Genomic DNA, 54,670 nt, shown 5'->3' on the forward strand with positions numbered 1-54,670 from the left:
GGTACAGCAGCGGGTTGAGCCGGGTGAAGTCCGAACGGGCGCCGCCCACCACGAACACCGGTGGCGCCCGTTCGCTGTCCGGCAGCAGCAGGCGGGCCTGCTGGCGATAACCGTCGAAGGCTTCGTCAATCAAGCGCTCGGCGCCGGGGGCGGGTTCGTCGTACTGCCAGAGCGCGCGTTGCGTGGTGGTCGATTCGGCGTCCATGAACATCTCCTTGTACAGGCCAGGCGCAGTATAAGTAGCTGTCGTGCAAGGGGGGAACCGCGCACTGGCCTCTTGCGACCCGGCCTACGTTGGACTTCCCCTGCCGGAAACCGCAAAATGCCCCCTTTCCTCCATCGATCTGAGCGGACCTGTTGACCCTATGCGTATGCGCCTGATGCTGTTGGGTGGAGGCAATGCCCTCGGGCAAGCACTGATTCGTCTTGGCGCCGAGGAAGACATCGCCTTCCTGGCACCGCGCCCGCCGGAAAACGGCTGGGACCCGGCCAGCCTGACCCTGTTGCTCGACGAGCACCGCCCCGACGCGGTGGTCAACCTTGCCTATTACTTCGACTGGTTCCAGGCCGAGTCGGTCAGCGAACAGCGCCTGGCCCAGCAGGAGCGTGCGGTGGAGCGGCTCGCCGAGCTGTGCCAGCACCACGAAATGGTCCTGGTGCAGCCTTCCAGCTACCGGGTGTTCGATGGCTCGCGTGCCACGGCCTACAGCGAGAAAGACGAGCCGGTGCCGCTCGGCCTGCGTGGCCAGGCCCTGTGGCGCATCGAGCAGAGCGTGCGCGCCACCTGCCCGCAGCATGTGCTGCTGCGCTTCGGCTGGCTGCTGGACGAGAGCCGTGACGGCGCGCTCGGGCGTTTCCTGACCCGTGCCGAACAACCCCAGGAGCTGCTGCTGGCCGATGACCGGCGCGGCAACCCGACGCCGGTGGACGACGCCGCGCGGGTCATCCTCTCGGTGCTCAAGCAGCTCGACTGCAAGGCGCCGCTGTGGGGCACCTACCACTACGCCGGCAACGAGGCCACCACGCCGCTGGCGCTGGGCCAGGCGATCCTCGGCGAAGCCGCGCAGTGGCACAAGCTGGCCGTGCAGCAACCGACCGCCCAGGCCCACGCCGCGCGCCCGGATGCCAGCGAAGAGCCACAGCACGCGGTGCTGGCCTGCAAGAAGATCCTTCACACCTTCGGCATCAAGCCGCGCGCCTGGCGTGCCGGCTTGCCGCCCCTACTGGACCGTTTCTACCGACATGGCTGATGCCCCCATCCTGATCACCGGCGGTGCCGGCTTCATTGGCTCCCACCTGTGCGATGCTCTGCTGGAAAAAGGCTACGCGGTACGCATTCTCGACGACCTGTCCACCGGCAAGCGCAGCAACCTGCAGCTCGGGCACCCGCAGCTGGAACTGATCGAGGGTGATGTCGCCGATGCCGCCCTGGTGGCGCGCGCCGCCGCCGGTTGCCAGGCCGTGGTGCACCTGGCCGCGGTGGCCTCGGTGCAGGCCTCGGTCGAGGACCCGGTCAAAACCCACCAGAGCAATTTCATCGGCACCCTCAATGTGTGCGAAGCGATGCGCCAGCATGGCGTACGCCGGGTGCTGTTCGCCTCCAGCGCGGCGGTGTACGGCAACAACGGCGAGGGCCAGTCCATCGCCGAAGACACCCCCAAGGCGCCGCTGACCCCCTACGCGGTGGACAAGCTGGCCAGCGAGCAATACCTGGACTTCTACCGTCGCCAGCACGGCCTGGAGCCGGTGGTGTTCCGCTTCTTCAATATCTTCGGCCCGCGCCAGGACCCGTCCTCGCCGTACTCCGGGGTCATCAGCATCTTCTGTGAACGTGCCACCAGCGGCAAACCCATCATGGTGTTCGGCGATGGCGAACAGACCCGTGATTTCCTGTATGTCGGTGACCTGGTCCAGGTCATGGTCCAGGCGCTGGAGCAGCCAGCGGTGGAAGAGGGCGCGGTGAACATCGGCCTGAACCAGGCGACTTCGCTGAACCAGTTGCTCAAGGCACTGGAGCAGGTGATCGGCAGCCTGCCGGCGATCAGTTATGGCCCGGCGCGCTCCGGGGATATCCGCCATTCGCGGGCGGACAATGCACGGCTGCTGGCGCGCTTTAACTTCCCGGCGCCAACGCCCTTCGTGGAAGGCGTGGCGCGGTTGCTCGGCAAGGCCTGAGGCCCGGCCCGAGAGCGCATATCTCAGGCTTTGCGCGTCCTTGTAGGAGCGGCCTTGTGCCGCGAAAGGGCTGCAGAGCAGTCCCGGCGAGTTCTGCGTTCACGCTGAAACCCTGGGGCCGCGCTGCAGCCCTTTCGCGGCACAAGGCCGCTCCTACAGGGGCCGTGCAAGCCCGCTCAGGGCATGCCGAACCAACCGCCGCTGGCACAACTCCGGCTCCACCACTCGCCCATCCTCAGCCCGCACCTGCAGCGTCTGCAGCCCCTGGCCGCGATCATCGACCAGCTGTGAGCGTGATTCCCCTTCGGTGAACAGGTACCGCTCCCCCCACTGGCGCAAGCCGATCACGATCGGAAACACCGCGCGTCCCTGCTCGGTCAGCACGTATTCCTTGTAGGCACTGCCATCGGAGGCGGGTTGTTGCGCCAGCAGCCCGGCCTCGACCAGCAGCTTCAGGCGCGCGGCGAGGATGTTCTTCGCCAGCCCCAGGTTCTTCTGCAGTTCGCTGAAGCGGCGCAGGCCATCGAAGGCATCGCGCAGGATCATCAGCGCCCAGCGATCGCCGAGCACTTCCAAGGCGCGGGCCACGGGGCATTGCTGGTTGTTGTCGTCGAGCATGGGCCATTCCGCATCAAGTTTGGTTGCAGATTAAAACCACATTTGCTAGAAATCCAGTTGTAGTTTCAAAATGAAACCGGAATCTGCCGAGGACTGTGCAATGACATCTGCCTCATCTGTGCCTGCGCAATTGACGCGCGGCCTGACGCTGCTGCTGGCGGTCGCCTGCGGCCTTGCGGTGGCCACCGTGTACCTGTCCCAGCCATTGCTGGAGTCCATGGCCAGCAGCCTGGGTATCGCCCAGGCGCAGGTCGGCCTGGTGGTCGGCGCGACCCAGGCCGGGTACGCCGCGGGGTTGCTGCTGATCGTGCCGCTGGGCGACCTGTTCGCCCGCAAGCGCCTGATCCTCACTCAACTGGTGCTGGCGGCCGTTGCCCTGCTGGCGGTGGCGTCGAGCCTTGATTGGGCCATGCTGCTGGCGGCCATGGGCATGGTCGGGCTGATGGCGGTGGTGGTGCAGGTGATGGTGGCCCACGCCGCCACGCTGGCCACGCCCGCGCAGCAGGGGCAAGCGGTGGGCACGGTCACCAGCGGTGTGGTGCTGGGCATCCTGCTGGCACGGCTGGCCTCGGGGCTGGTGGCTGATCTGTCGGGCTGGCGTACCGTGTATTTCGTGGCTGCGGGCCTTGCCCTGCTGATGGCGCTGCTGCTCGGCTGGCGGTTGCCCGAGGCGCCACCGCGCGGTGCGCGACAGGGGTATCTGGCCCTGCTGGGTTCGGTGTTCGCGCTGTACCGCCACGACCGGCTGTTGCGTCAGCGGGGCGCCTTCGCCCTGCTGATCTTCGCCGCCTTCAGCGTGCTGTGGAGCGCCATGGTACTGCCCTTGAGTGCCGCGCCCCTGGCGCTGGACCATACCCAGGTCGGCCTGTTCGGCCTGGCGGGGGTAGCCGGTGCCCTGGCGGCCGCGCGGGCCGGGCGCCTGGCCGACCGTGGGCAAGGGCAGAAGACCACCGGCCTGGCGCTGGGGTTGCTGGTGTTGTCATGGTTGCCGATTGCCCTGCTCGAGCGCTCGTTGCTGGCGCTGCTACTGGGCGTGCTGCTGCTGGACTTCGCCGTGCAGGCGGTGCACGTGACCAACCAGAGCCTGCTGCTGGCCGGGCGTGGCGACATGGCCAGCCGCCTGATCGGCGCCTACATGTGTTGCTACTCGCTCGGCAGCGGGCTGGGTGCGGTGGCCGCGACCTGGGTCTACGGGCAATGGGGCTGGGGCGCGGTGTGCGGGCTGGGGGCCGGCATCAGTGGCCTGGCCCTGGGGTACTGGGTGCACCTGTGGCGGCTGGGCCATAACGCAAAAGCCCGCTCGGGCGAGCGGGCTTGTCGGGCAGTGCAGGGTCAGAACTTGTAGCCCAGGCCCACCATGTAGACCCATGGGTCGACGTCCACATCGACCTTGGTCTTGCCCACGCCCAGGGCGCTCGGGCCGTCGATGGTGGCCTTGGTGTCGATGTCGACGTACCAGACCGCGGCGTTGAACAGCAGGTTTTCGGTGAGCATGTAGTCCATGCCCAGCTGGCCGGCCAGACCGACCGAGTCCTTCAGCTTCATGTTGCTGAAGCCTTGCGCCTTGCGGTTGCTGCTCAGGTCTTCATCGAAGAACAGGGTGTAGTTCAGGCCCACGCCGGCGTAGGGCTGGAACTTGGAGCTGGCGTCCATCGGGTAGTACTGCAGCGACAGGGTCGGTGGCAGTTGCTTGATGTCGGCCAGCTTGCCGTCCAGGCCGGCACCCAGGCCCTTCACGCCGACGGTGTGCTTGAACGGGGTGGCGGCCAGCAGTTCCAGGCCGATGTGGTCGGTGAGCATGTAGGCGAAGGCCAGGCCCAGTTGGGTGTCGCTGTCCAGGGTTGCCTTGGTGCCCGAGACCTTGGCGCCATCGAGTTTGATGTCGCCGCTGTTCTCGTTCGGTGCGGTGGTGATGGCGCCGGAGCGGATGATGAAATCACCTGCCTGGTGGGCGTGGGCAACAGGGGCTGCGAGCGCCAACGCGACGAGCGAGGCACTGAGCAAGGACTTGTTCATGGAAGCTCCCAAAGGACGTGAGTAATCGAGTAGTCCAATGGTACGAAGCTGACTAAACAGAAAGTTTGACCCAGCTCAACGAAGCTGTGTCATGGGGCGGACGCCGTGCTCACTTCAGCTCATAGGCGTAGATTTTCTCTGCTTCCATCTGGTATCCGGCATCGGCCAGCTCGCTGCTGCTGGCCTTGACCTGCATCGTCCCCTCGATCCAGTACGGCTGGTAGAGGTCTTCGACGCGCACGCCCATCTCGCTGAAGATGTGCACGATCTGGTTGGACGGCGGTGGCGGCACGTGAATGCAGGCGCCGTAGTAGGGCACCAGCAGGAACTCGGTGGTGCGGCCTTCTTCGCTGACCTCCAGCGGCACGATGTAGCCGGGCAGTTTCACCTGCTGGCCATCGAGCGCCTTGACCACCGGCGCGTCGGGCGCCTGCTGGCGGGCGGCGGGGGCGGACTCGGCGAGCGCACTGCCGATCTGCGACAGGTCGTGCAGCGGCGCCAGTTGCGGCGGGATGACCGGTGCGCCTTCGGGGATCAGCGCGGGCCAGTCCAGTTCGCGGGGTTCGGCGGCCCAGGCCGCAGGCATGATCAACAGCAAGGCGGCCAGCACCGCAGCCACGCCTACAGGTTTGCACTGTGCAGATGGACCTTGTGCAGTCCTGCAGGAGTCGGTTTGTCGGCGAAGGCTGGCGAACATCAAACAACGCAACATGAACACCCTCAAAGATGAATCGACAAGCCATCGGCCAGCGACTGCCGATAGGCACGCCAGGCCGGCACGCTGCCCATCAGCAGCGCCGCACCGAGGATGATCCCCAGCAACGTCCACTCATGCGCACTGGGCCAATCCAACGGCAGGTACAGCCCGTAGTTGGCCTGCACGTAGCCCTGGGCCAGAGCGATCCCGGCATACAGCAACCCTAGCCCTGCGACGATCCCGGCCAGCGCCAGGGCCAGCGCCTCGAGCACCAGCAACCCGGCGATATGCCACGGCCGGGCCCCCACCGAGCGCAGGATGGCCATCTCCCGGCGGCGTTCGTTGAGGCTGGTGAGGATCGCCGTGAGCATGCCGATCAGCCCGGTCAGCACCACGAACAGCGACACCACGAACAGCGCCTGCTCGGCCGTGCCCATCAGGCTCCACAGCTCCTGCAGGGCGACGCCGGGCAGGATCGCCAGCAGCGGCTCGTTGCGGTACTCGTTGATCTCGCGCTGCAGGCTGAAGGTGGCGATCTTGTTGTTCAGCCCGAGCATGAAGGCGGTGATCGCCGCCGGTTGCAGGTCCATGCCGCGGGCCTGCTCGGCGCTGATGCGCCCGGCACCGCGTGCCGGCACGCCGTTGTGCCAGTCGATGTGGATCGCCTCCATGCCGGCCAGGCTGATGTGCAGGGTGCGGTCCACCGGGGTGCCGGTGCGCTTGAGCACGCCGACCACAGTGAATGGCTTGTCGTCGTGCTTGACCAGGCTGATGGCGGCTACGCCATGGGCCAGCACCAGTTTGTCGCCGAGCGTGTAGTGCAGCGCGTCGGCCACTTCGGCACCCAGCACCACTTCGAAGGGGTCGTCGGCGAAAGGCCGGCCCTGGTTGATCTCCAAGTGCTGGCGGCGGCCGTACTGGTAGTGGCTGAAGTAGTCGCCGGTGGTGCCCATCACCCGGTAGCCGCGGTGCGAGTCGCCCAGTGAAATCGGGATGGCCCACTTCACCCGTGGGTCCTTGGCGTACTGCTGGTAGCTGTCCCAACGGATGTTGTTGGTGGCGTTGCCGATGCGGAACACCGAATACAGCAGCAGGTTCACCGAACCCGAGCGGGCGCCGACGATCAGGTCGGTACCGCTGATGGTGCTGGCAAAGCTGGCGCGGGCTTCGGTGCGCACCCGTTCGACCGCCAGCAGCAGGCACACCGACAGGGCGATGGCGAAGGCGGTGAGCAGGGCGGTGAAACGGCGGTTGGCCAGGCTGGCCAGGGCAAGGCGGAGCAGGTACATCAGGCCTCCCGGGGCGTGGCGGCGCGGTTGAGTTCGGCCAGGGACAGGTGACGGTCGAACAGCGGCGCCAGGCTCTGGTCATGGCTGACGAACAGCAGGCTGGAGCCGGCCGCGCGGCATTCGTCGAACAGCAGGCGGATGAAAGCTTCGCGGGTGTCGGCATCGAGCGCCGAGGTGGGTTCGTCGGCGATTACCAGTTCAGGTTGGCCGATCAGTGCGCGGGCTGCGGCCACACGCTGCTGCTGGCCGATCGACAGGCTGCCGGCCCGGCGCGTCAGCAGTTCGGGAGCATCGAGGCCCAGGTGCGCCAGCAAGTGCGCGGCGGCCTGGTCGATGCTGCCATGGCGCTGGCTGGCGCGCTCGGCACGGGACTTCGAGAAGCGGCAGGGCAACTCGACGTTCTCGCGCACCGACAGAAACGGCAGCAGGTTGAACTGCTGGAAGATGTACCCGGTGTGATCGACCCGGAAGCGGTCGCGTGCGCCCTGGCTCAAGCTGGCCAAGTCCTGGCCGAGCAGCTGGATACGTCCCTGGCCCGGGCGGTTGACCCCGCCCAGCAGGCCGAGCAGGGTGGTCTTGCCGCTGCCACTGGGGCCCTTGAGGAACAGTGCCTCGCCGGCTTCCAGGCGGAACTCGGGGATATCCAGCAGCGGCCCCTGGCCGGGCCAGGCGAACACCAGGTCATGCAGCTCGATCAGCGCCTGGCTCATTCAGAACGCGACCACGGCCTTGGCCGCAGTGGCCTCGACACCTTTCTGACCGTTGGGGCCGATCAGTTGCACGTTGACCTTCTGGGTCTGCGGGAAGGTCTTGAACAGCGGGCCGAGGTCGAGCTGGGTAAGCTTGGCCGCAGTGGCGCAGGTGAACTGGTAGTGGGCGTTCACATCGGCGTGCTGGTGGCCGTGCTCATGTTCGTGGGCGTCGCCATCGTCATCGGCATGGGCGGCGTCGCCGAACAGCGGGCTTTCCAGCTCTTGCGCTTCATCCTTGCAGCCGGCGGCCTGGGCCAGGCCGAACAGCTTCAGCGGTTGCTCCAGTTGCTGGCGTGCGGCGGCGACCTTGGCCTTGTCGGCGTCGGTGCTGGCGGCGTGCTCGAAACCGACCAGGTTCATGGCCGGGCTGTCCAGTTCCAGCTCCAGGGTGTTGCCGTCGAGCACCACGTTGAGCTTGGCCACGCCATGTTCATGGGCGCCGAGGGTGCCATGATCGTGGTCATGATCATGCTCGTCGTGGGCATGGGCCACGGCCAGGGGCAGCAGGGCGAACGGCAGGGCGAGCAGCAAACGACGCATGGACAGCTCCAGAAGCGGCTTGGAAAGATTTGGTAATGTTATAACAATTTTTCTTTGGCCCGCCAGCCCGCCTGGCGCAGGTTTCATGTTGCTGTAGCATGCCTGCATTGACCTGGGCACAAGGAAAGCATCATGAGAATTCGTGGGCAGATTGGTGAATGGCCGGTGGACCTGACCATCGAGCTGGAACCGCAAGAATGGGCGCAGCTGGGGCGGCAGGTGGTACTGCCAGCGGCTGGCGAAGCCCCGCAGGCAGCGACTGCCAGCCCGCCGCCGCGCCAGGATGACGGGCAGTGGGCGGCAGCCTGTGAGCTGCTGCGCGAGGCCGGACAGATGAGTGGCCCCGAGTTGCTGGACCGGCTGGAGCTGCTGGCGGGCAGCACCGCGGCGGGCAAGCGGTTGCTGGTGCGCTTGCGCCATAGCCCACAAGTTAAGGTGCAAAGTGGGGTGGACGCGCCCGTCTATTGCTGGGTCGGGACGGCCTGACACGGCGAGACCTGACAGTTTTGCCAGTTGTCGGCTCAGGTGAGTGTGGCGAGCATTGCTTAACCCACTTGAATGAGATTCGGTGTCATGGCAAATCTTGAAGATGAAACCGACGCTGTTAGTGTCACCGCAAAGGTGCTGGCCGATTGGCCCTTCCTGATTGAATTCGATTGCGCAAAGTTAGACCAATTGTGGGCCCGGTATGGGCTCGCGCCCGGCGGTACGGGCTTTGCGAGCCCGCACCTGCAGTTCGAGGTTGCAACGTCTTCACGAAGTGCATTCTTTGCCAGTTGTACCTTGGGAACGCTGCATCTGCAGGCGGTCGCGAACCGTGCTGGCGGTCAGAGGTTGCGGATCAGGCGCCCGGTGCTCGATTGCGTGCAGGTGAGCTTGCTGCAGGGGCCTGGCCGGCCGATGCGCTCGATCGGCGAGGTGCGGCGCATTTTGCCGGCACAAGCGGTCGAGCTGTACCTGGACATCGACCTTGCCGCCAACTACGGGCTCTACGACAGCCAGGGCCGGGTTTCCCTGGGCTGGGGCAACTACCCCCAGTTCGGCCTGTCAGGGGAAGGCAATGGGCTGGATGTGGTGCCCTATCAGGTGTATTTCTCCGGCTTGCCAGCTGTGGACAAGTTCATCGACCTCGGTGACTTGCGTTCCGAAAGCGACGTGGTGCTCAAACCTATGGAGTTTGTGCTGCGTTATGTCGGTGAGCAGGCGCAGAGCCTCATGCTGCATCCGTTTATTCACGGGAAGAACGGCGGCGTATTCCCGCACAGCTATTCAAACTGGACGAGCCCGAATTCAGGCGTGGGCATGGCGCTGGACCCGATACATTATACCGACTTGATGATCCCTGACGTCGCCGCCAGCCCATCGTTGCTGTTCCCTCGGCAGATGGCCTACAACCCCAGGTTCAGGGATGTTATCGGGGAGATACAAGTAGAATTCGAGGAGCAGCAGAGCAGCTCACCAACACCCGTCGCTGCTGAGCCAGCGCTTTCGCTCGAGCCCATGGTAGCGGTGTCCAGCCCCGGGCAGGTGGTCGAATTCGAGCTGTTACCTGCGCAGACTGGCGATGAAACGCCTCATTGGATGGTGAGTGGCAACCGCAACTACGCCCCTGACGGCTGGCGCTGCAAAGTCATGCCCAGCGGCATGAGAGCGGCCTTGAGCCAGGCTGAGGGCAACGAGCAATTCAACATATATCGATTGATTGAGTTCGTCACAGTCACTGCCTCGGTCGGAGGTGCCTCATTCACGGCCTCGATGGTCGCGCTGGCCGCCGCACCTACCGGTTACCTGCGTGCCGACCTGTGGGACGGTGGACGGTGGGTGATCCGACTGTGCTACCTAGACAAGGAAGGAAATGAGGCCGTCATTTCCCTCGATGACATGGTTGCGGATGGGGTCAATTGCTACATCGGCCGCAATGGGCTTATCGAACCCATCGTTGGTGAGCTGTACTGCATCGTGCGAGCCTATGACTCCAGCGGTGATACGGGGGTCTGGGCGTTCATGGTGCTACCGGTGCCACTGCTTGACTCGCAAACGGTATTGGACCTCGACATTACCTGAGGCGATAGTTGTCCGCCGTGCTCAGAACATCGCAGCAGACAGCTTGCGCCGGTACAGGCTGACCAATGGATGTTCGCTGCCCAATAGCTCGAATACCTGCAGCAGCGCTTTCTGCGGCAGGCCGTTCTCGTACGCGCGATTGCGTTGGAACAGCTTCAGCAGCCCGTCCAGCGCCGCTTCGTACTGTTGGCGCGCCAGTTGCTGGATGCACAGCTGGTAGGCCGCTTCGTCATCTTGCGGGTTCTGCGCCAGGCGGCTCTTCAGCTCGGCGGCTTCCGGCAGGCTGGCAGCCTGGCGCAGGAAGGTCAGCTGGGCCTTGGCACCGGCCAATGCGGCCTTGTGTTCGTCGGTCTTGACTGCATCAAGCACCACTTGCGCTTCGCCCAGCTCACCGCGTTCGGCGAGGCAGCGGGCGTACAGGATCAGCGCCTCGGCATTGCTGTTGTCTTCACCCAGCAGCACCTGCAGCAGCGCTTCGGCCTCGCTGAAACGGCTCTCGGTGAACAGCGCCTTGGCCTGCTCCAGTGGCGCGGCGGTCGGCGGTGCGGGCATCTGCACATGGGGTTCGAGCATCGTGCGGATAGCCGACTCGGGCTGGGCGCCGGCAAAGCCGTCGACCGGCTGGCCATCCTTGAACAGCACCACGGTCGGCAGGCTGCGGATGCCGAACTGGGCCACCACCTGCTGCTCGACATCGCAGTTGATCTTGGCCAGCAGCAGCTCGCCCTGGTAGCCCTCGGTGATCTTCGCCAGCAGCGGCATCAGGGCCTTGCATGGCGCGCACCACTCGGCCCAGAAGTCGACCAGGACAGGTTTGTGGAAGGAGTTCTCGATGACCAGTTGCTGGAAGGTGGCATCGGTGGCGTCGAAGATAAACGGGGTTTCCTGACTCATTACGACTCTCGCAAAACCGTGAATGGCACCACTATAAAGGCTCGCGACTCGCGTGGTACAGGCTGACCCGGCGGAATTCGTGCGGCTCGGCCAGGTCGGGCAGGGTCAGGGCTTCGAGCACGCCCAGCGGGCGGTACTGCGGGTGGCTGAAGTCGCGCACGCGCGAATCGGCCACCAGCGCCTGGCGGCCACGGCTGAGGAATTCATCCAGCAGCGGCAGGTTGGCGCGGTCATACAGCACATCGGCGACCAGGATCAGGTCGAAGCGGTCGGCCTCGGCGAAGAAGTCGCTGCTGTAGTTTAGCGCCACGCCATTGAGCGCGGCATTGGCGCGGCAGGCGTCGAGGGCCAGCGGGTCGAGGTCGCAGGCCACCACTTCCAGCGCGCCCGCCCGGGCCGCAGCAATGCCGGCGATGCCGGAGCCGGCGCCGAAGTCCAGCACGCGCTTGCCGCGCACCCATTCCGGGCGCTCGGCCAGGTAGCGCGCCATGGCCAGGCCGCTGGCCCAGCAGAAGCTCCAGTAGGGCGGCTCTTCGAGGATGCGCCGGGTTTCCTCGCTGCTGAATTCGCGGTCCATGTTCTGGTCGTCGATCAGCCACAGCTTGAGTTCGCAGCCAGGCAGCTCGCTGACCACCAGGCGCGCTTCGCCGATCAGGCCGCTCAGGGCCTGTTGCAGGGCGTGTGGTGCCATTTACGGGGCCTTTTCGAAACGCAGCGGGCCGGTGGCCTGGGTTTCGGCCTGGGCAATACGCACCGGTGGCAGGTGCATGATCAACTGGCCGGACTGGCTGGCGCGGCCGCGCAGCTCTACCCGTGCGCCGGCGGGGAATGCCTCGGGGTTGAAGCGCAGCTGGTAGGGCAGGGCCTGGCCGGTGCCGGTCAGGGTGCTGCTGGCCAGCAGTTGTTGCGGGCGGCCACGGTCGTCGATGACCAGCAGCGCCAGTTCGACGTCGGCGCCGGCGGGGATCGCCATGAGCGTGCCGCTCAACTCGCGCTGGTAGGCCGGCAGCGGGCCGAGCGGCTGGGCTTTCTTCGCCACCTTGGCCGGTACGGGCGCCGGGGCCTGCTCAGGCTTTGGTCGGTCGCTGCCGCAAGCGGCGAGCAGGGCGGCGGCGCACAGCACGACGAGCGCTCGGTAGTGCATGGTGTAGTCCTTGGCGGGCAGATTTGCATGGATGGTAGCTTGTCTTGCCAGTGCAATGCGCTACCATGGCCCTCCCTTTTTTTGTTGCCTGCCACCATGCACTGTCCGTTTTGCGGTGCCAACGACACCAAGGTCATCGACTCGCGCCTGGTCGCCGAGGGCGAACAGGTCCGTCGCCGTCGCGAATGCGTCGCCTGCGGCGAGCGCTTCACTACCTTCGAAACCGCCGAGCTGGTCCTGCCACGGCTGATCAAGCAGGACGGCACGCGCCAGCCCTTCGACGAAGACAAGCTGCGGGCCGGCATGCAGCGTGCGCTGGAGAAACGCCCGGTGAGCGTCGAGCGCCTGGAAGCGGCGCTGGCGCACATCAAGAGCCGCCTGCGCGCCACGGGCGAGCGTGAAGTGAAGTCGCTGGTGGTCGGTGAGCTGGTGATGGCCGAGCTGCGTAAACTCGACGAAGTCGCCTACATCCGTTTTGCCTCGGTCTACCGGCGTTTCCAGGACCTCGACGAGTTCCGCGAAGAAATCGACCGCCTGGCCCGCGAGCCAGCCAAAGAGTAAGCATGACCAGCCAAGCCGCCATTCTCGACGCCCACTACATGGCCCGGGCCGTGGAACTGGCCCGCAAGGGCCTCTACACCACCCACCCCAACCCACGTGTAGGCTGCGTGATCGTGCGCGATGGCGAGGTGGTCGGCGAAGGCTGGCACGTGCGCGCCGGCGAGCCCCATGCCGAAGTGCACGCCCTGCGCCAGGCCGGCGAGCGCGCCCGTGGTGCCTGTGCCTACGTCACCCTCGAGCCGTGCAGCCATCATGGCCGTACCCCGCCCTGCGCCGAGGCGCTGGTCAAGGCCGGCGTGGCGCGGGTGGTGGCGGCGATGCAGGACCCCAACCCGCAAGTGGCCGGCAATGGCCTGCGCCTTTTGCAGGAAGCCGGGATCGAAGTGGCCAGTGGCGTGCTCGAAGCCGAAGCCCGCGCCCTCAACCCCGGTTTCCTCAAACGGATGGAGCACGGCCTGCCGTTCGTACGCGCCAAGCTGGCGATGAGCCTGGACGGCCGCACCGCCATGGCCAGCGGCGAAAGCCAGTGGATCACCGGCCCGGCCGCCCGCTCGGCGGTGCAGCGCCTGCGCGCGCGGTCCAGTGTGGTGCTGACCAGCGCCGCCAGCGTGCTGCAGGACAAGGCGCGGATGACCGTGCGCGCCGAACAGCTGGGCCTGGATACAGAACTCACGGCCCTGGCCCTGTCGCGCCCGCCGCTGCGGGTATTGATCGACGGCCGCCTGCGCCTGCCGCTGGACGCACCGTTCTTCCAGGCCGGCCCGGCGCTGGTGGTCACCGCCGCCGGCGAAGACCCGCGCTACGCCGCCGCTGGCCACGAATTGATCAACCTGCCCGGCGGCGACGGCCAGGTCGACCTGCCGGCGCTGCTGCGCACCCTGGCGGGGCGCGGGGTCAACGAAATCCTGCTGGAGGCCGGTGCCGGCCTGGTCGGTGCCTTCGCCCGCCAGGGCCTGGTCGACGAGTTCCAGCTGTTCGTCGCTGGCACCTTCCTCGGCTCCGCTGCCCGTCCGCTGCTGGACTGGCCGCTGGCGCAGATGAGCGAGGCGCCGCGGCTGAAGATCACCGAAATGCGCGCAGTCGGCGATGACTGGCGAGTCACTGCCATCCCCCTGCCGGCCCCCGGCGTATAATGCCGGGCTTGCCCCGCGCAGCCTGTCTTTGAGGAGAACAGCATGTTCACCGGCATCATCGAATCCATCGGCACCATCCGCAGCATGACCCCCAAGGGCGGTGACGTGCGTGTCTATGTAGAAACCGGCAAGCTCGACCTGGGCGACGTCAAGCTCGGCGACAGCATCGCCGTCAACGGCGTGTGCCTGACCGCCGTGGAACTGCCTGGCGACGGCTTCTGGGCCGACGTCAGCGTCGAAACCCTCAAGCGCACCGCCATGGTCGACTTGAAGGCCGGCAGCCGGGTCAACCTGGAAAAGGCCCTCACGCCCACCACCCGCCTGGGCGGCCACCTGGTCAGCGGCCACGTCGACGGCGTCGGCGAAATCGTCTCGCGCGCCGATAACGCCCGCGCCATCCAGTTCCGCGTGCGCGCACCCAAGGAGCTGGCCAAGTACATCGCCCACAAGGGCTCGATCACCGTCGACGGCACCAGCCTGACGGTCAACGAAGTCGATGGCGCCGAGTTCGAGCTGACCATCGTCCCGCACACCCTGTCCGAAACCATCATGGCCGACTACCGCGCAGGGCGTCGGGTGAACCTTGAGGTCGACCTGCTGGCCCGTTACCTGGAGCGTCTGCTGCTAGGCGACAAGGCCGCCGAGCCGAGCAAGGGCAGTGGCATTACCGAAAGCTTCCTGGCCGCCAACGGCTTCTTGAAATCCTGATTGAGAAGGGGGTGCCGCGTGGCGCTCAACAGCATCGAAGAACTGGTTGAAGACATCCGCCAGGGCAAAATGGTCATCCTCATGGATGACGAAGACCGCGAGAACGAAGGCGACATCATCATGGCAGCCGAATGCTGCCTGCCTGAGCACATCAACTTCATGGCCAAGCACGCCCGTGGCCTGATCTGCATGCCGATGACCCGCGAGCGCTGTGAAACCCTGAAGCTGCCGCTGATGGCGCCGCGCAACGGTTCCGGCTTTGGCACCAAGTTCACCGTGTCGATCGAGGCCGCCGAGGGTGTCACCACCGGCATCTCCGCCGCCGACCGCGCGCGCACCGTGCAGGCGGCCGCCGCCAAGGACGCCAAGGCCGAAGACATCGTCAGCCCTGGCCACATCTTCCCGTTGATGGCCCAGCCCGGCGGTACCCTGGCCCGCGCCGGCCACACCGAAGCCGCCTGCGACCTGGCGCGCATGGCCGGTTTCGAGCCGAGCGGGGTGATCTGCGAGGTGATGAACGACGACGGCACCATGTCGCGCCGCGCCGAGCTGGAGGTGTTCGCCGCCGAGCACAATCTCAAGATCGGCACCATCGCCGACCTGATCCACTACCGCATGATCCACGAGCGCACCGTGCAGCGCGTTTCCGAGCAGTCGATCGAGAGCGAGCTGGGTGAATTCAACCTGGTCACCTACCGCGACGCCGTGGAAGGCGATGTGCACATGGCCCTCACGCTCGGCAAGATCTGCGCCGAAGAGCCGACCCTGGTGCGGGTGCACAACATGGACCCGCTGCGCGACCTGCTGATGGTCAAGCAGCCGGGCCGCTGGAGCCTGCGCGCGGCCATGGCCGCCGTGGCCGAGGCCGGCAGTGGCGTGGTGCTGCTGCTGGGCCACCCGCTGGACGGCGACGTGCTGCTGGCGCACATCCGCGAAAGCGCGGGCGATGCGCAACCCAAGGCACCGACCACCTACAGCACGGTTGGCGCCGGCTCGCAGATCCTGCGCGACCTCGGTGTGCGCAAGATGCGCCTGATGAGTTCGCCAATGAAGTTCAATGCGATATCCGGATTCGATCTGGAAGTTGTAGAATACGTGCCCTCCGAGTGACTTGAGGCGGCTTGATCGCCTTCCAACTCGAGTCAAAACCCTCCCGAGGCCGCCACAGCGCGGCCTCGCTCTTGAAGATGAGAACTCAAGAATGACCCTGAAGACCATCGAAGGTACCTTCATCGCCCCCAAAGGTCGCTATGCTTTGGTGGTTGGCCGCTTCAACAGCTTCGTCGTCGAAAGCCTGGTAAGCGGTGCAGTCGATGCCCTGGTACGCCACGGCGTCAGCGAAAGCGACATCACCATCATCCGTGCCCCGGGCGCGTTTGAAATCCCGCTGGTGGCACAGAAAGTCGCCCAGCAAGGCAACTACGACGCGATCATCGCCCTGGGCGCCGTGATCCGTGGCGGTACCCCGCACTTCGAATACGTGGCGGGCGAGTGCACCAAGGGCCTGGCCCAGGTGTCCATGGAGTTCGGTGTTCCGGTGGCCTTCGGCGTGTTGACCGTCGACTCCATCGAACAGGCCATCGAGCGTTCCGGCACCAAGGCCGGCAACAAAGGTGCTGAAGCTGCCCTGTCCGCTCTGGAAATGGTCAGCCTGCTGGCGCAGTTGGAGGCCAAGTGATTAGCGACGAAAGCGATCGTTTCAACCCGCGCGATCCGAAACCTGCGGATGCCGGCAAGCCCTCGAAGAGCGCCAAGCGTCGCGAAGCCCGCAAGCTCGCCACCCAGGCCCTCTATCAGTGGCACATGGCCAAGCATTCGCTGAACGAGGTCGAAGCGCAGTTCCGGGTCGACAACGATTTCACCGACATCGACGGTGCCTACTTCCGCGAGATCCTGCATGGGGTCCCGGCGAAGAAGAGCGAAATCGACGAAGCACTCAAGCCTTGCCTGGATACCCCGCTCGAAGAGCTCGACCCGGTTGAACTGGCGGTCCTGCGCCTGTCCACCTGGGAGCTGATCATGCGTGCCGACGTACCGTACCGCGTAGTGATCAACGAAGGTGTGGAACTGGCGAAAGTGTTCGGCGCCACCGACGGCCACAAGTTCGTCAACGGCGTGCTGGACAAGCTGGCTCCGCGTCTGCGTGAGGCGGAAGTCAAGGCGAACAAGCGCTGAGTGCGCGCTTGCCAGCCATGGGTGAGTTCGAGCTGATCAGCCATTACTTCGCCGCCGCGCCCTGTGCACAGGGCGGCGAAGGCGTGGCCCTGGGCATCGGCGACGACTGCGCCCTGCTGGACATTCCCGCCGGCGAGCAGTTGGCGATCTCCACCGACACCCTCGTGGCCGGTGTGCATTTCCCCGCCGTCTGTGACCCCTTGCTGCTCGGCCAGCGCTCGCTGGCCGTGGCGGTCAGCGACCTGGCGGCCATGGGCGCCACGGCGATCGGCTTCACCCTTGCGCTGACCTTGCCCCAGGTCGGCCCCGACTGGCTCGAAGGCTTTGCCGACGGCCTCGGGCGTATGGCCCGGCGTTGCGGCATCAGCCTGATCGGCGGCGACACCACCCGTGGCCCGTTGAGCATCACCGTGACCGTGTTCGGCCGTGTGCCGGCGGGCCAGGCGCTGCGCCGCAGTGGCGCTCGCCCGGGCGACCTGCTGTGTGTCGGCGGTGATCTGGGCAATGCCGCCGGGGCGCTGCCGTTGGTACTGGGCGAGCGCGAGGCCGCCGACGAGGTAGCCGGGCCGTTGCTGGCGCACTACTGGTCGCCGCTGCCGCAACTGCAGCTGGGCGAACGCTTGCGAGGCCTGGCCACGTCGGCGCTGGATATCTCCGACGGCCTGCTGGCCGATTGCGGGCATATCGCCAAGGCCTCCGGCGTGGCGCTGCAGGTGAACCAGGCGCAGGTGCCCGTGTCTGCTGCATTGCAGGCCTTGCTCGGGCGCGAGGGTGCGCTGCAGGCGGCGCTCACCGGCGGCGACGACTACGTGCTGGCGTTCACCGTGCCCGAGGCGGCCCTGGCGGCCCTGGGCGCTGGCGTGCACGTGATCGGCCATGTGCTGGAAGGCCAGGGCGTGACCCTGCGCGACCCGCAGGGCCGGGACATCACCCCGCAACAACGGGGCTATCAACATTTCAGGGAGACACCGTGACCGACCACCCCAACCAGGTGCCTGCGGAGTTCGTTCCGCCTTCGGTCTGGCGCAACCCGTGGCACTTCATCGCCTTCGGCTTCGGCTCCGGCACCTTGCCCAAGGCCCCTGGGACCTGGGGCTCGCTGGTGGCGCTGCCGTTCATCCCGCTGTGGCAGATGTTGCCCGACTGGGGTTACTGGCTGCTGCTGGGCATCAGCATGCTGTTCGGTGTGTGGTTGTGCGGCAAAGTGGCCAATGACTTGCGCGTCCACGATCATGAAGGCATTGTCTGGGACGAGATCGTCGGCATGTGGATCACCCTGTGGCTGGTGCCGGAAGGCTGGCAGTGGCTGCTCGCAGGGTTCCTGATGTTCCGCTTCTTCGACATCCTCAAGCCATGGCCGATCCGCTGGGTCGACCGCCATGTGCATGGCGGCTTCGGGATCATGCTCGACGACATATTGGCGGGTGTGTTCGCCTGGCTGGGCATGCAGGTTCTGGTGTGGGCGGTGGCCTGAAACACAGGAGCGTTGTGATGGGCGTAAGGACAGTTGTACTGGCATTGATGCTGCTCGTCGCACCGGCCGCCATGGCCCGCGAGACGCCCACGCAGGTGCGCCTGGTCAGCGAGGAATGGCTCGACTACACCAATGCCGATGGCAGCGGGGTGGCCTGGGACGTGCTGCGCAAGGTGTTCGAGCCGGCCGGGGTCAAGGTCGTCACCCAGAGCGCGCCGTACAGCCGCGCGGTGGGCCTGGTCAAACGCGGCGAGGCCGATGCCTGGGTCGGGTCGTACAAGGATGAGAACGACGACAACCTCTACCCGCGCTGGCACTTCGACATGGACCACATCTATGCCCTGGGCCTGGCCGGCAAGCCCGTCCCCACCCCCGACAATGTCGGCCAGTATCGCCTGGCCTGGGTGCGTGGCTATGACTACGCCAGCTACCTGCCGAACGTGCACAACTTCCGTGAAGTCCAGCGCCGCGAGGGCATCCTGCCGATGCTCGAGCATGACCGGGTGGATTTCTACATCGATGCGCAGACCGAAGTCGACTACGTGCTTGGGCAGTCGCCCAATCCAGAGCGTTTTCGCAGCACCCACGTCGCCGAGCTGCCGCTGTACCTGGCCTTTACCCGTAGCGAGCAGGGCAAGGCCCTGAGTGCACTGTTCGACAAGCGCATGGCCGAACTGGTGCGCAGCGGCGAATTGAAGCCGATCTTCGAGCGTTGGAAGCAGCCGTATCCGTTCACTGCCGACAGCCAGCCGCATTGAGGTGAGTGTAGGAGCGGCCTTGTGCCGCGAAAGGGCTGTGTAGCAGCCACAGCGGATCCAGCCATTAGCACATAACCCTAGGGCCGCTTCGCGCCCCGTTCGCGGCACAAGGCCGCTCCTACAGGCTTGGTTCAGCACGATGCCAGCCCCATAAGCATCGAACTTTTCGATCTTAAGCGGCGATATTCAGCCTGCGCACCTGCGCCGGGCTGCTGATACAATCGGCCCAACTGAAAATTCCTACTTCCCAGGAGCACAACGTGCCCGTCGTCTTTGTTGCCGCTTGCAAACTCCCGACCCCCTACGCGATTTTCACCATGCATGGTTTCCTCGACGAAGCCACCGGCCGTGAGCATGTGGTGCTCAGCCTGGGTGACATCGCCGACGGCGAGCCGGTGTTGGGGCGGCTGCACTCCGAGTGCCTGACCGGCGATGCGCTGTTCAGCCAGCGTTGCGACTGCGGTTCACAGTTGGACGCCGCGCTGCAGGCCATCGCCCGTGAAGGCCGTGGCGTGCTGCTGTACCTGCGCCAGGAAGGCCGTGGCATCGGCCTGTTGAACAAGATTCGCGCCTACGAGCTGCAGGACGGCGGCGCCGACACCGTCGAGGCCAACGAGCGCCTGGGCTTCGCCGCCGACCAGCGCGACTACGCCATGTGCCTGCCGATGCTCGAACACCTGGGCGTCAGTGCGCTGCGCCTGATGACCAACAACCCGCGCAAGGTCAAAGCCCTGACCGACATGCACATCAAGGTTGCCGAGCGCGTGCCGCTGCACACTGGCCACAACCCGCACAACCGCCTGTACCTGGCCACCAAGGCCGACAAGCTGGGCCACATGATGGGCAACAAGCACCAGGGCGAGGTGCCGCAGGCGTGACCCGTGGCGAGGTGAAGCGGCGCCTGGCGCTGGCCTGGTGGCAGTACCTGGCGATCGGCCTGGTGCCGTTGCCGGTCATGGCCTGGGCCTTCGGTGGCGGCGAGCCGCTGATTCCGGTGCTGGCCATGCCGTTGTTCATCGCCGGCGCAGCAACCATGTTCCTCAGCCTGCCGCGTTTCAGCGCCTACAAGCGCACGCTGATCGCCACCGACAAAGCGCTTGGCGGTGCCGAAGAGCCGGCCGCCTGGATCGAGCTGGCGCGGGTGCGGCGTCTGGCCATGCTGTTTGCTTGCTTCCCGGCCTGGGTCGCCGCCTTGTCGGTGCTGGTCGGGCTGGAGGCGGTGCCGCAGATCCTCCTGGCGATTTCCACCGTGGTGCTGTTGTACCTCTACCGCATTCCGCGCCAGCTCGGCTGATGCGGGCACTGTTCGTTCTGGTTTGCCTGCTGAGCTTCGGCGCCCTGGCCGAGGCTGCGCCGCGTGTAGTCAGCCTGGCGCCTTCGATGACCGAGATCGTCGTCGAGTTGCAGGCACAGGACCTGCTGGTCGGCCTGCTCGATGGCGGTGAACGCCCGGCAACGCTGCAGGGCCTGCCCTCGGTGGGTCGCCATGGGCAACTGGACATGGAGCGGCTGCTCAGCCTCAAGCCTGACCTGCTGCTGCTGTGGCCCGGCAGCGTGGCGCCCGCGCAGCGCGACCAGCTGCGACGCCTGGGCATCGCCACCTTCAGTGCCGAGCCCGGCGACCTCGACCAGTTGATCGCGCAGATCGAAGCCATCGCCCAGCGCCTGGGGCGTGACGAGCAGGGGCGCGTGTATGCGGCCAGCCTGCGTGAACGGCTGCACGAACTGCGCGAGCGCTACCGGCGCGAGACGCCGTTGCGGGTGTTCTACCAGGTGTGGGACAAGCCCTTGTACACCTTGGGCGGGCGGCAGGTGGTCAGCGATGCGTTGCGGGTCTGCGGGGCGCGCAATGTGTTCGATGACCTGCCGCAGCCGGCGCCACAGGTCAGTGTGGAGTCGGTGCTGCTGCGCGATCCGCAGGTGATCCTCGCTGGCGACCAGGCACAATTGGCCAGTTGGCGTAGCTGGCCGAAGCTGAGCGCCGTGGCCGCTGGCCACCTGCTGGTGGTGCCGGACAAGGGCCTGGAGCGGCCCAGCGGGCAGATGGTCGAGGCCACGGCACGCCTGTGTGCCTTGCTGGACGCTACAGCGCCGGGGTCCAGGTGACGCTGAGCAGCCAGGTACGGCCTTCTTCGCGATAGCCGTACTGGCTGCCGTCGAAGCTGTAGAGGGCGCGGCTGTACTGCTTGTCCAACAGGTTGTCGAGCTTGAGCTCCAGCTTCACCTCATCTGTCGCCGACCAACCGCCACGCAGGCCGAGCAGGCCATAGCCACCCAGGCTATTGCGGTTGGCTTCGTCGTCGTAGCTGCTGCTGACCGCTTGCCAGCTGCCACCCAGGCTGAAACGCTCGAACTGCCGATCAAGGTCCAGGCTCAGCGTGCGTCGGGCGCGGCGGGCCAAGGTGTGGCCGCTGTCACGGTCGCGCGGGTCGATCAGTGCCAGGCCGAGCTGGCTGCGCCACTCGCCCCACTGCTGCGTCAGCCCCAGCTCGAAGCCATTGATGCGGGCCGAGGCCACGTTGCGCGGGATCGAGTCGGCGCCGAAGATGATCGCGTCGCGCAGGTCGGTGCGGTACAGGGAGGCTTCCAGGCGGCTGTCGGTGGTTAGTTGGCTGCGCCATTGCAGCTCGTAGCTCTTCGAGCGCTCGGGGTCGAGGTTCGGGTTGCTGTACAGCGGGTAGTACAGGTCGTTGAAGGTCGGCGCTCGGAACCCCTCGCTGTACGACAGCAGCAGGTCGTTGCTGGCATTGACCGGCAGGGTGAGACTGGCGCTCCAGGAGGTCTGGCCGCCGAACTGCTGGTTCTGGTCGCGGCGCAGCCCCAGTTCGGTGGAGAACCACTCACCGCTGAAGCGATGCTGGGCAAAGACTGCGCGGTTCCAGCGGCTGTCCTCGTCGAAATCGGTGCTGGCGTGCACCCGGTCCTGGTACCAGTCGCCGCCGATCAGCAGGTTGTTGCGCGCATCCAGGGTGAAATCGTTCTGCCAGGTGACCTGGTCGCGGTAAGTGTTGAACACCTGGCGCTCGTCGCTGAGCTTGTCGCGCTTGTCGTCACGGTTCTCGCTGTGGCCCAGCTCCAGGCGCGAATGCCAGGCGTCGCTGAGCTGGGCGTCCAGGTAAGTGCCGAGGCTGCTGACGGTGAAGTCGGTATAGGGCTTCTGGCCGAACAAGCCGAACGGGTTGTCGTACTCACTGCGCCCACGGCTGTCGAGCAGGTTCAGCCCGGCCTCGAAGCGTTCGTTGAACACATGGCTCAGGCTCAGGTTCAGCGAGCGGTTGCGGTAGGCATCATGGTCACCGTCGCTGGCGAATGACGGCCCGGTCGAATCGATCCCGGCGGTCTCGTCCAGGCTGGCGCCCAGGTTGAAACGGGTGTCGCCGTCGCCGCCGGACAGCCCCAGGCTGCGTTGCCAGGTCTGGTCGCTGCCGGCCGCCAGGCGCAGGCGGGGCTGCAGGCCCTGGCCGTCGCCACGGCGGGTGAAGATCTGGATCACCCCGCCGATGGCGTCGCTGCCGTACACCGCCGAGCGCGAGCCGCGCAGCACTTCCACCCGCTCGATCTGCTCGACATCGAGAAATTGCAGGCCGCTGTCGCCGGAGGTGGCGTTGGCGATGCGCACGCCATCGACCAGCACCAGCGTCTGCGCGGCCTTGGTACCACGGATGAAGATACCGGGCAGGCTGCCACGGCCACCGGTCGGCGCCACTTGTACCCCGGGCACGCGGGCGAGCAGGTTGGTGACGCTGGTGGGCTGCAGGCGGTCGATGTCGCTACGGGTGAATACCGTGTTGGCGGCACTGGTGGTGCTGCGCGATTCGACCTGGCGGCTGGCGCTGATCAGTACGTCGGGGAGCTTGAGGGCGTCGTCGCGGGAGGGTTCGGCGGCCAGCAATAAGGTGGGGGTGCACAGGAGTGCGGCACAGGCTGATTTATTCACGGGCAGTTCCAAAGCATTCGCGGGCAAGCCCGCTCCCACAGGTAATGCACAGTGCTCAAGAACTGTGGAGATCCTGTGGGAGCGGGCTTGCCCGCGAAAGGGCCTTACAGGCCGAGCTTGGCCATTCGGGCTTTGACGGCGGCTTCGATCCCGGCAGCATCCAGCCCGCACTCGGCAAGCATCTGCGCAGGCTTGGCGTGCTCGACATAGATGTCCGGCAGGCCCAGGTGCAGCAGTGGCTTGACCACCGCTTCGCGGGCGAGGAACTCACCCACGGCAGCGCCGGCACCGCCCATGATGGCGTTCTCTTCGATGGTCACCAGCAGCTCGTGGCCGGCGGCCATTTCCAGTACCAGGGCTTCGTCCAGCGGTTTGACGAAGCGCATGTCGACCACGGTGGCGTCGATCTGCTCGGCAATCTGCAGGGCTTCGGTCAGCTGCACGCCGAACACCAGCAGGGCGACCTTGCTGCCCTGGCGGCGGACCACACCTTTGCCGATCTCCAGTGGTTCGAGGTCGCCGCTGATCGGCGCGTTCGGGCCGGTGCCGCGCGGGTAGCGCACGGCCGCCGGGCCTTTGTAGTGGTGGCCGGTGCTGAGCATCTTGCGCAGCTCGTTCTCGTCGCTCGGGGTCATCACCAGCATGCCGGGGATGCAACGCAGGTACGACAGGTCGTAGGCCCCGGCGTGGGTCGGGCCGTCTTCGCCGACCAGGCCGGCGCGGTCGATGGCGAACAGCACGTCGAGGTCCTGCACCGCCACGTCGTGGATCAGCTGGTCATAGCCGCGCTGCAGGAAGGTGGAGTAGATCGCCACCACCGGCTTAGCGCCTTCGCAGGCCATGCCGGCGGCCAGGGTGACCGCGTGCTGCTCGGCAATCGCCACGTCGAAGTAGCGCTCGGGGTAGCGTTCGCTGAAGTCGACCAGGTCCGAGCCTTCCTTCATCGCCGGGGTGATGCCCACCAGGCGGTTGTCGGCGGCGGCCATGTCGCACAGCCACTGGCCGAACACCGCGGAGTACTTCGGCCCGCTCGGTTTTTTCGGCGCGACCGGCTTGTTGGCCGGCTCCAGCTTGGTGATGGCGTGGTAGCCGATCGGGTCGACCTCGGCCGGGGCGAAGCCCTTGCCCTTCTTGGTCACCACGTGCAGGAACTGCGGGCCCTTGAGGTCACGCATGTTGCGCAGGGTGGCGATCATGGTCGGCAGGTCGTGGCCGTCGATCGGGCCGATGTAGTTCCAGCCCAGCTCTTCGAACAGGGTGCCGGGCACCAGCATGCCCTTGGCGTATTCCTCGGTGCGGCGGGCGATTTCCCAGGCACCGGGCAGGCGCGACAGCACTTTCTTGCTGCCTTCGCGCATGCTGGCGTAGGTGCGGCTGGAGAGGATCTTGGCCAGGTAGTTGGACAGCCCGCCGACATTGCGCGAGATCGACATGTCGTTGTCATTGAGAATGACCAGCATGTCGGCATTCACTTCCTGCGCGTGGTTCAGCGCTTCGAAGGCCATGCCGGCGGTCAGCGCGCCGTCGCCGATCACCGCGATGGATTTGCGCGGATCGTTCTGCAGACGGGCGGCAATGGCCATGCCCAGCGCGGCGCTGATCGAGGTGCTGGAGTGACCGACGCCAAAGGTGTCGTACTCGCTCTCGCTGCGGCGCGGGAAGGCGGCGATGCCGTCCTTCTGGCGCAGCGACAACATGCGGTTGCGCCGGCCGGTGAGGATCTTGTGCGGGTAGGCCTGGTGACCGACGTCCCACACCAGCCGGTCATCCGGGGTGTCGAAGACGTAGTGCAGGGCGATGGTCAGCTCGATGACGCCCAGGCCGGCACCGAAATGCCCGCCGGTCTGCCCCACGGTATAGAGCAGCTCCTGGCGCAGCTCGTCGGCCAAGGGCTCGAGGTCGGCTTCGGCCAGGCGGCGCAGGCCGGCAGGCGTGTCGGCGCGGTCGAGCAACGGCGTGACCGGGCGTTCGCGGGGGATCTCTTGAAACGTCGTGGGCATCAGGCGAGTCGTTATAGGTTTGAAGACGCGGCAGTTTACCCCATTGTAGGAAAAGCTGCCCATTCAAGCGGGGGCCTACGCCCACTGTGGGAGCGGGTTTACCCGCGAATGCGATGTTGCATCAACCGCCGCATTCGCGGGTAAACCCGCTCCCACAGGGATAGGCGTCAAGGTTCAATGGCGGCGTTCGACGATGTACCGGGCCAGCGCCCGCAGCGGCTCGGCGCTGTCGCCGAAGCCTGCAAGGGCACCCAGCGCCTGGTCGCGCAGCTCCAGGGCATAGGCCTTGGCCGCGTCCAGCCCGAGCAGCGCCGGGTAGGTCGGTTTGTCGCGGGCGATGTCGGCGCCCTGGCGTTTGCCCAGGGTGGCGGTGTCGCTCTCCACGTCGAGGATGTCGTCCTGCACCTGGAAGGCCAGGCCGATGGCCTGTGCATACGTCTGCAGGGCGTCGAGCTGGGCTTGTTCTGCGCGGGCGCTGGCCAGGGCGCCAAGGCGCACGCTGGCTTCGATCAGTGCGCCGGTCTTGTGCCGGTGCATGTACTCCAGGGCCTGCTGGTCGAGCTTGACGCCCACCGAGCCAAGGTCGATGGCCTGGCCGCCGACCATGCCGGCGGGGCCCGCGGCCTTGGCCAGGGCCTGGACCATCTGCAGGCGGATGCTGTCGGCCTGCGGGCTCAGCGCCGGGTCGAGCAGGGCGCTGAAGGCCAGGCTCTGCAGGCCGTCGCCGGCCAGGATGGCGCAGGCTTCGTCGAAGGCTTTGTGGGTGGTCGGCTGGCCGCGACGCAGGTCGTCATCGTCCATCGCCGGCAGGTCGTCATGCACCAGCGAGTAGGCGTGGATCAGCTCCACCGCGCAGGCCGCACCGTTGGCCTGTTCGGCCGGCGCACCAAGGGCCTCGCAGGCGGCGTAGGCGAGCAGCGGGCGCACGCGCTTGCCGCCGTTCATCACGCTGTAGCGCATGGCGGCGTACAGGCGTTCGAGTTCTTTGGAGGGGGCGTTGAACAGGGTTTCGAGGGCGGCGTCGACCCGTGCCTGGGCGCTGGCCTGGTAACTGGCGATCATGCCTCTGGCTCCGCGTCGAACGGCTGGGCAGCCAGCTCGCCGTCACGCTCCAGCAGGATCTGCACCTTTTGCTCGGCCTGGGCCAGGGCGCCCTGGCAGTCGCGGGTCAGGGCGATGCCTTGCTCGAAGGCGGCCAGCGACTCTTCCAGCGACAATTCGCCGTTCTCCAGGCGCTCGACCAGGGCTTGCAGGTCGGCGAGGGACTGTTCGAAATCGATGGAGGCTTTTTTGCGGGCCATGGCGACTGTCTCGGTGGTGTTCAGAACGGCGCGACACTAGCAGAGCGGGGCAGGGGGAGCAAATCAGCGAGGCTTTGGTCTTATTTTGTTGCATTTGAGTGAGTAAGGACGTCTTGCAAATCCAATTGCTTTCAGATTGTGAGGGGAATGCCCCTCTGACATAATCCGCGCGCTCTGGCCTGCGGGCTGGCGCTCCCCTTTGATGTCACGTAATGGACTACGTTGTGAGCTTCCTTTCGATCGAATTCGGCCTCTGCTTCACGCTGTTCTTCATTGTGTACTGGAGCTTGTGCTGGAGTGCGCGGCTACAGAACCTCCTGCTACTGGCGGCAAGCTATGGCCTGGTGGCCAGTTTCAGCCTGAACTCCCTGTACATCCTGCTGGGCTACAGCGCACTGGTGTACCTGCTGGGGCTGCTGGCCGGGCGTTACCCCGGGCGCAGGTTCTGCAGCGTGCTGCTGCTGACCCTGGTGCTGGGCTGCTTCTACCTGTTCAAGTACCAGGCCTTCTTCGTCGAGGGCGTGCAAGCCGCGCTGGCTGAGGCCGGGCTCGACGTGTCGCTGCCGTTGCTGGAACTGCTGGTGCCGATCGGCCTGTCGTTCTACACCTTCCATTCGGTCAGCTACCTGGTGTCGATCAACCGCCGCGAACTGGCGCCGGCCGCACCGCTGGACCTGGCCCTGTACCTGGCGTTCTTCCCGAGCCTGGTAGCCGGCCCGGTCAACCGCGCGCTGCACATGCTGCCGCAGATTCGCCCGCAGGGCCTGCGCCAGGTGCTGGAGCCGCAGCGAGCGTTGGGCTTGATCGCGCTGGCGGTGGTCAAGCTGTTCTTCCTCAGTGCCTGGCTGGGCATCGAGTGGGTCGACCCGGTGTTCGAAACCCCGGGCAGCTTCACCCCCGAGCAAGTGCTGCTGAGCGTCTATGGCTACAGCCTGCTGATCTACTTCAACTTCAGCGGCTACACCAACCTGGTCACCGGCATCGCCCTGCTGCTGGGGTTCCGCCTGCCGGAGAACTTCAACGCGCCTTATGCTGCGCACAACCTCAAGGAGTTCTGGGGCCGCTGGCACATCAGCCTGTCGCGCTTCATCCGTGACTACGTCTATATCCCGCTGGGCGGCAACCGCAAAGGCGTGTGGCGCGGCAACCTGAACATGCTGCTGGCGATGCTGGTGTCCGGGCTGTGGCATGGCGCAAGCATCAACTTCATCCTGTGGGGTGCGCTGCACGGGGTTGGCCTGGCCCTCTCCAAACTGTTCAGCCAGCTGCTGCCGGGCTTTGCGCGTATGCCGGGCGCTGGCCTGCTGGCACGGCTGATGACCTTCCACTACGTGGCCTTTGCCTGGGTCTTCTTCCGCAGCCCGACGCTGGACGGCGCCGTCGAGATGCTCGGCGACATCGCCCAGCTGAGCCTGGCCGGGCTCAACAGCGCCACTGGCCTGATGCTGCTGGCCTGCGTGTTGTACATCGCCACTTATCCACAGTGGCTGGCACTGCTGCGCAAGGGCTTTGCCGCCAGCCAGCGGCTGCCCTGGCAGCTGTATCCGGTGCCGTTGGGGATCGGCGTGTCGCTGGTGATTTTTGCATCGCAATCGGGTGTGCCGGGGTTCATCTATGCAAGCTTCTGATAGCCAACAGCTGTTTCAGGTGCAGATGGGCGCGGCCCGTGCGTTGTACGCGATCGTGGTCACCACCGCGTTGTTGTTCTGGTTGAACCAGGACTCGATCAGGCTGTACTGCCAGCAGAAGTACCACCAGAGCTGCGAGATCCCGCTGCTCGGCCAACTGTCGGCCTGGCGCTTCGGGGCGCAGCTGACGACGGCGCTGGAGCAGGGGCGAGACAGCGTTATCGAGCAGTTGCAGGAGGCGCAGCGGGTCGCAGGCCCGGTGCCCGAGGTGCTGCCCGCACCGATGCCGGTGGTCACGGTCAACCTGGAAACACCGGCGGCGCTGGCCAAACCGTTGCCGGCGGCGCCAGTGGCCAAGCCGGCGCATACCCCGCAGCCACACGTGGCCGCTGCAACGCCGCCGGCACCACCTGCCCCGGCCTTGCTGCAACCTGGAACCCTGGTTTCCCTGGCCGCCGGTGATGACGTGCTGCTGGTCGGCGATTCGCTGATGCAGGGCGTGGCCCCGCACCTGGCCAACAGCCTGCGCAAGCGCTACCAGATCCGCACGGTCAACCTCAGCAAACAGAGCACCGGCCTCGCTTACCCAGGCTTTTTCAACTGGCCGAAAACCGTGGCCGAGACCCTTGCCCACGAGCCGAACATCCGCCTGATGGTGGTGTTCCTCGGCCCGAACGACCCCTGGGACATGCCCCAGGGCAAGGGCAAGCCGTTCCTGCGCTTCAAGTCGCCGGAGTGGGAAGTGGCCTATCGTGCACGTATCGACTCGATCCTCGACCAGGCCCGTGCGCACAACGTGCAGGTGCTGTGGGTCGGGCCGCCGAACATGGAGAAGCCGCGGTTGTCCACGGCCATGGGTTATCTGAGCGGCCTGTACCAGGAGCAGACTGCGCTGTTCGGCCAGCATTATGTGTCGGCCAACCCGATCCTCGGCTATGCCGACGACGGGTTTGCCTCGACCGTGCTGACGCCCGACGGCAAGCGGGTCAAGGTACGGGTCGACGACGGCATTCATTTCACCATCACAGGCCAGAAGATGATCGCCGCACAGGTACTGTCGCTGATCAGCTTGCCGGGCCTGACCGTTACAGGACACTAAGATGCGCCAATGGCATCACCTGCTGGGCCTGGCCCTGCTGATCAGCGCCATCCCCGCGTGCAGCACCGGCGCCAACAGCGTGGCCACCCAGCCCGCCGCACGGCCGGCAGCCGCGCCCGTTGCGCGCCAGGACGGCAATGTCGGCCTGCTCGCCGGCAAGTTGCGCAGTGCCAGCCGCGCGCCGGTCGCCATTGTCCAGCTGGGCGACTCGCACACCGCCGCCGATCTGTTCAGCGGTGAGCTGCGTCGCCTGCTGCAGGCACAATATGGCGATGGCGGCATCGGCTTGGTGCCGGCCTCGTCGGTGCCGGGTATCCGCAATGACCGGGTGATCATCAAGAGCGAGGCGCGCCAGTGGCAGCTGGTGTCGGCGCGCAATCAGCAGAGCAACCAGTTCCCGCTTGGGGGGTATTTGTCGCTGCCCCAGGCCAACCGCTCCAGCGTGCTGTTGCAGGCGCGTGATGAAGACCGTCAGCGCTACAAGGTCTCGGCGCTGTACCAGTCCACCGGCAACGCCACACTGCTGGCCAACGGCGGCCAGCGCCGCCCTTTGGCCATCAGCAACGGCCAATGGCGCTTCAGCCCGGCCTTCGCCAACCTCGGCCTGCCGCTGCAACTGAGCGTCGAGGGGGGCCGAAACATCGCGTTGGGTGGCTGGTACCTGCAAGGGCAGAAGAATGCTGGCGTGATCTACTCGGCTTTAGGCATCAATGGCGCCCGCCAAGACGTGGTGGACAAGTGGCAGCCAGGGTGGCTCGACAGCCTCAAGGCCGTACGGCCGGACCTGGTGATCCTGGCCTATGGCACCAATGAGGCGTTTGACGACACGCTCGACCTGGGGCTGTACCAGTCGCAGCTGGAAACCACACTGGGCAGCCTGCGCAAGGACCTGCCGCAAGCGGCGATCCTGCTGGTCGGGCCACCGGATTCGATCAAGCGGCGCAAGGCGGGTAGTTGTGCGGCGCGCCAGCCGCAGCCGTTGGCGTCGGTGATCCGCATTCAAAAGCAACTGGCAAAGCAGCACAAGGCGCTGTTCTGGGACTGGCAGGCGTTCATGGGCGGGCCATGCTCGATTGCTGGCTGGCAGACCAATGGGCTGGCGCGGCCAGACCTGGTGCACTTGACGGCTGACGGCTATCGCAAGAGTGCGGCGGGGTTGTATGCGTTCTTGAAGGGGCCGTTGGGGTTGCGTTGATGTGAGTCAGCAGCAGCCCTCTTCGCGGCACAAGGCCGCTCCTACAGGAAATCGCGATTCCCTGTAGGAGCGGCCTTGTGTCGCGAAAGGGCCGCAAAGCGGCCCCAGGATGGCTCAGGCCGGCTCGGCCTCAAGCTCCAGCATGGCTTCGCGATAGCGCGCCAATTCCTCGATGGTCAGCACCGGCAGGTTGTACTGGCGGGCATACACCGCCACCTGCTCACCCCGGGCCATGCTGCCATCGGGGTTCATCAGTTCGCACAACACCGCCGCCGGGCGCAGGCCGGCCAGGCGCGCCAGGTCCACCGAGCCCTCAGTGTGGCCGCGGCGGGTCAGCACGCCGCCGTCGCGGGCGCGCAGCGGGAACACATGCCCAGGGCTGACGATATGCCGCTGCTGCGCGGTGGAGCGCAGCGCCGCTTCGATGGTGGTGATGCGGTCCTGCGCCGAAACGCCGGTGCTCACGCCCTCGGCCGCCTCGATGGTGACGGTGAAGCCGGTGCCGTGGCGGGCCTGGTTGTTCGGCACCATCGGCGCCAGCTGCAGGGCGTCGACGGTGGCTTCGTCCAGGCACAGGCAGACGATGCCGCTGCAGTCGCGGATCATCATGGCCATGGTCTGCAGCGAAAGGTTCTCGGCGGCGGCGACGATATCGGCTTCGTCCTCGCGGTCGTCGTCGTCGAGCAGCAGTACCGGGCGCCCGGCCTGGAAGGCGGCGATGGCGGCAGTGACGTTGGGGAATTGCTTGGAGTGCAAGGTGGACATGAAACGCTCCTCGTGAATGATCGATGAACGTCTCGGGGCGAACAAAATGCGTGCGCAGGGGCGCCCGGACGGCCCCTGCCAAACGCCTTCTTTCATCCGGACTATGACCGTCGGCTCTGGAGTCGCACCAGATCTGCTGACCCCCGGCATGGCCGGGGCGCTCGCGGGCTCATCTTTCGATTTACCGCCGGTGGGGACTTTCACCCCGCCCTGAAGACCGGGCAAGCATACAGCACTGTGCCACCCTGCTGGCAAGCGGCCGGCCTACGACCTTCGGCGGTATCATGGCGGGCAAAGGCTCAGCGGAATCGATGACATGGACACCTTGCAAGGCGCCGGCGGCAAGCCGATCAAACTGTGGACCGACGGCGTGCCGGTCGAAGACGAGGCCCGTAAACAGTTGCTCAACACGGCGCAGATGCCGTTCATCTTCAAGCACCTGGCGGTGATGCCGGACGTGCACCTGGGCAAGGGTTCGACCATCGGCAGTGTGATCCCCACGGTCGGCGCGATCATTCCGGCGGCGGTGGGGGTGGACATCGGCTGCGGCATGATCGCCGCGCGGACCTCGCTGCATGCCCGCGACCTGCCGGACAACCTGCACGGCCTGCGCACGGCCATCGAGCAGGCTGTGCCCCACGGCAAGACCTTCGGCCGCCGCGATCAGGGCGCCTGGGACAACGTGCCCAGGCAAGCCGACCAGCAGTGGCAGGGCCTGGCCGAGCGCTTCAAGGCCATCACCGACAAGTACCCAAGGCTGGAAAAAACCAACAACCGCCAGCACCTGGGCACCCTGGGTGGCGGCAACCATTTCATCGAAGTCTGCCTGGACGAGGCCGATCGGGTCTGGTTCATGCTGCACAGCGGCTCGCGCGGCGTCGGCAATGCCATCGGCAACCTGTTCATCGAGCTGGCCCAGGCCGATATGCGCCAGCACCTGGCCAATTTGCCAGACAAGGACCTGGCCTACTTCGAGGAAGGCAGCCGGCATTTCGCCGACTACGTGGAGGCGGTGGAATGGGCCCAGGACTTTGCCCGGCACAACCGCGAACTGATGATGCAGGCGGTGGTGGCGGCCACCCGCAAGGTGCTGGGCAAACCGTTCGAGGCCAGCCTCGAAGCGGTCAACTGCCACCACAACTACGTGCAGAAGGAGCAGCACTTCGGCCGCGAGGTGCTGGTGACCCGCAAAGGTGCAGTGTCGGCGCAGAAGGGCCAGCTGGGCATCATCCCGGGGTCCATGGGCGCCAAGAGCTTCATTGTGCGCGGCCTGGGTAATGAGGAGTCGTTCTGCTCCTGCAGCCATGGCGCCGGCCGGGCGATGAGCCGGACCAGGGCCAAGAGCCGCTTCACCGTCGACGACCAGCGGCGCGCCACGGCCCATGTGGAGTGCCGCAAGGACAAGGACGTGATCGACGAGATCCCCATGGCCTACAAGGATATCGATGCGGTGATGCTGGCTCAGCGCGAGCTGGTCGAGGTGGTGCATACCCTGCGTCAGGTGGTGTGTGTGAAAGGCTGAAGTTGCGATGAGCAACTGCACGGATGGCAGCGCTATCTACCGCAGGCGTCGCCTGAACGGGTTTTACCTTGTTGGCTCGCTCACTCCCGGGCCGCCAACAGGAACGACCAGCATGTCCCAGCTCCATAGCTTCACCGCCGAAGACGTTGTAACCGCCTTCGAAACCCTTGAACCCCTTCTGTTCAGCCGTAAACGACGTACTGACGCCCTAGGCAACCCGGCGCCGAGAATGCTGGTGGTGGCCGGCGCCGAAGGCTCGGGCAAGACCTATCTGCTCAACCACTCGCTGCTGGCGAGCAAGCGTTATGACGACTACGTCAGTCTTTACGACCCGGCGTATCGCAAGTTGCATCCACAGTACGAGCAGATGAAGGCCCACGGTGGCCGGCATGTCTACGCCCACACCGAGCAGTTCATCTGGCAGTTGGGCGGCAAGCTCTTCGAACATGCGCTGGCCAACCACTACGACATCATCATGGAGACCGCGCTGGACGACGCAGCCTTCGCCGATGTACCGGCCTTGGCGCAGCAGGCGGGTTACCAGCTGGAGTTGCACCTGATCGCCTGCCAGAAGGAGTTCGGTCACTGGAATACCCTGGAGCGCGGCGTGAAGAGCGTGGCCGAGGACCTGCTCGAACGCTTCGTTTCACTGAGCAAGATCGAGGCGTCGCAAGCCAATGCCATGAAGATCATCGATGCCTTCGAGGCCGCCTGCCTGGTGACTCCCGGCTCGCAGATCAGCCTGTATCAGCGCGGTATGGAAACCCACCGGGACAGCAAGCTGCTGTGCCACAGCATCTGCTCGCCTGCGCTGCACCTGGTGCCGCAAGCGGCAAAGGCCGGTGAAGCGTATTTTCAGCCGCCCCATATCAATGGGCTGTTCGAGATACGCCGTACTTCCCTGGATCAGGTGCCCAGTACCTACCCACAGTTCTTCCAACTGGTGCACTCCGGCATGATCGATGACCAGGTGCGCGGCAACATGCTCAAGGCGTGTTGTGCAACCTTGGGCAAGGCGCAGGCGTTGAGCGAGCGGATCCCGGCGGAGGTGTTCCGTGAGCTGTCTCTGTACGTGCTCAAGTACTTGCATCCCTGAGCGTTGCCTAATAGCCCGATGGGCGCGCGCAAGACGCACCGCAGAAGCCCGGGCGATGCTACGTGGTGATGTATAGGAAACGTGCAGGCATTAAAAAGCCGGCTTGTGGCCGGCTTCTCGGGGACGATCTTGGCTCATTTTTGATAAGCCGCAATCGCCTTAAACGGTTGGCAACATGGCCTTGAAAAGATGGCTGACGGCTGTGTGAGGCGTCGCCAGGCCCTCTGCAATGCGGCTTGCACCATCAGGGGGCGTGATGTGGCGCGTAGCATACTAGGGCTCATCGGGGATGCCCAGCAAAAAGTGGTGCCAAGTGTTTCAGCATGGCCGCGCCGGGCGCAGGCACGACCACCAGAAGACCCAGCCCAGTATCTGCAGCTTCTGCGCCCTGCGTTGTGCTGCGGTGTAGCGCTCGACAGGATGGTTGAGGCGGTCGTGGCTGTGCAGGCACACCGTGCCATTGCTGCCCTGGGTGAGCCGATGCACGCGCAGTTTGCCGTTGTGCAGCAGCGCGAAGTACTCGCCCTCGATCACCTGGATGAGGCTGGAGTCGATGGCCAGGAGCGTGCCCAGGGGCAACAGCGGCGCCATGTTGCTGGCCGGCATGCCGATACAGAAGGCGTTGTGTGCGGCAACCCCCACACTGTCGAGGGCCTGGCGAGGGATCGGCTGGAACAGCCCAGGCGTGGCACTCAGGCTGCCCTGCTGCACCTGGTGCAAGGGCAGTTGCACGCTTGGCGTGCCCAGGGCCAGCAGCGGCGCCGGGGCTTGCGTGGGGGCAACGGCAGGGCGGGCAGGGGCGAGAGGGTCGGGATGTTTGGGGCCTTCGCCGCTGCGTAGCCAGCGCGTGTACACACAGAACAGGCCGGCAATTTCGTCGAGACGGGCCTGCGGCACGCCACGCTTGAACCAATTGTTGATGTGCTGGGGCGTGACATTGCGTTGGGCGGCAAAGTCGGAAGGGGTCAGGTTGCACTCCTGCAGGAGGGCTTTGAGGCGGTCACCGGATGAGTTCATGGGGGCGAGTCTATCGCCCTGCTTACTGTGTGGAAATGAACCCGATGTGGAGGCGAACTGTGGGAATCATCCTGGTTTGCAGGCAATTGCCTAGGGGCGAGTAGGAATTTTCCAGCGCCCATAAAAAAGCCCTGCCGAGGCAGGGCTTTCTTCAAGCGTCAGCTTCAGCCCTTGTAGGCAGCAACCGACTTGGTGATCGCGGCGCGGGCGGCGTCGGCGCCTTCCCAGCCTTCGATCTTGACCCACTTGCCCTTCTCCAGATCCTTGTAGTTGGCGAAGAAGTGCTCGATCTGCTGGATCAGCAGGGCTGGCAGGTCGGTGTATTCCTTCACGTCAACGTACAGCTGCGACAGCTTGTCGTGCGGGACGGCGATGACCTTGGCGTCGCCGCCGCCGTCGTCGGTCATGTTCAGCACGCCGACCGGGCGGGCGCGGATGACCGAACCTGGGGCAACCGGGTACGGGGTGACAACCAGCACGTCCAGCGGATCACCGTCGTCAGCCAGGGTGTTGGGGATGAAACCGTAGTTGGCCGGGTAGAACATCGGGGTGGCCATGAAGCGGTCGACGAACAGGGTGTCGCTGTCCTTGTCGATTTCGTACTTGATCGGCGCGTGGTTGGCCGGGATCTCGATAGCGACGTAGATGTCGTTCGGCAGGTCTTTGCCAGCCGGGATCTTGCTGTAGCTCATTGGGCTATGCCCCCGTGTTTGATCAAAAAAGTGGCGCGATTATAGGCACATTCCGCCATGCATGCCACGCCCGGCCTGATGTGCGGGGCGGTCAGGCGTGGCCTTCGCGGTAGGCCGGGTGCTCGGCCTGCAAGCGTGCCAGACGGGCCAGCGGGTCCTGGCGGTAGAACAGCGACAGCTGGTGGTAGACCTTTGGATAAGCCGCGTGCAGCAAGTCGGGGGCGCTGAAGAAGTACTCGCTGGCCACGGCGAAGAACTCCGCCGGGTTCTCTGCGGCATAAGGATCGATGGCGGTCTCGGCATCGGGGTTGGCGTCGAGCTGGCGGTTCAGGTCGTCGTAGGCGTGCTGCATGGCGTTGGCCCAGTCTTCGACTTGCATGCCGCTGTGCAGCGGCGGCAGGCCATTGGCATCGCCATTGAGCATGTCGAGCTTGTGTGCCAGTTCGTGGATCACCAGGTTGTAGGCTTCCCAGCCGCCGCTGGCCAGCACCCCGGGCCAGGCCAGGATCACCGGGCCCTGCTGCCAGGCTTCGCCGCTGTGCTCGGCGTCCCACACATGTTCCACGCCGCTGCTGTCGCGGTGGCGCTGGGGGCTGACGAAGTCGTCGGGGTAGAGGATGAGCTCATGGAACCCTTGGTACCAGTTCAGCTCGCCCAGGTGCAGCAGGGGCAGTTGGGCCTGGGCAGCGAGGAACAGACGTTGCGCATCATCCAGCTCGACCCCGGGCAGGGCGGTCAGGTGCTTGTCGTGCAGGAACAGCACGCAGGCCTCGCGCAGCCAGCGGTCTTCGTCGTCGCTGATGCCATCGAGCATCGGCAGGCGCTCGCGGATGGCCTGCCACAGTTGTGCATCGACCGGGTAGCGGGCCAGGGTGCGCCGGCGGCGCCAGGCGCTGAACGACCACATTCGCGTCAGTGGGCCTTGGCGGTGCGGCCCAGGCGGCCGCGCAGCAGGCCGAGGATCATCGGCACCAGCGACAGGACAATGATGGCCACTACCATCAGCGAAAGGTGCTGCTTGATGAACGGCACATTGCCGAAGAAGTAGCCCAGCGTGACCAGGCCACCCACCCACAGCAGCGAGCCGGTGATGCTGAATGCCAGGAAGCGCGGGTAGTGCATGTGGGCGATGCCGGCCACGAACGGTGCGAAGGTGCGCAGGATCGGCAGGAAGCGGGCGAGGGTGACGGTCTTGCCGCCATGGCGGGCATAGAAGTCGTGGGTACGCTGCAAATAATCCTGGCGGAAGATCTTCGATTTGGGGTTGCTGAACAGCCGTTCGCCCGCCGTGCGCCCGATCACATAGTTGGTGCTGTCGCCGAGAATGGCCGCCGCCATCAGCAGGCCGGCCAGCAGCACCGGGTCCATGCCGCCGCCTGCGGCCACGGCACCGGCGATGAACAGCAGCGAATCACCCGGCAGGAATGGCATCACCACCAGGCCGGTTTCACAGAAGATCACGGCAAACAGGATGGCGTAGATCCAGGGGCCGTAGTTGGTCACCAGCAGATCGAGGTAGGCATCGAGATGCAGGATGAGGTCCAGCGGGTTGAAATCCATGTACAGCACCTGTGTTCTTGACCCGCTTCTACGGGCGCGCGATGACGGACAGTGTCTTGGGCGTGGGCAGATTCACCTGGGGAAGGTAACTTTTCACACGTGACTGGACGGGGATTATACGGTTAAGTCGGGATCCTGCCCGGACAGTTTGTAGCGGCGGGTTACGACGACACGCATAACCTGTGGGAACGGCTTTAGCCGCGAAGCAGGCGACGCGATGTATGGCACCGGCTGTGCCGGCGTTCGCGGCTGAAGCCGCTCCCACAGGGCCCTGCCACATCAATTAGATCTGTGCAGTGCTGTGAGAGCAGCCTCGAGCAGTATGTGCGTTCAATCCTGGGTGATCGGCAGGATGTAGTTCTCGAACTCGGTGTCCTTGCGAAAGCCCATGGATTCGTAAGTTTTGCGCGCTACTTCATTGTCGCTGCTGGTGGACACGCGCATGCGCACCGCGTTCGATTCCTTGGCCATTTTCTTGGCTTCACGCATCAGGTGGTCGGCCACCAGCATGCGCCGGGAGTCTTCGGCGACGTAGATGTCGTTGAGGATCCACACACGTTTGAGCGACAGCGACGAGAAGCTCGGGTAGAGCTGGCAGAAACCCAGCAACTTGCTGTCGTCGTCAACGGGCAGGGCGAGGTAGATGATCGATTCGCCGCGCTTGAGGCGCTTTTCCAGGAAGCTGCGGGAGCTGTCCGGGTAAGGCAGCTGGCCATAGAACTCACGGTACTTCACAAACAACGGCGTGAGCAGGTCGAGGTGCTCCAGGGTAGCCTTGATGATTCGCATGTGCGGGCCTCAGTGTCCATTGGGGGATACGGCGGATTGCCAGCAGTCAACTGCATGCTGCCTAAAGCAGCCTACAAGTGCAATCCGCCTTCCGTGACATGTTTTTTACCCTTCTCCGAGTAGGAAGTTTCCGTTTTTTTTGCCCGAATGGTCACTTTCGATGCTGTGAACCTCGGCTTCGTCCTTGAGATTCACCCCTGAAAGTTGACGCTTGCAGGCTTCGCGCATCAGGTACAGCAGGCGATGGGCGGCCATGCCGTAGCTCAGGCCCTCCAGGCGCACGTTGGAAATACAGTTGCGGTAGGCATCGGTCAGGCCGACCTTGGGCGCATAGGTGAAGTACAGCCCGAGGCTGTCGGGCGAGCTCAAGCCCGGGCGCTCGCCGATCAGCATCACGGTCATCCGCGCCTTGAGCAGCTCGCCCACTTCATCGGCCACCGCCACCCGGCCCTGTTCCACCAGCACCACGGGGGCGCTGGTCCAGCCGTCGGCGGCGGCCTGCTCCTCGAAGCGGCTGAGGAAGGGCAGGGTGTGGCGGTGCACCGCCAGTGCCGACAGGCCGTCGGCGACGACGATGGCCAGGTCGACGCCGCCAGCGTTGGCTTGGGCGTGTTCGCGCAGCAGTTGCGCCGAATCCTCATGCAGGCGTCGGCCCAAGTCAGGGCGTTGAAGGTATTGATGACGGTCGCTGGCGGCGCTGTGCAGCAGCAGGCTGTCGCGGCCACGATCACTGAGCTGCTGGCGCAGGCCAACATGGTCGAAGGGCAGGTGCACGGCATCGCGCGCCTGGGCGTGGGCGTACTGGAAGTCCAGCTGGGCACCGGTCGGCAGGCTGATGCCGGTGCGGCCCAGGGCGATGCGCGCCGGGGTGAGGGTGCGCAGGGCCAGCCAGGGGTTTTGCTCGGTAGGGGTGTGTCGGTCCATGGGCGCTCCTAGGCCAGCTGCGCGAGCGCGTGGCGGAAGGCCGGCGGCAGGTTGTCGCCGAAGCGGACACGGCCATCGGCCTGGGTGAAGATGCCGGTGCGTTCCAGCCACGCTTCGAATTCCGGCCCGGGCTTCAGGCCCAGGGTTTGCCGCGCATACAGCGCATCGTGGAACGAGGTGGTCTGGTAGTTGAGCATGATGTCGTCGGAGCCGGGGATGCCCATGATGAAGTTGATCCCGGCCACGCCCAGCAGGGTGAGCAGGGTGTCCATGTCGTCCTGGTCGGCTTCGGCGTGGTTGGTGTAGCAGATGTCGCAGCCCATCGGCACGCCCAGCAGCTTGCCGCAGAAGTGGTCCTCGAGGCCGGCGCGGATGATCTGCTTGCCGTTGTAGAGGTATTCCGGGCCGATGAAACCGACCACGGTGTTGACCAGGAACGGTTTGAAATGGCGGGCCACGGCATAGGCGCGGGTTTCGCAGGTTTGCTGGTCGACGCCGTGGTGGGCATTGGCCGACAGGGCGCTGCCCTGGCCGGTTTCGAAGTACATCAGGTTCTGCCCGAGGGTGCCGCGCTTGAGCGACAGCCCCGCCTCGTAACCCTCCTGCAGCACGTTGAGGTTGATGCCGAAGCCGGCATTCGCAGCCTCGGTGCCGGCGATCGACTGGAACACCAGGTCCAGTGGCACGCCGCGGTTGATCGCCTCGATGCTGGTGGTGACGTGGGTCAGCACGCAGGACTGGGTGGGGATCTGGTAACGCTGGATGATGTTGTCGAGCATCACCAGCAAATCGCAGATCGAGGCGATGCTGTCGGTGGCCGGGTTGATGCCGATCATGGCATCGCCATTGCCGTACAGCAGGCCGTCGAGAATGCTGGCGGCGATACCGGCGGGTTCGTCGGTGGGGTGGTTGGGTTGCAGCCGCGTGGACAAGCGCCCGCGCAGGCCCATGGTGCCGCGGAAGGCGGTGACCACGCGGATCTTCTGCGCCACCAGCACCAGGTCCTGCACACGCATGATCTTCGACACCGCCGCGGCCATTTCCGGCGTCAGGCCGGGGGCCAGGGCGCGCAGGCTGTGCTCGTCGGCCTGTTCGCTGAGCAGCCAGTCGCGCAGGCCGCCGACGGTCAGGTGGCTGACCGGGGCGAAGGCCTTGTCGTCGTGGCTGTCGATGATCAGCCGGGTGACTTCATCGTCTTCGTAGGGGATCAGCGCTTCGCTGAGGAAGTGCTTGAGCGGGATATTGGCCAGGGCCATCTGCGCGGCGACCCGTTCGCCATCGTTGCTGGCAGCCACCCCGGCCAGGTAGTCGCCCGAGCGTGCCGGGCTGGCCTTGGCCATGACCTCTTTGAGGCTGTCGAAACGGTAGAGCTGGTGGCCCACCGTGTGTACGAAACTTGCCATACAGAATCTCCAGAGCGCCGCAGGGCAGGCCTGCGGCGCGGGTCGACGATCAGTGCAGGGCCTCTTCGGCCTTCTGGATCGCGGCGAATTCCTCTTCCGGCGTACCGGCCACCAGGTGGTGGCGGCTGTAGAACGCAAAGTAGGCGATCAATACCGCATAGATCACCGCGGCGCCAATCACCACACGCGGGTCGACCAGGAAGCCGGCGACCACGGCGATACAGGCCAGCACCAGGGCCACGCCCGAGGTGAGGATGCCACCGGGGGTGCGATACGGGCGCTCCATTTTCGGGCGACGGATACGCAGGGTGATGTGCGCGGCCATCATCAGCACATAGGACAGCGTAGCGCCGAATACCGCCACCAGGATCAGCAGGTCGCCCTGGCCGGTGAGCGACAGGGCGAAGCCGATGATCCCGGGGATCACCAGGGCCAGTACCGGGGCCTTGCTCTTGTTGGTCTCGGACAATTTGCGCGGCAGGTAGCCGGCGCGGGACAGGGCGAAGATCTGCCGCGAATAGGCGTAGATGATCGAGAAGAAGCTGGCAATCAGGCCGGCCAGGCCGACCAGGTTGACGAAGCCGCCCATCCAGGTGGAGCCGCCGTAAGCCTTCGACAGTGCCTCGACCAGCGGGTTGCCCGAGGCCTTGAGGGCATCGGCGCCCGCTCCGCCGGGGCCGACCACCAGGATCAGCAGGGCGAAGGCCAGCAGCACCAGCATGGCGCCGATCAGGCCGCGCGGCAGGTCGCGTTTCGGGTTCTTGGTTTCTTCGGCGGCCAGGGGCACGCCTTCGACGGCGAGGAAGAACCAGATCGCATAAGGGATCGCCGCCCACACGCCGACATAGCCGAACGGCAGGAAGCTGCTGGCACCGACTGCGTCGGTCTTGGCGATGTCGAACAGGTTGGCTGCATCGAAATGGGGCACCATGCCGATCAGGAACACCGCCAGGGCGATGGCGGCGACGGCAGTGATGATGAACATCAGCTTCAGCGCCTCACCCACCCCGAAGATGTGGATGCCGATGAAGACGATGTAGAAGGCCAGGTAGATCATCCAGCCGCCGATACCGAACAACGACTGGCAGTAGGCACCGATGAACACGGCGATGGCCGCGGGGGCGATGGCGTATTCGATGAGGATCGCCGTGCCGGTGAGGAAGCCGCCCCAGGGCCCGAACGCGCTGCGGGCAAAGCCGTAGCCGCCGCCGGCGGTGGGGATCATCGAGGACAGCTCGGCCAGCGAGAAGCACATGCACAGGTACATGGTGGCCATCAGCAAGGTGGCGAGGAACATGCCGCCCCAGCCGCCCTGGGCCAGGCCGAAGTTCCAGCCGGCGTAGTCGCCGGAAATCACGTAGGCCACGCCCAGGCCGACCAGCAGCACCCAGCCGGCGGCACCTTTTTTCAGTTCACGTTGCTGGAAATACTCGGAATTGACCTTTTCGAAGTCGACGGAGGAGCTTGCCGGCGCGCCGGCGGAATGATCGCTTGGCATGGATTCACCTGTTTTTCTTCTTGGTGGCCGGAAGGGTTCCGGGCCGATGGTGATAGGTACTGCAGGAAGCGAGCCAGAGCGGTTGCTGCACGGCAACCGCGTCTGGTTTAAAAATGGTGCTGGCGTCTTCGCGGGTGAACCCGCTCCCACAGGGATTGCGCGTACCTGTGGGAGCGGGTTTACCCGCGAAGGGCGCGACGCGGTTCTAGAAGAAGCCCAGCGGGTTGATGTCGTAGCTCACCAGCAGGTTCTTGGTCTGCTGGTAGTGGTCGAGCATCATCTTGTGGGTTTCACGGCCGACGCCGGACTTTTTGTAGCCACCGAATGCGGCATGCGCCGGGTACAGGTGGTAGCAGTTGGTCCACACACGGCCGGCCTTGATGCCGCGGCCCATGCGGTAGGCGCGGTTGATGTCGCGGGTCCACACGCCGGCGCCGAGGCCGAACTCGGTGTCGTTGGCAATCGCCAGGGCTTCGGCTTCGTCCTTGAAGGTGGTCACGCTGACCACCGGGCCGAAGATTTCCTCCTGGAACACGCGCATCTTGTTGTTGCCCTTGAGCAGGGTCGGCTGGATGTAGTAGCCGGTGGCCAGCGAACCTTCGAGTTGCTCCACCTTGCCGCCGGTCAGCAGCTCGGCGCCTTCTTCCTGGGCGATCTTCAGGTAGGACTGGATCTTGTCGAACTGCTGCTGCGAGGCCTGGGCGCCGACCATGGTGTCGGTGTCCAGCGGGTCGCCGCGCTTGATCTGCAGCACCTTCTTCATCACCACTTCCATGAACTGCGGGTAGATCGACTCCTGCACCAGCGCCCGCGACGGGCAGGTGCACACTTCGCCCTGGTTGAAGAACGCCAGCACCATGCCTTCGGCGGCCTTGTCGATGAAGCTCGGCTCGGCCTGCATGATGTCTTCGAAGTACACGTTCGGCGACTTGCCACCCAGTTCGACGGTGGACGGGATGATGTTCTCGGCCGCGCACTTCATGATGTGCGAGCCGACCGGAGTGGAGCCGGTGAAGGCGATCTTGGCGATGCGCTTGCTGGTGGCCAGCGCTTCACCGGCCTCGCGGCCATAACCCTGCACCACATTGAGCACGCCTTTGGGCAGCAGGTCGCCGATCAGCTCCAGCAGCACGGTGATGCCCAGCGGGGTCTGTTCGGCGGGCTTGAGCACCACGCAGTTGCCGGCGGCCAGGGCCGGGGCGAGCTTCCAGGCGGCCATCAGCAGCGGGAAGTTCCACGGGATGATCTGCCCGACCACCCCCAGCGGTTCGTGGATGTGGTAGGCCACGGTGTTTTCGTTGATCTCGGCGGCGCCGCCTTCCTGGGCGCGGATGCAGCCGGCGAAGTAGCGGAAGTGGTCGACGGCCAGGGGGATGTCGGCGTTGAGGGTTTCGCGGATCGGCTTGCCGTTGTCCCAGGTTTCGGTGATGGCCAGCAGTTCGAGGTTCTGCTCGATGCGGTCGGCGATTTTCAGCAGGACGTTGGAGCGGTCCTGTACCGAGGTGCGGCCCCAGGCATCGGCGGCGGCGTGGGCGGCGTCGAGGGCCTTGTCGATGTCTTCGGCAGTGGAACGAGGAAACTCGGCGATCGGCTGGCCGTTCACCGGCGAGGTGTTGGTGAAGTACTCACCCTTTACCGGAGGAACGAACTCACCACCGATGTAGTTGCCGTAGCGGGTCTTGAAGCTGACCTTGGCGCCCTCGGTACCGGGATGTGCGTAACGCATGGTGTGTCTCCTGGTCTTTGTGATTGTTGCGGAGTTACCAAGCGTAGAGCAAAGGTCGGGCCAGTGCCGGAGGGCCCTTGTGGATCAATGACTTGGGTCATTTTTCAAGAAGGGCCGGTACGGCCCTGTATCAGCACTGGCACGGGGCGCGTGACACTTTGTACCGTTAATGGCACAGCCGGTGACTCGGTGGTCAGCCAGCATTGCAAAGCGCTCGTGCCTGGAGGATGCTGGCGCAACGCTCTATCTGCGGAGAACAACAACAAATGCAGAGCAACCCGTTCAGCCGCCACGCCCAGCAAGTGCTGACCGTCGCCCACGGCCAGGCCAGCGGGCCGGGCAGCGACCCCTCCATCGCCCGCTCCTGGCTGCGCTGCCTGGAGGACTACCACCTCGACCCCGCGCGCGCCCAGGCCCCGGTAGTGCTCGAACACGGCCGCCTGCTGGAGAGCCGCGAGCGCCTGCAGCAGGTGCTGCAGATCGCCGACAACGAGATGAACAGCCTGCACCAGCAGTTGTCGGGCAGCGGGCATGCAGTGCTGCTCACCGATGCCCGCGGGGTGATCCTCAACTGTGTGACCGCGCCCGGCGAGCGGCGCAGCTTCGAGCGTGCCGGGCTGTGGCTGGGTGCCGACTGGAGCGAAGCGCGCGAGGGCACCAATGGCATCGGCACCTGCCTGGTCGAGCGCCAGGCCCTGACCATCCACCAGGACGAACACTTCCGTGGCCGTCACACCGGCCTGACCTGCTCGGCCAGCCCGGTGTTCGACCCTCATGGCGAGCTGCTGGCGGTGCTTGACGTGTCGTCGGCGCGGCCGGATGTGTCGCGCCAGAGCCAGTTCCACACCATGGCGCTGGTCAACCTGTCGGCGAAGATGATCGAGAGCTGCTACTTCCTGCGCCACTTCGAGCAGCACTGGCTGCTGCGTTTCCACCTGCAGGCCGAGTCGGTCGGCTTGTTCAGCGAGGGCTTGCTGGCGTTCGACGGCGACGGGCGGATCTGTGCGGCCAACCAGAGCGCGCTGAACCTGCTGGGCAGCATTCGCGGTGGTGTGCTGGGCAAGCCGGTTGATCGGTTCTTTGCCTGCAGCCATGACGAGCTGTTCAGCCGCGCCACGGCGCAAGGCAGCACGGCGTGGCCCCTGCATACCCGCGATGGCCGGCAGGTGTTCGCCAGCCTGCGCGGTCAGGCACGTACGCCGGTGTGGTCGGTGCCGGCGGCATTGCCCCAGGCACGCCAGGCGGCCGAGCCAGGCATCTGCCTGCTCGACCCTGCGTTGCAGCATGATTTTCGCCGGGCCGTGCGGGTCTTCGAGCGCGATGTGCCTCTGCTGCTGCGCGGTGAGACCGGTTGCGGCAAGGAGGCGTTCGCCCAGGCGGTGCACCAGGCCAGTGCCCGCCGGCACAAGCCCTTCGTGGCGATCAACTGTGCGTCGATCCCGGAGAGCCTGATCGAGAGCGAGCTGTTCGGCTATCGCGGCGGCAGCTTTACCGGCGCGCGCAAGGAAGGCATGCGCGGCAAGCTGTTGCAGGCCGATGGCGGCACCCTGTTGCTGGACGAGATCGGCGACATGCCGCTGGCGCTGCAGACCCGGTTGCTGCGGGTGCTGGAGGAACGTCAGGTGGTGCCGATTGGTGGCGAACCGCAAGCTGTGGATGTGCGCATCATCAGCGCCACCCACCGCGATTTGCTTGAGCGGGTGGAGCAGGGGGGCTTTCGGGAAGACCTCTATTACCGCCTCAATGGCCTGGAGGTGGCGTTGCCGGCGCTGCGCGAGCGCAGTGACAAGGGCCAGTTGCTGGACTTTCTGCTGCGTCAGGAGGCCGAAGGGCAGCCGATCGCACTGGAGGTTGCGGCGCGCCGGGCGCTGCTCGATTTCGCCTGGCCGGGTAACGTGCGGCAGATGCGTAACGTGCTGCGCACCTTGGTGGCCTTGTGCGAGCAGGCCCTTATCGAGTTCTCTGATCTCCCCGCAATCATCCGCAGCGCCTCGGTCCCTGTAGGAGCGGCCTTGTGCCGCGAAAGGGCCGCAGAGCGGCCCCAGGGTCTTCAAGGCGATGCCGATTCCGCTGGGGCTGCGTCGCAGCCCATTCGCGGCACAAGGCCGCTCCTGCATGCCGAGCGCGAGGCCCTGCTCGAAGTCCTGGAGGCCAACCGCTGGCACATGACCCATGTCGCCGAGCATCTGGGGATCAGCCGCAACACCCTGTATCGGAAACTGCGCAAACACGGCATCGCCAGGGCCGGCCGAGCGAAACAGCGGGTGCGATTTCCCGCGCCCTGGGCTACCCTGCGTCGACGTTTTGCGAGGTCGACCATGCACATTCACATTCTCGGTATTTGCGGCACTTTCATGGGTTCGCTGGCGGTGCTGGCCAAGGAACTTGGCCACCGCGTCACAGGTTCGGACGCCAACGTCTATCCGCCCATGAGTACCCAGCTCGAAGCCCAGGGCATCGAGCTCACCCAGGGCTATGACCCTGCACAATTGGAGCCGGCCCCGGACCTGGTGGTGATCGGCAACGCCATGTCGCGGGGCAACCCAGCGGTGGAGTACGTGCTGAACAAGGGCCTGCCTTATGTGTCCGGCCCGCAGTGGCTGGCCGACCATGTGCTGCAGGGGCGCTGGGTGCTGGCGGTGGCCGGTACCCACGGCAAGACCACCACCAGCAGCATGCTGGCCTGGGTGCTCGAACATGCCGGCATGAGCCCGGGCTTCCTGATCGGCGGCGTGCCGCAGAACTTCTCGGTATCGGCCCGTCTGGGCGATACGCCGTTCTTCGTGGTCGAGGCCGACGAATACGACAGCGCCTTCTTCGACAAGCGCTCGAAGTTCGTCCACTACCACCCGCGCACCGCGATCCTCAACAACCTTGAGTTCGATCACGCAGACATCTTCCCGGATCTGGCGTCCATCGAGCGGCAGTTCCATCACCTGGTGCGTACCATCCCGAGTGAAGGCCTGGTGATCCACCCGACCACCGAGCAGGCCCTGGAGCGGGTGATCGGCATGGGCTGCTGGACCCCGGTGCAGACCACAGGCGTTGGTGGCCAATGGCAGGCACGCCTGCTCAGCGCCGACGGCTCGCGCTTTGAAGTGCTGTTCGGCGGCGAGGTGCAAGGCGTGGTGGACTGGGGCATGACCGGCCAGCACAACGTCGCCAACGCCCTGGCCACCCTGGCCGCGGCCCGTCATGTCGGTGTGGTGCCGGCCATGGCCATCGACGGTCTCAGTGCGTTCAAGAGCGTGAAGCGGCGCATGGAGAAGGTCGCCGAGGTGCAGGGCGTGACCATCTATGACGACTTCGCCCACCACCCGACCGCCATCGCCACCACCCTCGACGGCCTGCGCAAGCGCGTCGGCGAGGCGCCGGTGATCGCGGTGATCGAGCCGCGCTCCAACTCCATGAAGCTCGGCGCGCACCGCGATGGCTTGCCGGAAAGCGTCAACGACGCCGACCAGGTGATCTGGTACGCCCCGGCCAACCTGGGCTGGGACCTCGCCGCCACGGCCGCCCAGTGCAAGGTGCCGAGTGTGGTTGCCGACAGCCTCGAAGCGATCATCGAGCGCATCAAGGGCCAGGCGCGCCCGGGCACCCATGTGGTGATCATGAGCAACGGCGGTTTCGGCGGCCTGCACGGCAAGCTGGCCGAGGCGCTGAAGTGAACGGGCCGCAACGCATCACCCTGGCCATGACCGGCGCCTCCGGCGCGCAGTATGGCCTGCGCCTGCTCGACTGCCTGGTGCGTGAGGACCGCGAGGTGCATTTTCTGATCTCCAAGGCCGCGCAGTTGGTGATGGCCACCGAGACCGACGTAGTGCTGCCGGCCAAGCCCCGGGCGATGCAGGCTTTCCTCACCGAGTACACCGGCGCCGCCGATGGGCAGATCCGGGTGTATGGCAAGGAGGACTGGATGTCGCCGGTGGCTTCGGGCTCCGGCGCGCCGGCGGCGATGGTGGTGGTGCCCTGTTCCACCGGTACGCTCTCGGCGATTGCCACTGGTGCCTGCAACAACCTGATCGAGCGCGCCGCCGACGTTACCCTCAAGGAGCGACGCCAGTTGATCCTGGTGCCGCGAGAGGCGCCGTTTTCCACCATCCACCTGGAAAACATGCTCAAGCTTTCGCAGATGGGCGCGGTGATCCTGCCGGCGGCGCCGGGTTTCTACCATCAGCCGCAGACCATCGACGACCTGGTCGATTTTGTCGTGGCGCGCATTCTCAACCTGCTGAACATCCCGCAGGACATGTTGCCGCGCTGGGGTGAGCATCACCATGGGAGCGACGATTGAGGCGGGTGTTGCTCGGGCTGCTGGTGCTGGCCCAGCTTGGCGGTTGCGCCACGGTGCGTACGCTGGACGCGAACAAGCCGGGCGCCCCGGTGGTGTATGCCGGGACGCGGCTGGACTTGTACGTGATGAACGGCGGCTGTTGCCCGCTGGACCATTTCGGTGCGCTGGCGCCGGCGTACCCGGGGCTGGACCTGCCGGGGAGTGCGTTGCTCGATACCTTGCTGTTGCCGTTGTCGTTGCTGACAGCGGCGGGGATTGGCTTTAACGCCACGGGCGGGTTGTAAGTGATCAAGTGGCAAAAGATTAGTCATTGATCAGGTAAGGACTGTGGGAGCGGGTTTACCCGCGAATACCTCGTTGGGTTCAATGGCCCATTCGCGGGTGAACCCGCTCCCACAGGTTATGTACTTCGCTTCAACTCACTTCTTGCCCAGTTTGCGCAATTCGTCCGACTCGACCACTCGAATCCCGTCTTCTTCCTCCAGCGCCAGGCGCCACAGCGCCCGGGCCAGCGTACAGGCCTCGATGCCACGGTACTTGCCCGGGATCAGCCGTGAGAACGGCGCCGCGACCATTTCCCCAAGCCTGGGCTCCATGCGCTCACCCAGCAACAGCGAAGGCCGCACGATGGTCAGCTGCGGCCAGTCCTGACGTTTGAGCGCCTCTTCCATCTCGCCCTTGACCCGGTTGTAGAAGATCGATGACTTCGGGTCGGCGCCCAGTGCGCTGATCACCAGCAGGTGGCGCGCGCCCATCTCGCGGGCACGTTTGCTGAAGGCCACGACCATGTCCAGGTCGACCGCCCGGAAGGCGTTTTCCGAGCCTGCCTGCTTGAGCGTGGTGCCCAGGCAGCAGAAGGCGATATCGACACGGCCGGCCAGTTGCGGGAGAAACACGGCCGGGTCACCCACCGGGTTTTCCAGGTGCGGGTGCTCGGCCAGCGGCCGGCGGGTCGGCGCCAGCACGCGGCTGATGGTGGGCTCGTTGAGCAAGCGGTCGAGCAGGTGTTCACCTGTCAGACCCGTGGCACCGGCAAGCAGGACATGCTGAGGCGTCAAGTACATGATGTCTCTCCCTTGTTACACACAGCTTAGTGGGTGGCAGGTGTTTTTGCCTGTTCGCCCGGTACTGGCGGTGTGCCATTTCGCAAGGCTTGTTCGGCCTGTTGCCGGCGCAGGCGCTGCCAGTGCGAGACCACCGCTGGCGGCGCCCAGAGCTGCGGCTCAGAGGCTTCGAAACCTTCCCTTCTCTCCCGTTCGGCAACAGTTTGCCGCGCCAGTTCAAACGCCTGTTTCAGGTCGTCGGTCTGGTTCAGCGCCTGGGCGAACAGGGCGTCGCCGAAGTAGGTGAAGTCGGCTTCTTCCGAGCAGCCGAACGAGACCCGGTCGGGGCGGGCGGCGGTCATGATCAGGGTCCGGTCATCCTTGAGCGGGGCGATGTAGCCGCCGGAATAGCAGGCAGAGATGACAATGACCTTGTCGCGGTCCTTGAGGGGGGTGAGGGCGCTGGCCAGCTCGTCGGCGGTCAGGTCGGCCAGTTGCAGGCGCGGTTGGTCGAGCACCAGTTGGTGGTCATGGCTGCCGTGGCTGGTCAGGTAGATGAACACCAGGTCTTCCGGGCCGCTGCGCTCGGCAATCACGCGGGCAGCGCGGGTGAGGTTCTCGCGGGTGGCCATGGGGCGGTCGGCCATATGGTCGCGGTGGTTGACCAGGGTCACCTGGCCATGGGCGCTGAAGCGTACCTTGAGCATGTTGCTGACGTAGTCGGCCTCGCGCATGAATACGCTCTGCTGGCCGTCCCCGGCCACCACCAGGCTGTACAGCTGCACGGGCGGGTGCGAGCGCGGCACCTTGTTCAGGGCATCGTCCAGCAGCTTGCCCTGGTTGAGCAGGGCCAGGTCGAGTGGGTCGGGCAGCAGCTTGCTGTTCTCGTCACGCACGCGCACGCCGTTGGTCCAGTAGCCGGCCTCGACCCGGCCGTCGGGGTGGGTCAGGCGGCCATGGCCCTGGTAGGCGTCATCGGCGAAGCCGCCAAGGTACTGGCTGCCATCGGCCAACTGCAGGCTGCCGTTGCCATTGAAACGCCAGTCACGAAAAGCCCCTTTGTAGCGGCTGCCGTCGCTGCCCAGCAACTCGCCCTGGCCGACCAGCGAGCCATCCTTGAAGTCGCCGATCCATACATCGCCGTCGGCGTTCTCGTAGCGCCCTCGGCCTTCGAGGTGGTTGTCCTTGAATTCGCCGATGTACTGCTCACCGTCGGCGCTGTCGTAGGTGCCTGCCCCCTGCAGCTGGCCGTCGATGAAGTGGCCGCTGTACTGGTTGCCGCTGGCATCGCTGCGTACCCCGGCGCCATTGGGCTTGCCCTTGGCGAACAGGCCCTGGTAACGGCTGCCGTCGGCCAGGTCGAGCTGGCCGGCGCCGTCGTACTGGTCGTCCTTGAACTGGCCGCGGTAGGTCTGGTCATGTTGCTTGAGAGTGCCTTCGCCGTCGCGGCGGCCGTGCTTGAAGGTGCCGGCGTAATGGCTGCCTGGGGTGGTGAGGTCGCCCAGGCCCTGGAACAACCCGGCGGCGAACTGGCCACGGTAGACCTCGCCGTTGCTGCCGTGCCATTCGCCCTGGCCATGCCACTGGCCATCCTTGAAGGTGCCGGCGTACCAGCTGCCATTGGGGTAGTCGATACGCCCCTCGCCCTGCAGCAGGCCATCGACCACCTGGCCCCGGTAGTGGCCACCATCGGGCAGGCGGGCGTCAGGTGGCGACAGGGGTTCGCCCTCGCCGCAGGCGGCGAGCAGCAGGATCAGGGCAAGGGGTAGCAGGGGGCGCATGGCGGAGTCCGGGCCGAACGATGCATGGAGTATGCCGCACAATGCGCGAAAGCGTGAATTGAGGCACTTGTGGGAGCGGTTTCACCCGCGAACAAGGGCCCAGCCCTGCCCTGCAACCCCCTCATCGGGGTGAGCGCTTCGCGGGTAAACCCGCTCCCACAGGGGGCAGCCAGCCCTTCAGACGAAGCAGAGCGACAGCGGCTCGGCGATGTAGGCCGGTTTGTCTTCACCTTCGATTTCGAGGGTGGCGGTGGCCTTGAGCAGCCACTGGCCGGGCTTCTTCTCGATGGCGTCGGTCAGCTCCACCTTGAGTCGCACATTGCTGTCGACTTTCACCGGCTGGATGAAGCGCACGCTGTCCAGGCCATAGTTGACCACCATCTTCAGGCCTTCGGGCAGTACCAGCAGGTCTTCCATCAGCTTGGGGATCAGCGACAGGGTGAGGAAGCCATGGGCGATGGTAGTGCCGAACGGGGTCTTCGCCGCTTTGACTGGGTCGACATGGATGAACTGGAAATCGCCGGTGGCCTCGGCGAACAGGTTGATGCGTTGCTGATCGATCTTCAGCCAGGCGGAACGTCCCAGTTCCTTACCAACGTACTGCGAAAGCTCTGTAACCGGTACATAGGGCATCGCGACTCTCCAGGTTGTCATTTGGTACGAAGGTGCAAGATCAGCACGGCCAGCCGTTGCAGTCAAGTTGTGCGTTTTTCGCCGAATATCGCCTTATAGGCGCGTGCTTGGCGTGCTTATAATGGCCGCCTGCTTTCGGGAGGTCTTTATGCTGTTGCGTGGGTTGACCTGGCTGGTGCTGTTCCAGCTGCTGGGGACGGCGATCAATCATCTGTTCCTGCCCGTTCTGCCCGGGCCGATCATCGGCCTGTTGCTGCTGCTGGCCTTCCTGATGGTTCGCGGTGAAGTGGGCAAGCCGCTCAACGAGGCTGCCAGCAGCCTGCTGCGCTACCTGCCGTTGCTGCTGGTACCGCCTGCCGTGGGGGTGATGGTCTACGCCAGGGACATTGCCGCCGACTTCTGGGCCATTGCCGGCGCCTTGCTGATCTCGTGCCTGGTGACCCTGGTGTTCGTGGGCGTGCTGATGCAGAAGCTGATCCACCGCCAGGGCAAGCGCGAGGAGCTGCCATGACCCTCGACTGGCATGGCGCGCTCGACGCGGTCATCCACCACCCGTTGTTCGGCATCGGTATCACCCTGGCGGCCTACCAGCTGGTGCTGGCGGCCTACGAGAAAACCCGCTGGATCTTCCTGCAGCCGGTGCTGGTGTCGATGCTGGTGGTGATCGGCGTGCTGCTGGTATGCGGCATCGACTATGCCGAGTACCGCAAGAGCACCGAGATCATGGGCACGCTGCTGGGCCCGGCCACCGTAGCCCTGGCAGTGCCCCTCTACCTGAACCTGCGACGCATCCGTCAGCTGTTCTGGCCGACATTTACTACGCTGGTAATCGGAGGCTTGTTTGCCACGGTGGCGTGCCTGGCGCTGGGTTGGTGGTTCGGCGCCGAACACATGATCCTGATGACCATGGCGCCCAAGTCGGTGACTTCGCCGATCGCCATGCTGGTGGCCGAACAGATTGGTGGCGTGGCGGCGCTGGCGGCGGTGTTCGTACTGATCACCGGGGTGATCGGGGCGATCTTCGGCCCTGCGCTGTTGAACCGCTTCGGCGTGCTCAGCCCTGAAGCCCGGGGCATGGCCCTTGGCGTTACCGCCCATGCGGTGGGCACCTCGGTGGCCTTGCAGGAGAGTGACGAATGCGGCGCCTTCGCCGCGCTGGCGATGAGCCTGATGGGGGTGGCCACGGCGGTGTTCCTGCCGTTGGCGGTCAGCCTGGTGGCATGAGGACTTGAGATGACGTTACCGCTGTTTCCCCTCAATACCGTGCTGTTCCCCGGTTGCCTGCTCGACCTGCAGATCTTCGAGGCGCGCTACCTGGACATGATCGGCCGCTGCATGAAGCAAGGCGCAGGCTTTGGGGTGGTATGCATCCTTGAAGGCGAGCAGGTCGGCAAGGCGCCGCCGGCGGTGGCTTCGATCGGCTGTGAGGCATTGATTCGCGACTTCGTGCAGCAGGACAACGGCCTGCTGGGGATTCGCGTCGAAGGGGTGCGGCGCTTTAGCGTCGAGCAAACCGAGGTGCAGAAGGACCAATTGCTGGTCGGTGAGGTTCACTGGCTGCCGGAGCTGGCCGATAGCCCGCTGGTCGAGCAGGACGACGACCTGCTGGCACTGCTGCTGGCCCTGGGCGAGCACCCGATGGTCGAGGCGCTGGACATGCCGCGTGATGTGGGCGGGCGGCAGTCGCTAAGCAACCAGCTCGCCTACCTGCTGCCGTTCATGGAGGAGGACAAGCTCGATTTGCTGGCGATCGACTCGCCGCAGGAACGGCTGGAGGAGATCCAGAAGTTGCTTGAGCGCATACAGGGTGAGCTGTTTGCCTGACAGTTCAGCGTGGCTTGTTCGCGGGTAAACCCGCTCCCACAGGGCCTGCGTATAGCCTGTAGGAGCGGCCTTGCGCCGCTAAAGGGCTGCGCAGCAGACCTGGCGATCTCTGTGCTCACGCTGAAATCAAGGGGCCGCGCTGCGGCCCTTTCGCGGCACAAGGCCGCTCCTACAGGATCGATGCAAGCCCTGTGGGAGCGGCTTTAGCCGCGTAGAGGGCAGCGTTGCCGCTATCAATACTGATAACGCAGCAACGCCTTTGGCAGCGCATGCAGCACGAAGAACGCCAGCAGCGCCACACAGGCCGGCAGCACCAGCCACCACACTCGTTGCGACAAGGCCGTGAGCGGCTGGCGATACTGCACCAGCGTCAGGCTCAGCGCACACACGCAGCACGCCAGCAGCGCCCCGGCAAGGATATCGGTCGGCCAGTGCGCCCCCAGGTACACCCGCGACAGGGCGATCGCCAGGGCCGGCAGGCAGCCCAGCAGCACCCAGGTCAGGCGCATGCGCGGCGGTTGCCCGCGCCCGGCCAGTACCGCCAGCACCAGGAAAAAGGCAAACGCGGCCGAGCTATGGCCACTGGGCATGCTGTAGCTGGTCAGCGGGTCGCTCAGCACTTCCGGGCGGGCCCGGGCGAACAACCATTTCAGGGTGCCATTGGCGATTGCCGTGCCGATCAGTGCCGAGCCTGCGAACAGTGCATGGCGCCACTGTCGGGCCAGCAGCAGCAACCCGGTCAGCAGGCCGCCCAGGAAGAACTGGGTACGGAAATCGCCCAGGCGGGTGATCATTACCACGGCGCCGTCGAGTGCCTGGCTGCGGTGTTCCTGCACCAGGGTCATCACCCCTTGGTCGAATTCGCTCAGGTACGGCCAGCCGATGAACAGTGCGGCCACCGCTGCGCCACTGAGCGCGGCGACCAGGCGGGTGCCATGACGCTGGTCGCGGATGCTGCTGTTCAGGCTCAGGCCAATCAAGACCGCAAGGGTGCCGAAAATGATCCCGGCATCCAGCCAGAACCCCTCGGGCAGCGGCAGGCGCATCGCGGCGCCGGTGGCCCAGCCCGGCAGCAGGTAGGCCACCGACCAGCCGGCACCGGCCACCAGGCTGACGGCGATGAAGCGTGGCAACGGCATGTCGAACATGCCCGCGACCATTGGCAGCATTGGCCGCAGCGGGCCGATGAAACGGCCCACCAGCAGGCTGGCGATGCCGTAGCGCTGGAAGTAGGCCTCGGCGCTGCCGATCCATTCCGGGTGGCTGCGCAGCAGCGGCAGGCGGCGGATGTTCTGGTGGAAGTACTTGCCCACGGCGTAGGAGATGGCGTCGCCCAGGACCCCGCCAAGGAAGCCCAGTAACAGGGTTTCACCCAAGGTGAACGCACCGCTGCCGGCCAGCACGGCGACGGCGAACAACAGTACGGTGCCGGGTACGATGATGCCGGCGATGGCCAGGCATTCCACGCAGGCCACCACGAAAATCGCCAGGCCCAGCCACTGCGGGTTGGCGCCAAGCCAGGTGGTCAGGCTGTCGAGCCATTGGCCCATGGTTCAGTTTCCTTGTTCGAGAATGAAGTAATCCTGGCCTTCGACCTGGCCGCGGCGCATTGGGTTGCGTGTGCAATGGCGGGCGTACTCGGCGTCGACGAAACGGTAGGGCAGGTGCTCGTCACGGCCGTGGGGGATCCCCAGGCGGGCGGCCTGCAGCACCCGTGGCACGCGGATGCCGCAGTCCTCGACGTACAACCGTTCGGGGTCGAAGCGTTGCGCGTCCCAGTGCGGCACCTTGAGGCCCATGGCGCGGCACAGCAGGGTCTGGCCGTTGCACAGGCGTTCGAGCGGGCGCAGGTTGCCGCTGGCGTCGGGGTTGTTCAGTTGCATCTGCGCCAGGCTGTTTTGGTCGGACAGCGCATCGACCCAGGGGTAGGCGGACTTGATCAGCA

Annotated in this window: 57 protein-coding genes, 1 pseudogene and 1 riboswitch (2 of these 59 only partly in view); of the genes and pseudogenes, 29 read left to right on the forward strand and 29 right to left on the reverse strand. The window is 65.5% G+C overall.

Annotation, left to right across the window (positions count from 1 at the left end):
• On the reverse strand, positions 1-205 hold the 5' portion of the coding sequence (locus L6D77_RS13300; RefSeq protein ID WP_232882638.1) for an alpha/beta hydrolase. Its footprint begins 635 nt before the window's first position; the window shows 205 of its 840 coding nt (coding positions 1-205); it begins with the start codon at positions 203-205; the stop codon falls past the left edge of the window.
• Positions 206-365: 160 nt separating this feature from the next.
• On the opposite strand from L6D77_RS13300, the gene L6D77_RS13305 reads away from it, so the two are divergent.
• Both L6D77_RS13305 and L6D77_RS13310 read left to right on the forward strand, forming a co-directional pair.
• Entirely contained in the window at positions 366-1,250 is an 885-nt protein-coding gene (locus L6D77_RS13305; protein ID WP_153787797.1) for a sugar nucleotide-binding protein, read from the forward strand.
• Positions 1,243-2,175, forward strand: coding sequence for an NAD-dependent epimerase/dehydratase family protein (locus L6D77_RS13310; RefSeq protein WP_232882639.1), 933 nt, complete (start codon positions 1,243-1,245; stop codon positions 2,173-2,175). Before L6D77_RS13305 ends, L6D77_RS13310 begins: the two co-directional genes overlap by 8 nt.
• Positions 2,176-2,328: 153 nt before the next feature.
• Here the strand turns inward: L6D77_RS13310 and L6D77_RS13315 are convergent, their stop codons facing one another.
• Entirely contained in the window at positions 2,329-2,793 is a 465-nt protein-coding gene (locus L6D77_RS13315; RefSeq protein WP_232882640.1) for a winged helix-turn-helix transcriptional regulator, read from the reverse strand.
• Positions 2,794-2,911: 118 nt separating this feature from the next.
• Between L6D77_RS13315 and L6D77_RS13320 the strand changes: the two genes are divergently transcribed.
• Positions 2,912-4,138: an MFS transporter gene (locus tag L6D77_RS13320; protein ID WP_232882735.1), complete on the forward strand. Its 1,227-nt coding sequence runs from the start codon at positions 2,912-2,914 to the stop codon at positions 4,136-4,138.
• On the opposite strand, the gene L6D77_RS13325 is transcribed toward L6D77_RS13320, so the two are convergent.
• From L6D77_RS13325 to L6D77_RS13345, 5 genes are all read right to left on the reverse strand, one after another.
• The gene (locus L6D77_RS13325) at positions 4,126-4,809 is read right to left on the reverse strand and encodes an OmpW/AlkL family protein (protein WP_125462425.1); all 684 of its coding nucleotides are present in this window, start codon (positions 4,807-4,809) and stop codon (positions 4,126-4,128) included. The two genes, L6D77_RS13320 and L6D77_RS13325, sit on opposite strands and share 13 nt — an antisense overlap.
• A gap of 109 nt (positions 4,810-4,918) precedes the next feature.
• Positions 4,919-5,395 (reverse strand): DUF3299 domain-containing protein, encoded by a 477-nt coding sequence (locus L6D77_RS13330; RefSeq protein ID WP_269807448.1) that lies wholly within the window; start codon positions 5,393-5,395, stop codon positions 4,919-4,921.
• A 134-nt stretch (positions 5,396-5,529) separates the two neighbouring features.
• Positions 5,530-6,795: an ABC transporter permease gene (locus tag L6D77_RS13335; RefSeq protein ID WP_232882642.1), complete on the reverse strand. Its 1,266-nt coding sequence runs from the start codon at positions 6,793-6,795 to the stop codon at positions 5,530-5,532.
• A complete protein-coding gene (locus tag L6D77_RS13340; protein ID WP_232882643.1) occupies positions 6,795-7,505 on the reverse strand; it encodes an ABC transporter ATP-binding protein in 711 nt (236 codons plus the stop codon). The genes L6D77_RS13335 and L6D77_RS13340 overlap by 1 nt, the downstream gene beginning before the upstream one ends.
• Positions 7,506-8,087: a DUF2796 domain-containing protein gene (locus L6D77_RS13345; RefSeq protein WP_232882644.1), complete on the reverse strand. Its 582-nt coding sequence runs from the start codon at positions 8,085-8,087 to the stop codon at positions 7,506-7,508. It lies immediately after the preceding gene.
• Positions 8,088-8,219: 132 nt separating this feature from the next.
• On the opposite strand from L6D77_RS13345, the gene L6D77_RS13350 reads away from it, so the two are divergent.
• Both L6D77_RS13350 and L6D77_RS13355 read left to right on the forward strand, forming a co-directional pair.
• Entirely contained in the window at positions 8,220-8,573 is a 354-nt protein-coding gene (locus L6D77_RS13350; RefSeq protein ID WP_232882645.1) for a hypothetical protein, read from the forward strand.
• Positions 8,574-8,660: 87 nt separating this feature from the next.
• Positions 8,661-10,151 carry a hypothetical protein gene (locus L6D77_RS13355; RefSeq protein ID WP_232882646.1) on the forward strand — a complete coding sequence of 497 codons (1,491 nt, stop codon included), beginning with the start codon at positions 8,661-8,663 and terminating at the stop codon, positions 10,149-10,151.
• Between the two features lie 21 nt (positions 10,152-10,172).
• On the opposite strand, the gene trxA is transcribed toward L6D77_RS13355, so the two are convergent.
• Genes trxA through L6D77_RS13370 form a run of 3 tightly spaced genes read right to left on the reverse strand, consistent with a single transcriptional unit; the run spans position 10,173 to position 12,189 of the window.
• Positions 10,173-11,045, reverse strand: coding sequence for a thioredoxin (trxA, locus tag L6D77_RS13360; RefSeq protein ID WP_232882647.1), 873 nt, complete (start codon positions 11,043-11,045; stop codon positions 10,173-10,175).
• Positions 11,046-11,076: 31 nt separating this feature from the next.
• Complete coding sequence (locus L6D77_RS13365; RefSeq protein WP_232882648.1) at positions 11,077-11,736, reverse strand: class I SAM-dependent methyltransferase; 660 nt, start codon at positions 11,734-11,736, stop codon at positions 11,077-11,079.
• A complete protein-coding gene (locus L6D77_RS13370; RefSeq protein ID WP_232882649.1) occupies positions 11,737-12,189 on the reverse strand; it encodes a YbaY family lipoprotein in 453 nt (150 codons plus the stop codon).
• A gap of 96 nt (positions 12,190-12,285) precedes the next feature.
• Here L6D77_RS13370 and nrdR point away from each other — a divergent pair, with 96 nt between their 5' ends.
• From nrdR to L6D77_RS13430, 12 genes are all read left to right on the forward strand, one after another.
• Entirely contained in the window at positions 12,286-12,750 is a 465-nt protein-coding gene (gene nrdR, locus L6D77_RS13375) for a transcriptional regulator NrdR (RefSeq protein ID WP_016393425.1), read from the forward strand.
• 2 nt (positions 12,751-12,752) lie between these two features.
• On the forward strand, positions 12,753-13,883 hold the full coding sequence (ribD, locus tag L6D77_RS13380; RefSeq protein WP_232882650.1) for a bifunctional diaminohydroxyphosphoribosylaminopyrimidine deaminase/5-amino-6-(5-phosphoribosylamino)uracil reductase RibD: 1,131 nt from the start codon (positions 12,753-12,755) through the stop codon (positions 13,881-13,883).
• Positions 13,884-13,925: 42 nt separating this feature from the next.
• Positions 13,926-14,591 (forward strand): riboflavin synthase, encoded by a 666-nt coding sequence (locus L6D77_RS13385; protein ID WP_232882651.1) that lies wholly within the window; start codon positions 13,926-13,928, stop codon positions 14,589-14,591.
• Between the two features lie 18 nt (positions 14,592-14,609).
• The gene (ribBA, locus tag L6D77_RS13390; RefSeq protein WP_232882652.1) at positions 14,610-15,701 is read left to right on the forward strand and encodes a bifunctional 3,4-dihydroxy-2-butanone-4-phosphate synthase/GTP cyclohydrolase II; all 1,092 of its coding nucleotides are present in this window, start codon (positions 14,610-14,612) and stop codon (positions 15,699-15,701) included.
• Positions 15,702-15,792: 91 nt separating this feature from the next.
• Positions 15,793-16,269 carry a 6,7-dimethyl-8-ribityllumazine synthase gene (gene ribH / locus L6D77_RS13395; protein WP_110993352.1) on the forward strand — a complete coding sequence of 159 codons (477 nt, stop codon included), beginning with the start codon at positions 15,793-15,795 and terminating at the stop codon, positions 16,267-16,269.
• Positions 16,266-16,766 (forward strand): transcription antitermination factor NusB, encoded by a 501-nt coding sequence (gene nusB, locus L6D77_RS13400; RefSeq protein WP_110993353.1) that lies wholly within the window; start codon positions 16,266-16,268, stop codon positions 16,764-16,766. The genes ribH and nusB overlap by 4 nt, the downstream gene beginning before the upstream one ends.
• Positions 16,767-16,783: 17 nt before the next feature.
• A complete protein-coding gene (thiL, locus tag L6D77_RS13405) occupies positions 16,784-17,740 on the forward strand; it encodes a thiamine-phosphate kinase (protein ID WP_232882736.1) in 957 nt (318 codons plus the stop codon).
• Entirely contained in the window at positions 17,737-18,240 is a 504-nt protein-coding gene (locus L6D77_RS13410) for a phosphatidylglycerophosphatase A family protein (RefSeq protein ID WP_023632630.1), read from the forward strand. The genes thiL and L6D77_RS13410 overlap by 4 nt, the downstream gene beginning before the upstream one ends.
• A gap of 17 nt (positions 18,241-18,257) precedes the next feature.
• Positions 18,258-18,998: a substrate-binding periplasmic protein gene (locus L6D77_RS13415; RefSeq protein WP_232882653.1), complete on the forward strand. Its 741-nt coding sequence runs from the start codon at positions 18,258-18,260 to the stop codon at positions 18,996-18,998.
• A 260-nt stretch (positions 18,999-19,258) separates the two neighbouring features.
• The gene (gene ribA / locus L6D77_RS13420; RefSeq protein ID WP_125462436.1) at positions 19,259-19,876 is read left to right on the forward strand and encodes a GTP cyclohydrolase II; all 618 of its coding nucleotides are present in this window, start codon (positions 19,259-19,261) and stop codon (positions 19,874-19,876) included.
• Positions 19,873-20,292: an MFS transporter gene (locus L6D77_RS13425; protein ID WP_232882654.1), complete on the forward strand. Its 420-nt coding sequence runs from the start codon at positions 19,873-19,875 to the stop codon at positions 20,290-20,292. Before ribA ends, L6D77_RS13425 begins: the two co-directional genes overlap by 4 nt.
• Positions 20,292-21,104 (forward strand): cobalamin-binding protein, encoded by an 813-nt coding sequence (locus L6D77_RS13430; RefSeq protein ID WP_232882655.1) that lies wholly within the window; start codon positions 20,292-20,294, stop codon positions 21,102-21,104. The genes L6D77_RS13425 and L6D77_RS13430 overlap by 1 nt, the downstream gene beginning before the upstream one ends.
• Here L6D77_RS13430 and L6D77_RS13435 read toward each other — a convergent pair.
• The 4 genes from L6D77_RS13435 to L6D77_RS13450 form a co-directional block, all read right to left on the reverse strand.
• Entirely contained in the window at positions 21,082-22,935 is a 1,854-nt protein-coding gene (locus L6D77_RS13435) for a TonB-dependent receptor domain-containing protein (protein WP_232882656.1), read from the reverse strand. The two genes, L6D77_RS13430 and L6D77_RS13435, sit on opposite strands and share 23 nt — an antisense overlap.
• Positions 22,936-23,039: 104 nt before the next feature.
• Complete coding sequence (dxs, locus tag L6D77_RS13440; protein ID WP_232882657.1) at positions 23,040-24,935, reverse strand: 1-deoxy-D-xylulose-5-phosphate synthase; 1,896 nt, start codon at positions 24,933-24,935, stop codon at positions 23,040-23,042.
• Positions 24,936-25,109: 174 nt separating this feature from the next.
• On the reverse strand, positions 25,110-25,997 hold the full coding sequence (gene ispA / locus L6D77_RS13445; protein WP_232882658.1) for a (2E,6E)-farnesyl diphosphate synthase: 888 nt from the start codon (positions 25,995-25,997) through the stop codon (positions 25,110-25,112).
• Positions 25,994-26,236 (reverse strand): exodeoxyribonuclease VII small subunit, encoded by a 243-nt coding sequence (locus tag L6D77_RS13450; protein WP_011531978.1) that lies wholly within the window; start codon positions 26,234-26,236, stop codon positions 25,994-25,996. The genes ispA and L6D77_RS13450 overlap by 4 nt, the downstream gene beginning before the upstream one ends.
• Positions 26,237-26,460: 224 nt before the next feature.
• Here L6D77_RS13450 and L6D77_RS13455 point away from each other — a divergent pair, with 224 nt between their 5' ends.
• From L6D77_RS13455 to L6D77_RS13465, 3 genes are read left to right on the forward strand one after another with little or no spacing between them, the layout of a single operon-like run.
• The gene (locus tag L6D77_RS13455) at positions 26,461-27,864 is read left to right on the forward strand and encodes an MBOAT family O-acyltransferase (RefSeq protein ID WP_232882659.1); all 1,404 of its coding nucleotides are present in this window, start codon (positions 26,461-26,463) and stop codon (positions 27,862-27,864) included.
• The gene (locus L6D77_RS13460) at positions 27,851-28,963 is read left to right on the forward strand and encodes an SGNH/GDSL hydrolase family protein (RefSeq protein WP_232882660.1); all 1,113 of its coding nucleotides are present in this window, start codon (positions 27,851-27,853) and stop codon (positions 28,961-28,963) included. The genes L6D77_RS13455 and L6D77_RS13460 overlap by 14 nt, the downstream gene beginning before the upstream one ends.
• A 1-nt stretch (position 28,964) precedes the next feature.
• A complete protein-coding gene (locus L6D77_RS13465) occupies positions 28,965-30,158 on the forward strand; it encodes an SGNH/GDSL hydrolase family protein (RefSeq protein ID WP_232882661.1) in 1,194 nt (397 codons plus the stop codon).
• A gap of 114 nt (positions 30,159-30,272) precedes the next feature.
• Here L6D77_RS13465 and ribB read toward each other — a convergent pair whose 3' ends face one another.
• On the reverse strand, positions 30,273-30,923 hold the full coding sequence (gene ribB / locus L6D77_RS13470) for a 3,4-dihydroxy-2-butanone-4-phosphate synthase (protein ID WP_232882662.1): 651 nt from the start codon (positions 30,921-30,923) through the stop codon (positions 30,273-30,275).
• An 80-nt stretch (positions 30,924-31,003) separates the two neighbouring features.
• A riboswitch (FMN riboswitch) is annotated at positions 31,004-31,145 on the reverse strand.
• Positions 31,146-31,230: 85 nt separating this feature from the next.
• Between ribB and L6D77_RS13475 the strand changes: the two genes are divergently transcribed.
• Positions 31,231-32,445: an RtcB family protein gene (locus L6D77_RS13475; protein ID WP_232882737.1), complete on the forward strand. Its 1,215-nt coding sequence runs from the start codon at positions 31,231-31,233 to the stop codon at positions 32,443-32,445.
• A gap of 112 nt (positions 32,446-32,557) precedes the next feature.
• Positions 32,558-33,541 carry a zeta toxin family protein gene (locus L6D77_RS13480; protein ID WP_232882663.1) on the forward strand — a complete coding sequence of 328 codons (984 nt, stop codon included), beginning with the start codon at positions 32,558-32,560 and terminating at the stop codon, positions 33,539-33,541.
• A gap of 318 nt (positions 33,542-33,859) precedes the next feature.
• Here L6D77_RS13480 and L6D77_RS13485 read toward each other — a convergent pair whose 3' ends face one another.
• The 9 genes from L6D77_RS13485 to exaC form a co-directional block, all read right to left on the reverse strand.
• Positions 33,860-34,558, reverse strand: a complete 699-nt coding sequence (locus L6D77_RS13485) for a LexA family transcriptional regulator (RefSeq protein ID WP_232882664.1) — start codon at positions 34,556-34,558, stop codon at positions 33,860-33,862.
• A 164-nt stretch (positions 34,559-34,722) separates the two neighbouring features.
• The gene (gene ppa / locus L6D77_RS13490) at positions 34,723-35,250 is read right to left on the reverse strand and encodes an inorganic diphosphatase (RefSeq protein ID WP_003255365.1); all 528 of its coding nucleotides are present in this window, start codon (positions 35,248-35,250) and stop codon (positions 34,723-34,725) included.
• Positions 35,251-35,341: 91 nt separating this feature from the next.
• Positions 35,342-36,157, reverse strand: a complete 816-nt coding sequence (locus tag L6D77_RS13495; RefSeq protein WP_232882665.1) for a M90 family metallopeptidase — start codon at positions 36,155-36,157, stop codon at positions 35,342-35,344.
• Between the two features lie 5 nt (positions 36,158-36,162).
• Positions 36,163-36,810 (reverse strand): DedA family protein, encoded by a 648-nt coding sequence (locus L6D77_RS13500; protein ID WP_232882666.1) that lies wholly within the window; start codon positions 36,808-36,810, stop codon positions 36,163-36,165.
• A gap of 330 nt (positions 36,811-37,140) precedes the next feature.
• Positions 37,141-37,599 carry a GNAT family N-acetyltransferase gene (locus L6D77_RS13505; RefSeq protein WP_153787707.1) on the reverse strand — a complete coding sequence of 153 codons (459 nt, stop codon included), beginning with the start codon at positions 37,597-37,599 and terminating at the stop codon, positions 37,141-37,143.
• Between the two features lie 105 nt (positions 37,600-37,704).
• Positions 37,705-38,523, reverse strand: a complete 819-nt coding sequence (gene eutC, locus L6D77_RS13510) for an ethanolamine ammonia-lyase subunit EutC (RefSeq protein WP_232882667.1) — start codon at positions 38,521-38,523, stop codon at positions 37,705-37,707.
• 8 nt (positions 38,524-38,531) lie between these two features.
• Positions 38,532-39,926 carry an ethanolamine ammonia-lyase subunit EutB gene (locus L6D77_RS13515; RefSeq protein WP_232882668.1) on the reverse strand — a complete coding sequence of 465 codons (1,395 nt, stop codon included), beginning with the start codon at positions 39,924-39,926 and terminating at the stop codon, positions 38,532-38,534.
• Positions 39,927-39,975: 49 nt separating this feature from the next.
• The gene (eat, locus tag L6D77_RS13520) at positions 39,976-41,424 is read right to left on the reverse strand and encodes an ethanolamine permease (protein ID WP_232882669.1); all 1,449 of its coding nucleotides are present in this window, start codon (positions 41,422-41,424) and stop codon (positions 39,976-39,978) included.
• A gap of 205 nt (positions 41,425-41,629) precedes the next feature.
• Positions 41,630-43,150 carry an acetaldehyde dehydrogenase ExaC gene (exaC, locus tag L6D77_RS13525; protein WP_232882670.1) on the reverse strand — a complete coding sequence of 507 codons (1,521 nt, stop codon included), beginning with the start codon at positions 43,148-43,150 and terminating at the stop codon, positions 41,630-41,632.
• 266 nt (positions 43,151-43,416) lie between these two features.
• Here exaC and L6D77_RS13530 point away from each other — a divergent pair.
• The 4 genes and pseudogenes from L6D77_RS13530 to L6D77_RS13545 all read left to right on the forward strand — a co-directional run.
• A pseudogene (locus tag L6D77_RS13530) lies at positions 43,417-45,393 on the forward strand (sigma-54-dependent Fis family transcriptional regulator); the annotation flags it as partial.
• 75 nt (positions 45,394-45,468) lie between these two features.
• Positions 45,469-46,818, forward strand: coding sequence for a UDP-N-acetylmuramate:L-alanyl-gamma-D-glutamyl-meso-diaminopimelate ligase (gene mpl / locus L6D77_RS13535; RefSeq protein ID WP_232882738.1), 1,350 nt, complete (start codon positions 45,469-45,471; stop codon positions 46,816-46,818).
• A complete protein-coding gene (gene ubiX / locus L6D77_RS13540) occupies positions 46,815-47,444 on the forward strand; it encodes a flavin prenyltransferase UbiX (protein ID WP_232882671.1) in 630 nt (209 codons plus the stop codon). The genes mpl and ubiX overlap by 4 nt, the downstream gene beginning before the upstream one ends.
• Complete coding sequence (locus L6D77_RS13545; RefSeq protein WP_232882672.1) at positions 47,441-47,728, forward strand: YceK/YidQ family lipoprotein; 288 nt, start codon at positions 47,441-47,443, stop codon at positions 47,726-47,728. The genes ubiX and L6D77_RS13545 overlap by 4 nt, the downstream gene beginning before the upstream one ends.
• Before the next feature lie 135 nt (positions 47,729-47,863).
• Here the strand turns inward: L6D77_RS13545 and L6D77_RS13550 are convergent, their stop codons facing one another.
• The 3 genes from L6D77_RS13550 to L6D77_RS13560 all read right to left on the reverse strand — a co-directional run bounded on the left by L6D77_RS13550 (position 47,864) and on the right by L6D77_RS13560 (position 50,901).
• The gene (locus tag L6D77_RS13550; protein WP_232882673.1) at positions 47,864-48,508 is read right to left on the reverse strand and encodes an oxidoreductase; all 645 of its coding nucleotides are present in this window, start codon (positions 48,506-48,508) and stop codon (positions 47,864-47,866) included.
• 26 nt (positions 48,509-48,534) lie between these two features.
• Complete coding sequence (locus L6D77_RS13555; protein WP_232882674.1) at positions 48,535-50,268, reverse strand: C13 family peptidase; 1,734 nt, start codon at positions 50,266-50,268, stop codon at positions 48,535-48,537.
• A 177-nt stretch (positions 50,269-50,445) separates the two neighbouring features.
• Positions 50,446-50,901, reverse strand: a complete 456-nt coding sequence (locus L6D77_RS13560; RefSeq protein WP_232882675.1) for a MaoC family dehydratase — start codon at positions 50,899-50,901, stop codon at positions 50,446-50,448.
• Between the two features lie 148 nt (positions 50,902-51,049).
• Between L6D77_RS13560 and L6D77_RS13565 the strand changes: the two genes are divergently transcribed.
• Genes L6D77_RS13565 through L6D77_RS13575 form a run of 3 tightly spaced genes read left to right on the forward strand, consistent with a single transcriptional unit; the run spans position 51,050 to position 52,725 of the window.
• Complete coding sequence (locus tag L6D77_RS13565) at positions 51,050-51,412, forward strand: CidA/LrgA family protein (protein ID WP_232882676.1); 363 nt, start codon at positions 51,050-51,052, stop codon at positions 51,410-51,412.
• The gene (locus tag L6D77_RS13570) at positions 51,409-52,125 is read left to right on the forward strand and encodes an LrgB family protein (protein ID WP_232882677.1); all 717 of its coding nucleotides are present in this window, start codon (positions 51,409-51,411) and stop codon (positions 52,123-52,125) included. Before L6D77_RS13565 ends, L6D77_RS13570 begins: the two co-directional genes overlap by 4 nt.
• Positions 52,126-52,134: 9 nt before the next feature.
• On the forward strand, positions 52,135-52,725 hold the full coding sequence (locus tag L6D77_RS13575; RefSeq protein WP_232882678.1) for an LON peptidase substrate-binding domain-containing protein: 591 nt from the start codon (positions 52,135-52,137) through the stop codon (positions 52,723-52,725).
• A gap of 233 nt (positions 52,726-52,958) precedes the next feature.
• Here L6D77_RS13575 and L6D77_RS13580 read toward each other — a convergent pair whose 3' ends face one another.
• Both L6D77_RS13580 and L6D77_RS13585 read right to left on the reverse strand, forming a co-directional pair.
• On the reverse strand, positions 52,959-54,275 hold the full coding sequence (locus tag L6D77_RS13580) for a bifunctional DedA family/phosphatase PAP2 family protein (RefSeq protein ID WP_232882679.1): 1,317 nt from the start codon (positions 54,273-54,275) through the stop codon (positions 52,959-52,961).
• Positions 54,276-54,278: 3 nt separating this feature from the next.
• A protein-coding gene (locus L6D77_RS13585; RefSeq protein ID WP_232882680.1) for a DNA-3-methyladenine glycosylase crosses the window boundary here: on the reverse strand, positions 54,279-54,670 show its 3' portion. Its footprint extends 301 nt past the window's final position; only the last 392 of its 693 coding nucleotides appear in the window; its start codon lies beyond the right edge, outside the window — the gene reads right to left on this strand; its stop codon occupies positions 54,279-54,281.

Origin of the sequence: Pseudomonas parasichuanensis, from assembly GCF_021601385.1 — a bacterium.
GTDB classification, from domain to species: domain Bacteria; phylum Pseudomonadota; class Gammaproteobacteria; order Pseudomonadales; family Pseudomonadaceae; genus Aquipseudomonas; species Aquipseudomonas parasichuanensis.

Excerpts from the sequence above, each read along its gene's own strand:
- L6D77_RS13480 (WP_232882663.1), top strand. The coding sequence starts at position 32,558 with ATGTCCCAGCTCCATAGCTTCACCGCCGAAGACGTTGTAACCGCCTTC.
- eutC (WP_232882667.1), bottom strand. The coding sequence starts at position 38,523 with ATGGACCGACACACCCCTACCGAGCAAAACCCCTGGCTGGCCCTGCGC.
- L6D77_RS13570 (WP_232882677.1), top strand. The coding sequence starts at position 51,409 with ATGACCCTCGACTGGCATGGCGCGCTCGACGCGGTCATCCACCACCCG.
- L6D77_RS13325 (WP_125462425.1), bottom strand. The coding sequence starts at position 4,809 with ATGAACAAGTCCTTGCTCAGTGCCTCGCTCGTCGCGTTGGCGCTCGCA.
- L6D77_RS13500 (WP_232882666.1), bottom strand. The coding sequence starts at position 36,810 with ATGGATTTCAACCCGCTGGACCTCATCCTGCATCTCGATGCCTACCTC.
- mpl (WP_232882738.1), top strand. The coding sequence starts at position 45,469 with ATGCACATTCACATTCTCGGTATTTGCGGCACTTTCATGGGTTCGCTG.
- L6D77_RS13555 (WP_232882674.1), bottom strand. The coding sequence starts at position 50,268 with ATGCGCCCCCTGCTACCCCTTGCCCTGATCCTGCTGCTCGCCGCCTGC.
- L6D77_RS13330 (WP_269807448.1), bottom strand. The coding sequence starts at position 5,395 with ATGCCTGCGGCCTGGGCCGCCGAACCCCGCGAACTGGACTGGCCCGCG.
- thiL (WP_232882736.1), top strand. The coding sequence starts at position 16,784 with ATGGGTGAGTTCGAGCTGATCAGCCATTACTTCGCCGCCGCGCCCTGT.
- dxs (WP_232882657.1), bottom strand. The coding sequence starts at position 24,935 with ATGCCCACGACGTTTCAAGAGATCCCCCGCGAACGCCCGGTCACGCCG.
- L6D77_RS13515 (WP_232882668.1), bottom strand. The coding sequence starts at position 39,926 with ATGGCAAGTTTCGTACACACGGTGGGCCACCAGCTCTACCGTTTCGAC.
- L6D77_RS13580 (WP_232882679.1), bottom strand. The coding sequence starts at position 54,275 with ATGGGCCAATGGCTCGACAGCCTGACCACCTGGCTTGGCGCCAACCCG.
- L6D77_RS13460 (WP_232882660.1), top strand. The coding sequence starts at position 27,851 with ATGCAAGCTTCTGATAGCCAACAGCTGTTTCAGGTGCAGATGGGCGCG.
- L6D77_RS13450 (WP_011531978.1), bottom strand. The coding sequence starts at position 26,236 with ATGGCCCGCAAAAAAGCCTCCATCGATTTCGAACAGTCCCTCGCCGAC.
- ribD (WP_232882650.1), top strand. The coding sequence starts at position 12,753 with ATGACCAGCCAAGCCGCCATTCTCGACGCCCACTACATGGCCCGGGCC.
- L6D77_RS13345 (WP_232882644.1), bottom strand. The coding sequence starts at position 8,087 with ATGCGTCGTTTGCTGCTCGCCCTGCCGTTCGCCCTGCTGCCCCTGGCC.
- nrdR (WP_016393425.1), top strand. The coding sequence starts at position 12,286 with ATGCACTGTCCGTTTTGCGGTGCCAACGACACCAAGGTCATCGACTCG.
- L6D77_RS13365 (WP_232882648.1), bottom strand. The coding sequence starts at position 11,736 with ATGGCACCACACGCCCTGCAACAGGCCCTGAGCGGCCTGATCGGCGAA.
- ppa (WP_003255365.1), bottom strand. The coding sequence starts at position 35,250 with ATGAGCTACAGCAAGATCCCGGCTGGCAAAGACCTGCCGAACGACATC.
- L6D77_RS13335 (WP_232882642.1), bottom strand. The coding sequence starts at position 6,795 with ATGTACCTGCTCCGCCTTGCCCTGGCCAGCCTGGCCAACCGCCGTTTC.
- ispA (WP_232882658.1), bottom strand. The coding sequence starts at position 25,997 with ATGATCGCCAGTTACCAGGCCAGCGCCCAGGCACGGGTCGACGCCGCC.
- L6D77_RS13505 (WP_153787707.1), bottom strand. The coding sequence starts at position 37,599 with ATGCGAATCATCAAGGCTACCCTGGAGCACCTCGACCTGCTCACGCCG.
- L6D77_RS13575 (WP_232882678.1), top strand. The coding sequence starts at position 52,135 with ATGACGTTACCGCTGTTTCCCCTCAATACCGTGCTGTTCCCCGGTTGC.
- L6D77_RS13310 (WP_232882639.1), top strand. The coding sequence starts at position 1,243 with ATGGCTGATGCCCCCATCCTGATCACCGGCGGTGCCGGCTTCATTGGC.
- L6D77_RS13350 (WP_232882645.1), top strand. The coding sequence starts at position 8,220 with ATGAGAATTCGTGGGCAGATTGGTGAATGGCCGGTGGACCTGACCATC.
- L6D77_RS13465 (WP_232882661.1), top strand. The coding sequence starts at position 28,965 with ATGCGCCAATGGCATCACCTGCTGGGCCTGGCCCTGCTGATCAGCGCC.
- ribH (WP_110993352.1), top strand. The coding sequence starts at position 15,793 with ATGACCCTGAAGACCATCGAAGGTACCTTCATCGCCCCCAAAGGTCGC.
- L6D77_RS13355 (WP_232882646.1), top strand. The coding sequence starts at position 8,661 with ATGGCAAATCTTGAAGATGAAACCGACGCTGTTAGTGTCACCGCAAAG.
- L6D77_RS13560 (WP_232882675.1), bottom strand. The coding sequence starts at position 50,901 with ATGCCCTATGTACCGGTTACAGAGCTTTCGCAGTACGTTGGTAAGGAA.
- L6D77_RS13430 (WP_232882655.1), top strand. The coding sequence starts at position 20,292 with ATGCGGGCACTGTTCGTTCTGGTTTGCCTGCTGAGCTTCGGCGCCCTG.
- L6D77_RS13385 (WP_232882651.1), top strand. The coding sequence starts at position 13,926 with ATGTTCACCGGCATCATCGAATCCATCGGCACCATCCGCAGCATGACC.
- eat (WP_232882669.1), bottom strand. The coding sequence starts at position 41,424 with ATGCCAAGCGATCATTCCGCCGGCGCGCCGGCAAGCTCCTCCGTCGAC.
- L6D77_RS13315 (WP_232882640.1), bottom strand. The coding sequence starts at position 2,793 with ATGCTCGACGACAACAACCAGCAATGCCCCGTGGCCCGCGCCTTGGAA.
- trxA (WP_232882647.1), bottom strand. The coding sequence starts at position 11,045 with ATGAGTCAGGAAACCCCGTTTATCTTCGACGCCACCGATGCCACCTTC.
- L6D77_RS13415 (WP_232882653.1), top strand. The coding sequence starts at position 18,258 with ATGGGCGTAAGGACAGTTGTACTGGCATTGATGCTGCTCGTCGCACCG.
- L6D77_RS13495 (WP_232882665.1), bottom strand. The coding sequence starts at position 36,157 with ATGTGGTCGTTCAGCGCCTGGCGCCGCCGGCGCACCCTGGCCCGCTAC.
- L6D77_RS13550 (WP_232882673.1), bottom strand. The coding sequence starts at position 48,508 with ATGTACTTGACGCCTCAGCATGTCCTGCTTGCCGGTGCCACGGGTCTG.
- L6D77_RS13305 (WP_153787797.1), top strand. The coding sequence starts at position 366 with ATGCGTATGCGCCTGATGCTGTTGGGTGGAGGCAATGCCCTCGGGCAA.
- exaC (WP_232882670.1), bottom strand. The coding sequence starts at position 43,150 with ATGCGTTACGCACATCCCGGTACCGAGGGCGCCAAGGTCAGCTTCAAG.
- L6D77_RS13340 (WP_232882643.1), bottom strand. The coding sequence starts at position 7,505 with ATGAGCCAGGCGCTGATCGAGCTGCATGACCTGGTGTTCGCCTGGCCC.
- ribB (WP_232882662.1), bottom strand. The coding sequence starts at position 30,923 with ATGTCCACCTTGCACTCCAAGCAATTCCCCAACGTCACTGCCGCCATC.
- L6D77_RS13565 (WP_232882676.1), top strand. The coding sequence starts at position 51,050 with ATGCTGTTGCGTGGGTTGACCTGGCTGGTGCTGTTCCAGCTGCTGGGG.
- L6D77_RS13485 (WP_232882664.1), bottom strand. The coding sequence starts at position 34,558 with ATGAACTCATCCGGTGACCGCCTCAAAGCCCTCCTGCAGGAGTGCAAC.
- L6D77_RS13370 (WP_232882649.1), bottom strand. The coding sequence starts at position 12,189 with ATGCACTACCGAGCGCTCGTCGTGCTGTGCGCCGCCGCCCTGCTCGCC.